Annotated in this window: 63 protein-coding genes and 1 pseudogene (1 of these 64 running past the window's edge); 33 read left to right on the forward strand and 31 right to left on the reverse strand. The window is 63.4% G+C overall.

All coding sequences use genetic code 11. The annotated features are described in order from the left end of the window. The 3 genes and pseudogenes from PV760_RS18345 to gad form a co-directional block, all read right to left on the reverse strand. A pseudogene (locus tag PV760_RS18345) lies at positions 1-386 on the reverse strand (hypothetical protein); the annotation flags it as partial. Between the two features lie 329 nt (positions 387-715). Continuing rightward, positions 716-1576 (reverse strand): class II glutamine amidotransferase, encoded by an 861-nt coding sequence (locus PV760_RS18350; RefSeq protein ID WP_354628404.1) that lies wholly within the window; start codon positions 1574-1576, stop codon positions 716-718. A 22-nt stretch (positions 1577-1598) separates the two neighbouring features. Continuing rightward, a complete protein-coding gene (gad, locus tag PV760_RS18355; RefSeq protein WP_210078167.1) occupies positions 1599-2999 on the reverse strand; it encodes a glutamate decarboxylase in 1401 nt (466 codons plus the stop codon). A 187-nt stretch (positions 3000-3186) separates the two neighbouring features. Here gad and PV760_RS18360 point away from each other — a divergent pair, with 187 nt between their 5' ends. Beyond that, complete coding sequence (locus PV760_RS18360) at positions 3187-3381, forward strand: hypothetical protein (RefSeq protein ID WP_026267446.1); 195 nt, start codon at positions 3187-3189, stop codon at positions 3379-3381. Here PV760_RS18360 and PV760_RS18365 read toward each other — a convergent pair. After that, on the reverse strand, positions 3350-5197 hold the full coding sequence (locus PV760_RS18365; RefSeq protein WP_354628405.1) for a glycoside hydrolase family 15 protein: 1848 nt from the start codon (positions 5195-5197) through the stop codon (positions 3350-3352). The two genes, PV760_RS18360 and PV760_RS18365, sit on opposite strands and share 32 nt — an antisense overlap. Before the next feature lie 135 nt (positions 5198-5332). On the opposite strand from PV760_RS18365, the gene PV760_RS18370 reads away from it, so the two are divergent. From PV760_RS18370 to PV760_RS18380, 3 genes are all read left to right on the forward strand, one after another. Continuing rightward, positions 5333-6229 carry an SDR family oxidoreductase gene (locus PV760_RS18370; RefSeq protein WP_110506060.1) on the forward strand — a complete coding sequence of 299 codons (897 nt, stop codon included), beginning with the start codon at positions 5333-5335 and terminating at the stop codon, positions 6227-6229. 107 nt (positions 6230-6336) lie between these two features. Then, positions 6337-6567 (forward strand): DUF6458 family protein, encoded by a 231-nt coding sequence (locus PV760_RS18375; protein WP_018779783.1) that lies wholly within the window; start codon positions 6337-6339, stop codon positions 6565-6567. Between the two features lie 112 nt (positions 6568-6679). Continuing rightward, a complete protein-coding gene (locus PV760_RS18380; protein WP_018779784.1) occupies positions 6680-6964 on the forward strand; it encodes a hypothetical protein in 285 nt (94 codons plus the stop codon). A gap of 340 nt (positions 6965-7304) precedes the next feature. On the opposite strand, the gene PV760_RS18385 is transcribed toward PV760_RS18380, so the two are convergent. Then, positions 7305-7898 (reverse strand): histidine phosphatase family protein, encoded by a 594-nt coding sequence (locus PV760_RS18385; protein ID WP_354628407.1) that lies wholly within the window; start codon positions 7896-7898, stop codon positions 7305-7307. Positions 7899-8206: 308 nt separating this feature from the next. Between PV760_RS18385 and PV760_RS18390 the strand changes: the two genes are divergently transcribed. Then, positions 8207-9652, forward strand: a complete 1446-nt coding sequence (locus PV760_RS18390) for a serine/threonine-protein kinase (protein WP_354628408.1) — start codon at positions 8207-8209, stop codon at positions 9650-9652. Between the two features lie 8 nt (positions 9653-9660). On the opposite strand, the gene PV760_RS18395 is transcribed toward PV760_RS18390, so the two are convergent. Beyond that, on the reverse strand, positions 9661-10890 hold the full coding sequence (locus PV760_RS18395; protein WP_354628409.1) for a GAF domain-containing sensor histidine kinase: 1230 nt from the start codon (positions 10888-10890) through the stop codon (positions 9661-9663). Positions 10891-10967: 77 nt separating this feature from the next. Between PV760_RS18395 and PV760_RS18400 the strand changes: the two genes are divergently transcribed. Further along, entirely contained in the window at positions 10968-12380 is a 1413-nt protein-coding gene (locus PV760_RS18400) for an MFS transporter (RefSeq protein ID WP_079582413.1), read from the forward strand. A gap of 7 nt (positions 12381-12387) precedes the next feature. On the opposite strand, the gene PV760_RS18405 is transcribed toward PV760_RS18400, so the two are convergent. From PV760_RS18405 to PV760_RS18445, 9 genes are all read right to left on the reverse strand, one after another. Beyond that, positions 12388-12717, reverse strand: a complete 330-nt coding sequence (locus PV760_RS18405) for a hypothetical protein (protein WP_018779789.1) — start codon at positions 12715-12717, stop codon at positions 12388-12390. Continuing rightward, positions 12714-13319, reverse strand: coding sequence for an Asp23/Gls24 family envelope stress response protein (locus PV760_RS18410; protein WP_354628410.1), 606 nt, complete (start codon positions 13317-13319; stop codon positions 12714-12716). The genes PV760_RS18405 and PV760_RS18410 overlap by 4 nt, the downstream gene beginning before the upstream one ends. After that, positions 13316-13912 (reverse strand): RNA polymerase sigma factor, encoded by a 597-nt coding sequence (locus PV760_RS18415; protein WP_018779791.1) that lies wholly within the window; start codon positions 13910-13912, stop codon positions 13316-13318. Before PV760_RS18415 ends, PV760_RS18410 begins: the two co-directional genes overlap by 4 nt. 90 nt (positions 13913-14002) lie before the next feature. Further along, the gene (locus tag PV760_RS18420) at positions 14003-14233 is read right to left on the reverse strand and encodes a CsbD family protein (protein WP_018779792.1); all 231 of its coding nucleotides are present in this window, start codon (positions 14231-14233) and stop codon (positions 14003-14005) included. Between the two features lie 77 nt (positions 14234-14310). After that, positions 14311-14916 carry a hypothetical protein gene (locus PV760_RS18425; RefSeq protein ID WP_354628411.1) on the reverse strand — a complete coding sequence of 202 codons (606 nt, stop codon included), beginning with the start codon at positions 14914-14916 and terminating at the stop codon, positions 14311-14313. Then, on the reverse strand, positions 14913-15506 hold the full coding sequence (locus PV760_RS18430) for a DUF6286 domain-containing protein (protein WP_018779794.1): 594 nt from the start codon (positions 15504-15506) through the stop codon (positions 14913-14915). Before PV760_RS18430 ends, PV760_RS18425 begins: the two co-directional genes overlap by 4 nt. After that, positions 15503-15880, reverse strand: coding sequence for a hypothetical protein (locus PV760_RS18435; RefSeq protein ID WP_064723433.1), 378 nt, complete (start codon positions 15878-15880; stop codon positions 15503-15505). The genes PV760_RS18430 and PV760_RS18435 overlap by 4 nt, the downstream gene beginning before the upstream one ends. Beyond that, the gene (locus tag PV760_RS18440) at positions 15877-16068 is read right to left on the reverse strand and encodes a DUF2273 domain-containing protein (RefSeq protein ID WP_018779796.1); all 192 of its coding nucleotides are present in this window, start codon (positions 16066-16068) and stop codon (positions 15877-15879) included. Before PV760_RS18440 ends, PV760_RS18435 begins: the two co-directional genes overlap by 4 nt. Continuing rightward, positions 16065-16484 carry an Asp23/Gls24 family envelope stress response protein gene (locus tag PV760_RS18445; RefSeq protein ID WP_354628412.1) on the reverse strand — a complete coding sequence of 140 codons (420 nt, stop codon included), beginning with the start codon at positions 16482-16484 and terminating at the stop codon, positions 16065-16067. Before PV760_RS18445 ends, PV760_RS18440 begins: the two co-directional genes overlap by 4 nt. A 255-nt stretch (positions 16485-16739) precedes the next feature. Between PV760_RS18445 and PV760_RS18450 the strand changes: the two genes are divergently transcribed. The 4 genes from PV760_RS18450 (at position 16740) to PV760_RS18465 (ending at position 19361) form a co-directional block, all read left to right on the forward strand. Then, entirely contained in the window at positions 16740-17036 is a 297-nt protein-coding gene (locus PV760_RS18450; protein ID WP_110506052.1) for a hypothetical protein, read from the forward strand. A 100-nt stretch (positions 17037-17136) separates the two neighbouring features. Then, on the forward strand, positions 17137-17340 hold the full coding sequence (locus PV760_RS18455) for a hypothetical protein (protein ID WP_026267449.1): 204 nt from the start codon (positions 17137-17139) through the stop codon (positions 17338-17340). A gap of 131 nt (positions 17341-17471) precedes the next feature. Next, positions 17472-18272, forward strand: coding sequence for a DUF1206 domain-containing protein (locus tag PV760_RS18460; RefSeq protein ID WP_018779800.1), 801 nt, complete (start codon positions 17472-17474; stop codon positions 18270-18272). Positions 18273-18425: 153 nt separating this feature from the next. Beyond that, the gene (locus PV760_RS18465) at positions 18426-19361 is read left to right on the forward strand and encodes an SDR family oxidoreductase (RefSeq protein WP_354628413.1); all 936 of its coding nucleotides are present in this window, start codon (positions 18426-18428) and stop codon (positions 19359-19361) included. On the opposite strand, the gene PV760_RS18470 is transcribed toward PV760_RS18465, so the two are convergent. From PV760_RS18470 to PV760_RS18480, 3 genes are all read right to left on the reverse strand, one after another. After that, complete coding sequence (locus PV760_RS18470; protein WP_354628414.1) at positions 19358-20233, reverse strand: AraC family transcriptional regulator; 876 nt, start codon at positions 20231-20233, stop codon at positions 19358-19360. The two genes, PV760_RS18465 and PV760_RS18470, sit on opposite strands and share 4 nt — an antisense overlap. Before the next feature lie 166 nt (positions 20234-20399). Continuing rightward, complete coding sequence (locus PV760_RS18475) at positions 20400-20657, reverse strand: hypothetical protein (protein ID WP_064723438.1); 258 nt, start codon at positions 20655-20657, stop codon at positions 20400-20402. Continuing rightward, positions 20650-20919: a GlsB/YeaQ/YmgE family stress response membrane protein gene (locus PV760_RS18480; RefSeq protein ID WP_018779804.1), complete on the reverse strand. Its 270-nt coding sequence runs from the start codon at positions 20917-20919 to the stop codon at positions 20650-20652. Before PV760_RS18480 ends, PV760_RS18475 begins: the two co-directional genes overlap by 8 nt. 651 nt (positions 20920-21570) lie before the next feature. Here PV760_RS18480 and PV760_RS18485 point away from each other — a divergent pair. Continuing rightward, complete coding sequence (locus tag PV760_RS18485) at positions 21571-22023, forward strand: hypothetical protein (RefSeq protein ID WP_018779805.1); 453 nt, start codon at positions 21571-21573, stop codon at positions 22021-22023. A 13-nt stretch (positions 22024-22036) separates the two neighbouring features. Here PV760_RS18485 and PV760_RS18490 read toward each other — a convergent pair whose 3' ends face one another. Then, on the reverse strand, positions 22037-22741 hold the full coding sequence (locus PV760_RS18490; RefSeq protein WP_018779806.1) for an alpha/beta fold hydrolase: 705 nt from the start codon (positions 22739-22741) through the stop codon (positions 22037-22039). Between the two features lie 254 nt (positions 22742-22995). Here PV760_RS18490 and PV760_RS18495 point away from each other — a divergent pair, with 254 nt between their 5' ends. The 7 genes from PV760_RS18495 (at position 22996) to PV760_RS18525 (ending at position 30021) form a co-directional block, all read left to right on the forward strand. Next, positions 22996-24480, forward strand: coding sequence for a fumarylacetoacetate hydrolase family protein (locus PV760_RS18495; RefSeq protein WP_502921449.1), 1485 nt, complete (start codon positions 22996-22998; stop codon positions 24478-24480). Next, positions 24473-25138, forward strand: coding sequence for a GntR family transcriptional regulator (locus PV760_RS18500; RefSeq protein ID WP_018779808.1), 666 nt, complete (start codon positions 24473-24475; stop codon positions 25136-25138). The genes PV760_RS18495 and PV760_RS18500 overlap by 8 nt, the downstream gene beginning before the upstream one ends. 85 nt (positions 25139-25223) lie before the next feature. Further along, positions 25224-26735: a 5-carboxymethyl-2-hydroxymuconate semialdehyde dehydrogenase gene (hpaE, locus tag PV760_RS18505; protein ID WP_354628416.1), complete on the forward strand. Its 1512-nt coding sequence runs from the start codon at positions 25224-25226 to the stop codon at positions 26733-26735. A gap of 104 nt (positions 26736-26839) precedes the next feature. Continuing rightward, the gene (gene hpaD / locus PV760_RS18510) at positions 26840-27934 is read left to right on the forward strand and encodes a 3,4-dihydroxyphenylacetate 2,3-dioxygenase (protein ID WP_354628417.1); all 1095 of its coding nucleotides are present in this window, start codon (positions 26840-26842) and stop codon (positions 27932-27934) included. A 3-nt stretch (positions 27935-27937) separates the two neighbouring features. Further along, positions 27938-28723 carry a 2-oxo-hept-4-ene-1,7-dioate hydratase gene (gene hpaH, locus PV760_RS18515; RefSeq protein ID WP_018779811.1) on the forward strand — a complete coding sequence of 262 codons (786 nt, stop codon included), beginning with the start codon at positions 27938-27940 and terminating at the stop codon, positions 28721-28723. After that, a complete protein-coding gene (locus PV760_RS18520) occupies positions 28708-29511 on the forward strand; it encodes an HpcH/HpaI aldolase family protein (protein ID WP_079582401.1) in 804 nt (267 codons plus the stop codon). The genes hpaH and PV760_RS18520 overlap by 16 nt, the downstream gene beginning before the upstream one ends. 63 nt (positions 29512-29574) lie before the next feature. Next, positions 29575-30021 (forward strand): hypothetical protein, encoded by a 447-nt coding sequence (locus tag PV760_RS18525; RefSeq protein ID WP_354628418.1) that lies wholly within the window; start codon positions 29575-29577, stop codon positions 30019-30021. 1 nt (position 30022) lies between these two features. Here PV760_RS18525 and PV760_RS18530 read toward each other — a convergent pair whose 3' ends face one another. Beyond that, positions 30023-30379, reverse strand: coding sequence for a nuclear transport factor 2 family protein (locus PV760_RS18530; protein WP_193590207.1), 357 nt, complete (start codon positions 30377-30379; stop codon positions 30023-30025). 83 nt (positions 30380-30462) lie between these two features. Continuing rightward, positions 30463-30975, reverse strand: coding sequence for a hypothetical protein (locus PV760_RS18535; protein ID WP_354628419.1), 513 nt, complete (start codon positions 30973-30975; stop codon positions 30463-30465). A gap of 261 nt (positions 30976-31236) precedes the next feature. Between PV760_RS18535 and PV760_RS18540 the strand changes: the two genes are divergently transcribed. Together PV760_RS18540 and PV760_RS18545 are read left to right on the forward strand one after the other, a co-directional pair. Further along, complete coding sequence (locus tag PV760_RS18540) at positions 31237-32445, forward strand: aspartate transaminase (protein WP_354628420.1); 1209 nt, start codon at positions 31237-31239, stop codon at positions 32443-32445. Between the two features lie 13 nt (positions 32446-32458). Beyond that, complete coding sequence (locus PV760_RS18545; RefSeq protein WP_018779817.1) at positions 32459-33133, forward strand: 4-carboxy-4-hydroxy-2-oxoadipate aldolase/oxaloacetate decarboxylase; 675 nt, start codon at positions 32459-32461, stop codon at positions 33131-33133. A gap of 243 nt (positions 33134-33376) precedes the next feature. Here PV760_RS18545 and PV760_RS18550 read toward each other — a convergent pair whose 3' ends face one another. Together PV760_RS18550 and PV760_RS18555 are read right to left on the reverse strand one after the other, a co-directional pair. Then, entirely contained in the window at positions 33377-33598 is a 222-nt protein-coding gene (locus PV760_RS18550) for a hypothetical protein (RefSeq protein ID WP_018779818.1), read from the reverse strand. Positions 33599-33722: 124 nt separating this feature from the next. After that, positions 33723-34667, reverse strand: coding sequence for a LysR substrate-binding domain-containing protein (locus tag PV760_RS18555; protein WP_039243331.1), 945 nt, complete (start codon positions 34665-34667; stop codon positions 33723-33725). 264 nt (positions 34668-34931) lie between these two features. Here PV760_RS18555 and PV760_RS18560 point away from each other — a divergent pair, with 264 nt between their 5' ends. From PV760_RS18560 to PV760_RS18580, 5 genes are all read left to right on the forward strand, one after another. Further along, positions 34932-35720 carry a LamB/YcsF family protein gene (locus PV760_RS18560; protein WP_354628421.1) on the forward strand — a complete coding sequence of 263 codons (789 nt, stop codon included), beginning with the start codon at positions 34932-34934 and terminating at the stop codon, positions 35718-35720. A gap of 1 nt (position 35721) precedes the next feature. Continuing rightward, a complete protein-coding gene (locus tag PV760_RS18565; protein ID WP_018779821.1) occupies positions 35722-36459 on the forward strand; it encodes a 5-oxoprolinase subunit B family protein in 738 nt (245 codons plus the stop codon). After that, the gene (locus PV760_RS18570; RefSeq protein ID WP_018779822.1) at positions 36456-37469 is read left to right on the forward strand and encodes a 5-oxoprolinase subunit C family protein; all 1014 of its coding nucleotides are present in this window, start codon (positions 36456-36458) and stop codon (positions 37467-37469) included. The genes PV760_RS18565 and PV760_RS18570 overlap by 4 nt, the downstream gene beginning before the upstream one ends. A 54-nt stretch (positions 37470-37523) precedes the next feature. After that, entirely contained in the window at positions 37524-38864 is a 1341-nt protein-coding gene (locus PV760_RS18575; RefSeq protein ID WP_018779823.1) for an MFS transporter, read from the forward strand. Between the two features lie 83 nt (positions 38865-38947). Next, entirely contained in the window at positions 38948-39697 is a 750-nt protein-coding gene (locus PV760_RS18580; RefSeq protein WP_039243328.1) for an SDR family oxidoreductase, read from the forward strand. Positions 39698-39819: 122 nt separating this feature from the next. On the opposite strand, the gene PV760_RS18585 is transcribed toward PV760_RS18580, so the two are convergent. From PV760_RS18585 to purB, 4 genes are all read right to left on the reverse strand, one after another. Then, positions 39820-40254, reverse strand: coding sequence for an acyl-CoA thioesterase (locus tag PV760_RS18585; protein ID WP_018779825.1), 435 nt, complete (start codon positions 40252-40254; stop codon positions 39820-39822). 61 nt (positions 40255-40315) lie between these two features. Then, complete coding sequence (locus tag PV760_RS18590; protein WP_354628422.1) at positions 40316-40819, reverse strand: GNAT family N-acetyltransferase; 504 nt, start codon at positions 40817-40819, stop codon at positions 40316-40318. Between the two features lie 119 nt (positions 40820-40938). Continuing rightward, positions 40939-41595, reverse strand: coding sequence for a histidine phosphatase family protein (locus tag PV760_RS18595; protein ID WP_018779827.1), 657 nt, complete (start codon positions 41593-41595; stop codon positions 40939-40941). A gap of 228 nt (positions 41596-41823) precedes the next feature. After that, positions 41824-43230, reverse strand: a complete 1407-nt coding sequence (purB, locus tag PV760_RS18600; RefSeq protein ID WP_354628423.1) for an adenylosuccinate lyase — start codon at positions 43228-43230, stop codon at positions 41824-41826. Positions 43231-43397: 167 nt separating this feature from the next. Between purB and PV760_RS18605 the strand changes: the two genes are divergently transcribed. Together PV760_RS18605 and PV760_RS18610 are read left to right on the forward strand one after the other, a co-directional pair. Beyond that, positions 43398-43709 (forward strand): hypothetical protein, encoded by a 312-nt coding sequence (locus tag PV760_RS18605; protein WP_354628424.1) that lies wholly within the window; start codon positions 43398-43400, stop codon positions 43707-43709. Continuing rightward, positions 43709-45055, forward strand: a complete 1347-nt coding sequence (locus tag PV760_RS18610; protein ID WP_354628425.1) for a hypothetical protein — start codon at positions 43709-43711, stop codon at positions 45053-45055. Before PV760_RS18605 ends, PV760_RS18610 begins: the two co-directional genes overlap by 1 nt. Positions 45056-45058: 3 nt before the next feature. On the opposite strand, the gene PV760_RS18615 is transcribed toward PV760_RS18610, so the two are convergent. Continuing rightward, a complete protein-coding gene (locus PV760_RS18615) occupies positions 45059-45487 on the reverse strand; it encodes a phage holin family protein (RefSeq protein WP_018779831.1) in 429 nt (142 codons plus the stop codon). Between the two features lie 89 nt (positions 45488-45576). On the opposite strand from PV760_RS18615, the gene PV760_RS18620 reads away from it, so the two are divergent. From PV760_RS18620 to PV760_RS18640, 5 genes are all read left to right on the forward strand, one after another. Next, positions 45577-46695 (forward strand): histidinol-phosphate transaminase, encoded by a 1119-nt coding sequence (locus PV760_RS18620; protein WP_354628426.1) that lies wholly within the window; start codon positions 45577-45579, stop codon positions 46693-46695. Positions 46696-46845: 150 nt separating this feature from the next. Further along, the gene (pdhA, locus tag PV760_RS18625; RefSeq protein WP_026267455.1) at positions 46846-48039 is read left to right on the forward strand and encodes a pyruvate dehydrogenase (acetyl-transferring) E1 component subunit alpha; all 1194 of its coding nucleotides are present in this window, start codon (positions 46846-46848) and stop codon (positions 48037-48039) included. Next, positions 48039-49019 (forward strand): alpha-ketoacid dehydrogenase subunit beta, encoded by a 981-nt coding sequence (locus tag PV760_RS18630; RefSeq protein WP_018779834.1) that lies wholly within the window; start codon positions 48039-48041, stop codon positions 49017-49019. Before pdhA ends, PV760_RS18630 begins: the two co-directional genes overlap by 1 nt. Positions 49020-49074: 55 nt before the next feature. Beyond that, positions 49075-50634, forward strand: coding sequence for a dihydrolipoamide acetyltransferase family protein (locus PV760_RS18635; protein WP_354628427.1), 1560 nt, complete (start codon positions 49075-49077; stop codon positions 50632-50634). A 37-nt stretch (positions 50635-50671) separates the two neighbouring features. Then, positions 50672-51268, forward strand: coding sequence for a phosphatase PAP2 family protein (locus PV760_RS18640; protein WP_354628437.1), 597 nt, complete (start codon positions 50672-50674; stop codon positions 51266-51268). A 177-nt stretch (positions 51269-51445) separates the two neighbouring features. Here the strand turns inward: PV760_RS18640 and PV760_RS18645 are convergent, their stop codons facing one another. From PV760_RS18645 to PV760_RS18655, 3 genes are all read right to left on the reverse strand, one after another. Then, positions 51446-51757 (reverse strand): hypothetical protein, encoded by a 312-nt coding sequence (locus PV760_RS18645; protein WP_018779837.1) that lies wholly within the window; start codon positions 51755-51757, stop codon positions 51446-51448. Between the two features lie 172 nt (positions 51758-51929). Next, positions 51930-52358: a universal stress protein gene (locus tag PV760_RS18650; protein ID WP_018779839.1), complete on the reverse strand. Its 429-nt coding sequence runs from the start codon at positions 52356-52358 to the stop codon at positions 51930-51932. Further along, positions 52355-53662, reverse strand: coding sequence for an aminotransferase-like domain-containing protein (locus tag PV760_RS18655; protein WP_354628428.1), 1308 nt, complete (start codon positions 53660-53662; stop codon positions 52355-52357). The genes PV760_RS18650 and PV760_RS18655 overlap by 4 nt, the downstream gene beginning before the upstream one ends. A gap of 111 nt (positions 53663-53773) precedes the next feature. On the opposite strand from PV760_RS18655, the gene PV760_RS18660 reads away from it, so the two are divergent. Further along, positions 53774-54236: the 5' portion of an isocitrate lyase/PEP mutase family protein gene (locus tag PV760_RS18660; RefSeq protein WP_354628429.1), read on the forward strand. It continues 386 nt past the right edge of the window; the window shows 463 of its 849 coding nt (coding positions 1-463); its start codon is at positions 53774-53776; the stop codon falls past the right edge of the window.

A 54236-nucleotide genomic window follows, 5' to 3' on the forward strand; every position in this document is an offset into this window, starting at 1 on the left:
ACGCCACCTTCTGACTCACCGGCTGGTTCTGTCCACCCCGTCCGCCATTCCTGGGCGCCGGACGCCGGGGACTGTCCGGTCTGCTGTGCCGGCACCGCAGGCTGCGCCTCGGTCCGGGTCCGCTCTACAGCCTGCGCCGCGACGACCTGCACGTACTCCAGCTGCCGAGACAGATCCTCTACCCGGCCCGCAAAATCAGCAGCCTCCCCAAAGCCAAACAAGCGGGCATCGGCAGCGACCGAACTACACAGCTCGACCAACGCCTCGGAAGCATCGTCAAGCAAAGAACCGAGCGCCGTCCGTGCCAGGAGACGGGCGTCCTTACCGTCGTCCAGGGATGGCCGAGGCAAGTCGCCGGAAGGGCATTGGGCAACGGACGATGGCACCCTTCCATGAAGCAGGCCTGATGAGGGAGTTCCTTCATGGTCTGAACGCGCTCCATCATGACCGGGAGACGCTGTCCCAGGTCCCACGAGCTGCCCAATCCCATCCATGGATCAAGCCTGTCAGACCCTCAAGAACGCCAGAAGCCCTCCACTACCGTATGTGGAAAACACTCCGCACAACGCACTGCAGGCAGGCCCCTCAGTGCCAATCCGTTTACTAACGCGCAGCAGGCGCCCAGGCCCAGCGGCTCCTAGGTGACCAGCCCCACGACGGCGGCAGCTCGCCGTCGTCGTCTGCTCGCCAAAAGTGCGGACTAAGGCAGCCGGGGTCACCGTGCCTGCGACGCTGCCGCGGCCGGTTCGAGGTCGGCGAGGCTAAGCGGGTAGGTCGGGGCATCGGGGAAGGCGATAGTGGATGTCACCGTCAGGTCCGGTCCGACGTGAACCAGCTCGCCCGACGCCATGGGCCGCCAGCCGGGGTTTTGGTCCATTGGCTCGGTGGCGAGGAGGACGTGCGGGGACCGGGAGAGTTCGGAGCTGTGGGAGCGGATCCGTGCGCTTTGGACGTCGAGGGGGCTGGGTTTGGTGGCCGGGCGGCGTTCAAGCATGTAGAGATCGTGCGTCGCCGGGTACCTGAGTGCCCACATATCCGTGGCCGTTGTCAGGATGAAATTGAGGCTGAATACGGGCAGTTCCTTGGCTACCCAGGCAACGGCGGCCACTATGCCCGCCTGGATGTCCCCGTCGGCGGCCCTGGTCTCGGCGGTAATGAGCGCGAAAAGACGCTCGCTGTCCGACTGGCCCAGCACCAGGTCCATGGCCTCGAGCTCAACAAGGCGACGATCAAGTTTTTCCAGGCCCCGCAGCACCCCGTTATGGGCAAAGAGCCGGCCGTCCTGCTCGAATGGGTGCGTGTTGACCATGGTGAGGGCGCCGGTGCTGGCGTACCGCACGTGCGCCAGGAACGTGGTGCTTTTCAGGTCACGGGCTTCACGGGCGAAGGCGTGGTCCTCCCACGCTGCCATCGGCTGTTTGAAAACGTGTGCCTTGCCGGCCGCGTCGAAGGTTCCGATTCCCGCGCCATCGGGTTCCCGCCGGCTTTGGGCCGAGAGGCTGTCCGGTGCATTCAAGAGCCAAAACGTTGCCCGCACTGCTTGGGCGCCTGCATGCAGCCCGAAAAGACGGCACATGGGAATCCTCTCCTTCGCATGTTTAGTGGTGGAAGCCCTCGGGCTGTTTGTCCATGGGCATGGGTGACGTGAGGCTGTCCAGGTACTCCACTGCCTTGGTGAGGTCGGCCAGAAAACTGGAAGCGAGATCACGGGTGAATCCGTTCCGCACCACGATTCTCTGGACTGTTACCTCACTCAGGCCATCAGGCAAGGGATAGGCGGGCACCAGCCAGCCGTTCATGCGGAGGCGTTCGGACAAGTGCTTGAGGTTCCATTTGTCCGTGTAGCCCTCCGTGAGCTGCCAGGCGAAAACGGGGATATCCGAGCCGTCGCTCCAGAGGGTGAATGCGTCCATGGCTCCAATCTCGCTGGAGAGGTACAGGGCTACATCCCGGGAAGTGGCCTGGACGGACCTGTACCCTGCAAAACCGAGCCGGAGGAACAGGTAGTACTGCAGGAGGACCTGGGCCCCGGGCCGGGAGAAGTTCAGCGCGAACGTGGGCATGTCGCCGCCGAGGTAACTGACGTGGAAGATCAGGTCTTCGGGGAGCGCATCCGCGTCCCGCCACACCACCCAACCCAGGCCCGGGTAGACCAGTCCGTATTTGTGTCCGGAGGTGTTGATCGAGGCGACCCGGGGGAGCCTGAAATCCCACACAGTTTCGGGCTGGAGGAAAGGTGCCACCATCGCACCCGACGCGCCGTCAACGTGGATTGGGATGTCCAGGCCGCGGCTTGCCTGGATCGCATCCAGCGCATCGGAGATCAGCTGGACGGGTTCGTAACGGCCTGTGTAAGTGACACCGAGGATGGCGACGACCCCGATGGTGTTTTCGTCCACGTACTTGTCCAGGTCGTGGCCGTCCAGCATGGGATGTTCGGCAGAGACCGGCACAAAGCGGGGTTCAACTTCCCAGTAGTTGCAGAACTTCTCCCAGCACACCTGGACTGCTGAACTCAGGACGAGGTTGGGTTTGTCGGTTGGCTTGCCGGCCTTGCGGCGTGCGTGTTGCCAGCGCCGTTTCAAGGCCAGTCCGCCCAGCATGCAGGCTTCGGAGGATCCGATGGTGGACGTACCAATGCTTTTCCCGGGATCCGGTGAGTTCCACAGATCGGCGAGCATCCGCCAGCACCGGGTTTCGATGAGTGCGGTTTGGGGGTACTCGTCCTTGTCGATCATGTTCTTGTCGAACGTCTCGGCGTACAGGGTGGACGCTTCGGTCTCCATCCACGTCCCGACGAACGTTGCGAGGTTCAAACGGGAATTGCCGTCCAGCATCGCCTCGTCGTGGACAACCTGGTACGCGGTGGCGGGGAGGGATTCACCGTCCGGAAGGGTGAACCGGGGAAAGATGGTGGATTCTCCGGGCCTGCTGAACAGGGGATTGAGTTCGACGGCCGTGTCCGGTTCGTGGTGGGACGTGCGGTGGGATCTGCTCACGGGGCAACTCCTTGGATTCGTTCGCTCGCGGTGGGGCAACTCGTCTGCGGCTCACGCTACCCGTGGCCGGCCACGCACCCAAGTATTGGACATGCTCGACGGCGGGAGGCCGCCGTCGGACGTCAGGACCGTTCCGGTCTGGAAACTGCCGCTATCGCAAAAGCCGCGACGATGGGACGATCATCCTATGGGCGAACAAGAGAAATACCAGCCCGCCGAGCCGGCCGGCATTGCGTCAGAGGATGCGGGAGCTCCAACAACCCAACAGATGCGGACCGTCGGGCAACGCAGGCGCGAAGCCGAGCGCAAGCTTGACCTGCATCTGGAAGAGGCGCGCCACAAGGGTGAGGCTACTGAAGACGGGGATCATTCCGAAGGGTAGAGCCACTGGAACTCCCGGCGCCGCCAAACGGGGTGTCGCTCTTGCGGGCCTCCCCGTGGTGCAGTTGCAATGCACTGTGAATCAGCGGGAAGTGGCTGAACGCCTGGGGAGTGTTGCCCAGTTGCCGTTTGGTGCGGGGATCCCATTCTTCGCTCAGCAGGCCGACGTCGTTGCGCAGGCTGAGCAGCCGCTCGAAGAGTTCGGTGGCTTCGTCGGTGCGCCCGATGCCAAGCAACGCGTCCACCAGCCAGAACGAACAGGCCAGGAAGACCCCTTCGTCGCCAGGTAATCCGTCGTGTCCGGACTGGGTCCGGTACCGAAGAACCAGTCCGTCCTCCGTAAGCCCCTTCCGGACGGCGTCCACGGTCCCGGCCACGCGCGGATGCCGGTGCGGCAGGAACCCCACGCGGGGGACCAGCAGCAGGCTCGCATCCAGCTCCTTGCTCCCGTAGGACTGCACGAAGCTGTTGAGGTCCTCGTCGAAGCCCTTGGTCATGACGTCATTGTGGATTTCGCTGCGGAGCGCCGCCCAGCGGTCATGCGGGCCGGGCAGTCCGGAGGTCCGCACGGCTTTGACCATGCGGTCGGCCGCTACCCATGCCATGACTTTTGAATGGGTGAAGTCCCGGCGGGGTCCGCGCATTTCCCACAGCCCGTTGTCCGGCTGGTTCCAGGCCCCTTCGAGGTATTCCATCAACGCCACCTGGATGTCCCAGGAATTGTCGACGGTGTCCTTGAAAGCGGCCCGGGTCAGTGAAAGTCCGTCCAGGACTTCGCCCCACACATCCAGTTGAAGCTGCGGAGCTGCCGCGTTCCCGGTTCGGACAGGCGCCGAACCTTCATACCCGGACAGCCACGGAATATCGGCCTCCGGAAGCCTGCGCGCGCCGTCGAGTCCGTACACGATCTGAAGTTGTGAGGGGTCGCCGGCGATGGCCCGCAGCAGCCAGTCCCGCCATGCGGAGGCCTCTTCCGTGTAGCCCGCCGCGAGCAGAGATTGCAGCGTCAGGGTGGCGTCGCGCAGCCAGCAGTACCGGTAGTCCCAGTTCCGCGGGCCGCCTATCTGTTCGGGCAGGGACGTCGTGGCGGCGGCCACGATGCCACCGGTGGGGGCGTAGGTGAGCGCTTTGAGGGTGATGAGGGACCTCTCGACCGGCTCCTTGTACCTCCCAGCTATCTGGCTGCGGCCGATCCACTCGAGCCAGTACGATTCCGTGGCGTCAAGCGCCCGCAGGGGGTCGATGCGCCGGGGTTCGCGCTCATGGCTGGGTGCCCACCGCAGAACGAACGGGACCCGGTCGCCGGCACGGACGGTGAAGTCGCTGTAGGTCCGGTTTTCCCGTCCCATGAGCGGGGCGTGGGTGGTGAGGTAGGCGGAATCCGGCCCGGCAACGGCGCTGATGCCGTGTTTGCTGCGACGCACCCAGGGCACGACGCTGCCGTAGTCGAAGCGGAGGACCAGTTCCATATGCATGTCCACCTCGCCTGACAAGCCTTCGACGATCCGCACGAGGTCCACGGCGTCGTCGCGGACGGGCATGAAGTCGATGACCTTCACCGAGCCGCCGTCGACTTCCCAAACAGTCTCCAGGATGAGGGTGTCTTCCCGATACGCGCGGCGGGTGCTGTTGCCGCCGTCGAGAGTGCCGGCAGGTGCCAGGAGCCAGCGCCCGGCTTCGGGCGTGTGCAGAAGCGCCGCAAAGCAGGCGGGCGAGTCGAACCTCGGCAGGCACATCCAGTCAATGGACCCGTTCCGCCCCACCAGGGCGGCAGTGTTCAGGTCCCCGATGATTGCGTAGTCCTCGATCCTGGCCATGGAACCGATCCTAGTCTGCGTCGCCGGCCTCCTTGGTTGAGGCTCGACGGCGGAAGTCGTCGCCGGGTTTGGGTCTGGTCTCGCTTTCGAGTGCGTGCTACCACTGTCGTAGGAACAAAACCCTGAGGAGAAGTTGTGGCCGAAGACCTGCCTGTCCTTGTTGTTGGCGCCACGGGTTTCCTGGGCGGTCAAGTGGTTGATGAGCTGTTGCGCCGCGGCAGGAAAGTCCGTGCGCTGGTTCGCCCGGGCTCCAAAGCCGCCAAGCTGGAGGCCAATGGGGTTGAGGTCGTCCGCGGCGACATGCTGGATACCGCCTCGCTGATCGCGGCCATGACGGGCGTTTCCGCAGCAATTTCGACGGCGGCCGGCTATACCCGGAATGACAGGAACGCCAAGGTGATCGACAGCTACGGCAACAGCAACCTGGCCGTCGCTGCAAAGTACGCCTCCGTGCCGCGCTTCGTGCTGATCAGCATTCTCACCTGCGACGAAACACCCCAGATCCCGCATTTCTGGAACAAGAAACTGGCGGAGGACAAGTTCGAGGAACTCGGCGTACCGTTTGTCGCGCTGCGTCCCGGCGCGTTCTTCGACCAGGCTGTGGGAATGGGCGGGGATCCTTTCGCGAAGGGGCGTTTCGTGTGGCTCGGGTCCAAGGACGCGCGGCTGACGTTCGTTTTGGCAAGCGATCTCGCCGCTTACCTGGCAGCTGCCGTTGATGCTGACATTGTGGACGGCGAGCGCATCGATATCGGGTGGACGCGGCCGCTTAGCATGCAGGAGGCGGCCGGAATCGCAGGTCGTCGGGCGGGGAGGGAGATCAAGGTGCGGTCCGTTCCGGCCGGGGCCATCAACGGGCTCGGCAAGGTCACCGCCAAGGTCCTTCCACTGGTGGCGGATATGGCCAGCATGGTGGCGTGGTTCGAGACCGGGAAGTATGTTGCGGACACTACCCGCCAGGAGCAGGTCTTCGGTCCTGTGCCGACCCCTGAGGACGCCATCGGCCGGGTGGCTGCGCGGTATGGCCACTAGCAGCCGTGTCTTTTGATGGCTGGCGGGCACGGTAAATCATAAGTATCCTGATGACACGGATCCGGCCACGCCCTGTACATGCGCCGGACATACATGAGGAGCACGTTATGAGAATCGGTTCTTCCATTGCCCTGATTGCCATCGGAGCTATTCTGGCTTTCGCGCTCGCCCCCGGAATCATCCCTTTCCTGGACCAGGTCCTGGTCGGTTACATCCTGATAGTGGTGGGAGTCATCGGCCTCATCATTTCGATCGCCATGTCCAACAGGACCCGCCGCACGGTCGTTGAGCGCCGCGGTGATCCCCACACCGTCGTCGAACGGCGCCCCGAGATCTAGCAGCCACAGCCAACGAAAGAAGCGCACGACGGCGGCCTCCCGCCGTCGTGCGCTTTCTGCGTCCGGTGCGGGGCTGGTCCGGCCCTGCCGCCCAACGGCGTAGGCTGCTGCCATGGAGCAGACATTCGACATCGAATTGGTGAATCAGAACGAGTACCTGGTGCGTTGGGCTTCGGAAGGGCAATCCGGGGAATCCCTGATCCACACCAATCCTGCGTTCCTGGCCGAGGTGGGGCTCGAAGGCATCGATGAGCAGCGGATCGTGGAAGAAACCACCAGCTACCTCGCCGAACGCCAGCCGGTCATCGACTTCCCGCAAACGGTGGACCTGGAAGAAATTGCGGCGGCGTACACGGACTACACCGAACAATTGAAGTCGCGGCTTCAGGCCAAATAAGACTTCCGCGTCACGATCCTGCCTTTTCCGCTACTTAACCTGCGTCCGGTCAGTCGGCGTCCAAGGGAGTAGCGGCCATCAATACCTTCACGCCCGAGTCGATCGCTGCATGGGCATCATCCCTCGATTCCAGGACCACGCTTTGCTTCGACATCGCCGGGATTCATCGGGGCAAGGTGACGTTTTATGCGGGGCCAGGGTCAGCCGGGAACCAGGCAATCGCAGTCTTCGATCTTCCCGGAGCCGGAACGTTCCTTGCCCGCCACCTTGGTGGGGCAATGGAAGACTGGGTAGCCGGCCTGCTTGAGGAAGCCAGGAGACTTGCTCCGGAAAGGCCTGTTCAGGCCTGAACGTCTGCCGCGATGCGCTCGCCGTTGAAGTACTCAAGCTGCCAGCCGTCAACAGGGTGATGGTGGGCGAGGTTCAACACAGCGTTCTGGACACTGTCCAGGGTGCGGCCAATCGCGCGGCTCAACGTCAGCCGGATAAGCGTGCCGTGGGCAACCACCAGAACGCGCTTGCCCGCGAACTCCTGGGCCAGGGACTCCAGCGCAGCAATGCCGCGCGCTGCAGCGTTGTCGTCACTTTCGCCACCGCGGAAACCGCCGGGGATGCGCAAGGCCTCCAGTTCCGGTCCGGCCTGCAAGCCTTCCGCCGGCCCAAAGCTGCGCTCAGTGAGGTCCGGCACCAGCCGGGCCAAGGAGAGTCCCAGTCCGTCGGCGATGATTTCCGCCGTTTCTGCCGCCCGGCTCAGCGGCGAGGACACTACCGTGTCCCATTGCTGGCCGGACAGGAAGGCGACGGCGTCGCGCGCCTGGCCGCGCCCGACGTCGTTCAAGGGGATGTCAGTGGCTCCCTGCAACCGGCGCTCCGCGTTCCAGTCGGTCTGGCCATGGCGGACGAGGGCGAAAGTTGTGAGGGTCATGCTTCCCATTGTGCCCTGCCGGCCAAAGGGGCGCAGTTCCCTGCGTCACGTACGGAAACGCCCGACGGCGGACGGGCGTATCGCCCTGATGAGGCCCTTCGTGAAGCGTCCCATTGTCCTTACCGTGATTTAATCAGTATCCTGATGACTTATCTGGTGAAACCGGATGATGCTGTTTGAGCTGAGTTGCTCAGGCCGCGAGGGCTGAAGCAACCGGCCAAGCGGCTACGTGAAATGTGATTGACGGCATTACTTGGTACCGGCGGGCAGAGATTGGGTCCGTGCCGCGCCAGGTGGTCCCAAAGGACGTGACAACCGTGGGCTACAACGAAATAACCGTGGGCGCTGGCGCCCCCGATTCCGTGAACGGCACGGAAACAAGCGGCGCACTCGACGGCCGCTACCAACTTGGACCCCTCCTGGGCCGCGGCGCGATGTCCACTGTCCATCAGGCGACTGACCTGGTCCTCGGCCGTGAGGTTGCTGTGAAGATCTTCCTTCCCGGCTCCGGCGACGAATCGTTCCGCACCCGCCAGGAAACCGAAATGCGCCTCCTCGCTGCCTTCGACCATCCCGGACTGGTGGCAGCCTTTGACGCGGGCGTCGATACGCGCAACGACGAAGAACGTGCCTACCTGGTCATGGAACTCGCCCAAGGGCGGGACCTGCGCGCCCTCCTGGCCGACGGGCCGCTCACTGTTCCCGAAACCGCGCGGATCGGGATCCGGATCGCCGGAGCCTTGTCCCAGGTCCACGAACACGGCGTCATCCACCGTGACATCAAGCCGGCCAACATCCTGGTGTCCGACGACGACGGGCTGGCTCAGTCGGTGAAGCTGGCGGACTTTGGGGTCGCCCTGGTGATGAACGATAACCGCCTCACCGCGACCGGATTCACTGTTGGCACGGCGCAGTACCTCAGCCCGGAGCAGGCGCAGGGCCTGCACCTGACGCCAAAAAGCGACATCTACTCGCTGGGCCTGGTGCTCCTGGAATGCCTGACAGGTCATGCGGAGTATCCGGGTACACCGGTGGAGACAGCCTCGGCGCGCCTTCATAGAGCCCCGCAGATTCCGCTGGAACTGCCTGCTCCGCTGCGCTCCCTCCTGGAGGCGATGACGGACATGGACCCGGAAAAACGACCCGCGGCCCAGGACGTGGAGCAAGCGCTGTCGGAGGAGGGTGTCCAATCAGGGCGCAGGACTGCGATCCTTCCGCCCGTCCCGCAGCGGACTCCGCTTCAGGCGCCGACGGCGTTGACGCCCAATGCGGGTGGTCCTGCCACCCGACCGGCGGCTATCCGGCCGCGGAACAGGAAGCCGGCGAAGGTTGCCGGAATCCGTGACTTCAGCAAACGGCGGCCCAAGACCGCACGGGGTGTGGCAGCTGCAGCAGTGGCCGTTCCCCTCGCCCTGCTGGTGCTTTCCCAGGGGCTCTCCTCGGCCGGCAATACAGCCGACCCGTCCCAGCCTTCCGATAACGGTGTGTCGCAGGCCGATCCGCAACCTTCCTCGCCGATCCTTCCGGTGCCGGCAGCTCCTTCGCCCTCCGCGGTTGTGCCGGCGGAAGTAGTCAACGTGCCAGGGACATCGGTGCCGGAGCAAGCCCCGGAACCGGTGGTGCAGGGCATCCCCGTTCAGGACCTCCCCGTCCAGGCCCCCTCAGGCCAGTCTCCGGCAGATATGAACGGCGCGGACATTGCCAAGACCAAGAGCGATGGCAAGAGCGACAAGAAGCCTGGGAAAGACAAGGCCGCAAAGTAGCCCGGCTTCTACGTCCCGGCCGGAAAGCTCACCGCAATAGTGGTGCCGCCGCCGGGGGTTTCGGCGATGCTGAGGTCGCCGCCGTGGGCTTTCGCGATGCTGCTGCAGGTTGCCAGGCCCAGCCCGGAGCCCGGACCGTCGCCTTCCCGGCGCAGCCGCACCAAGGGTTCCAGAACTTTGTGGCGGTCCTCGGGTTTGATGCCCTTGCCGTTGTCCGCGATGTAGACGGTTGCGCCATGGTAATTGGAAACACCGCTGATGCTGACCCTGGGATCCCGCTCGGGGCTGCGGTAGTTCATGGCGTTGGACAGCAGGTTCTGCAGGAGTGTCCGCAGCTGCCCACGGTCCGCGTGCAAAGTGATGTCCTGGACGTCAACGATTCCGTCGTTCTCTATTCCAAGATCCCTCACCACCTCTTGGGTGACCTCGAGCAGCGAGACGCGGGCAGGCTGGATGCCGCCACCGACGCGTGAGTAGCTGAGGACGTCTTCCAGCATCCCCAGCATCCGCCGCCCGCTGGCGCCAATGCGGTCCAGGTACCGTGCAGCGGGGCTGTTGGGCTCAATGTCGGGGTCGTCCTCCACCAGTTCGACGTATCCGAGGATGGTGGTCAGGGGGATGCGCAGGTCATGGCTTACCCGTCCGGCGAATCCTGCGAGCTTGGCGTTGCTTGCCCTGAGCTCGGAATAGGTGCGGTCCAGCTGGGCGGTACGGTGCTGAAGTTCCAGGAGCTCAACCACCTGCTTGGCCAGGACCTCCAACATCCCGAGCTGTTCCTGGCTCAGTTCCTTGGTCTCGTCCGAGAAAACACACAAGGTTCCCGGCACGAAGCCCGATTCGGTTTGCAGGGGCACCGACGCGTAGAAGCGGACGTTGCCTATTTCTCCCGTGACAAATGGGTTGTCGGCAAAGCGTGGATCCCGGGAAGCGTCTGCCACCACCGTCCGCTCCCGGGAGAGGAAGACCTTGGCGCACATCGAGTCCTCCCGGGAACAGACACCGGGCTCCACGCCCCAGGCCCCGATTTGGTGCTGGTATTTGGCGCTGATGATATTGACTACCCCAAACGGGGCACCGCAAAGCTCAGTGGCGAGCCGTACAAGGTTTTGCAGGGCGCTCATGACTGCGGCGTTGGGAAGGAGGACGGAATCCACTGCCGGATCAAGGCCGTATTCCTGGAGTTCCATGTCCCGGCCGAAGTCCGTAGTGAAAGCCAGCCGTCCCTGAATTTCCGTCATTGAAACAACCCCCAGCAGTCTTTTGAATTCCCTGCCGATACTACCGGGAGGTTGGCCCCGGTGGTTTACTGGGACGCATGACCGAGCAGGAACCGGCCGCCGCCGGGTCTACTGGCAATGTCAATCCTCCGGAACGCACGCCCGCGGAGAGAACACGGACCTTCACGGGGATCCTGGTCAACACTGCCCTGGCCAACATCACCACCAGCTACCTGTGGTTTGCGCTGACGTTCTGGGTGTACCTGGAGACCCGCAATGTGATTGCCACGGGGGTGATCGGCGGGGCCTACATGCTGCTGATCGCGCTGTCCAGCATTAGCTTCGGCACCTTCGTGGACCGCTACAGGAAGCTCGCGGTGATGCGCTTCGCCGCCGGATTTACGCTGGTGATGTTCGTGCTGTCCGGGGTGATGTTCCTGCTGACGCCGGAACAGGCGCTGTTGGACCTGTCCCAACCGTGGTTTTGGATCTTCACCTTGATTATCCTTGTCGGCGCGGTGGTGGAGAACATGCGCAACATCGCCCTGTCCACCACGGTCACCATCCTGATCGAACCGGACAAGCGCGCCAACGCCAACGGACTGGTGGGCATGGTCCAGGGACTGATGTTCATCGTCACCTCGGTCCTTTCAGGACTGTCAGTGGGACTCCTGGGAATGGGCTGGACCGTGGTGGTGGCCTTGGTGCTCACAGCCCTGGCCTTCGCGCATCTGCTGACGTTGCGCCTGCCGGAGGAGGTCCGGGCAGCAGCATCCGACGCCCACGGTGGGTTCGATCTTCGCGGATCCTGGGCAGCCGTCATGGCCATCTCGGGGTTGTTCGCCCTGATTGTTTTCTCCACCTTCAACAATTTCATCGGCGGGGTCTACATGGCATTGATGGACCCTTACGGCCTGGAGATGTTCCCCGTGGAGATCTGGGGCACGGTGTTCGCGGTGGGCGCCACGGGCTTCATCCTGGGCGGGGCGCTGATCGGGAAGTTCGGGCTCGGCTCCAACCCTTTGCGGACCCTCCTCATCGCGGTGGCGGTGATGGGGCTCGTCGGAGCTGTCTTCACCATCCGCGAATGGGCTTGGCTCTACATTGCCGGGATTTGGCTCTACATGGCACTGGTTCCGGTGGTGGAAGCAGCTGAGCAGACAGTCATTCAGAAAGTGGTGCCCCTGTCACGGCAAGGAAGGGTCTTTGGTTTCGCCATGGCCTTCGAATCCGCAGCGGCCCCCATCACTGCGTTCCTGATCGCACCGATTGCCCAGTTCTGGATCATCCCCTACGCCCGCTCCGCGGAAGGTGCCGCGCAGTTGGCGCCGCTTCTGGGGGAAGGAACCTCCCGGGGCATTGCCTTGGTGTTCCTGGTGGCGGGCCTGATCATGATCGTGGTTGCCCTGCTTGCTTTCCTGGCCCCGGTCTACCGCAGGGTCACTGCCTCCTACGCGCAGGCAGCCGAGGAGGAACAGAGCGAGGACGCGGACAGCCCGTCCTCCCGTTGAGCCGCGGTCAGGCGTCGATTTTGGCCACCAAAACCTCGACGACGGCGGGTACGTTTCCCAGGTGCCTGCGGATCGCCGCGGCTACTTCGCGCGCCACTTGCGGGGCCGGCAGGAGGCTTCCGACGCCGATCCGGGCCTTGACGGCCACCACGCCGTCCTCCCCGGCCAGGCTTATCAACGGCAACTGTTCGCCGGTTACTGCCGCCACTGCTGCGCCGGCAATCGACTGCCACAATGGCTGGGCCGGATATACCGCTGAGACTCCCTCCACTGCCTGGACGATGCCGAGCAGTTCGTCGGCCAGGGCGGGAGACTTGGCTTCCACATGCTCCGTCATGGCTGGTCCTCCTTGTTCGGGGTCATGGCTGGCGCGGGGAGCTCCAGCACATCGGTGACAGTGATGTTGATGGCTTGGATGTTCAGTTCGGTCTGGACCTCCAGTACCTTCGCGAGTTCATTGCGCAGTGCAGCCGCGCGCTCTTCCATGGCGTGTCCGTAGACCACTGCGATCTCCACCTCCACAGTGATGCCGGCTCCCGGCACGGTAATGTCGCCGAGCAACCTGCATTTACCCGCGGCCGTTCCCGGGAAGGAATCGGCCACCGAACGGATCAGGGCAGACACCGAGCCCTCGGTTTCCCAAAGGGTGTCCTGCGGGTCCTCCGCGCGCAGCGGGATGCTCCGTCCGGGCCGCAGCTCCAGGCGCAGGTTGTCCAGGATGGTCTGCATCCAGTCGTCACTGCCCGAACCGGCGTCGGCTACGTCAGCTGTCAGCAACTCATTTCCGAGTTCCGAGAGCCGGCGCAGGGAGGCCAGTCCGGCCTGGCACTCAGGGCATGAGTCCAAGTGCGCCGGATCCGCAATCTCGCCCGTGTCCAAATAGGCACTCAGTTCCGCGAGACTGTGTCCGCATTCCAAGGCATCGCCGGGGGTTTTCATCGCCACTCCTCCATTGTGCGTGCAAGGGCAATCCGTGCCCGGGCCAGGCGGCCGCGGACGCTGGCGGGGCTGATATTCAAGGTCAGCGCAATCTCCTCATAGCTCAGGTCATTGAATTCCTTGAGTACCCAACAGCGCCGCTGCTCCTCGGGCAGCCGGGCGAGCGCCGACTTCAACGCATCCACCCGGGAGGCATTGACGGCGGTGCTTTCCGGGTCCGGGGTCCGTTGGCCGGACGGGGCATCGACGTGGTTTTCGAGATCGTCCAGGGCCAGGTGGTTGCGCCGTTTTCGCAGGTGGTCGATGCTGCGCGTGCCCACAATGCGGAGCAGCCAGCTCTTCACAGCTGCAGGATCACGGAGTTGGTCCAGCTGTTTCCAGGCCTGCATCAGGCTTTCCTGGACGACGTCGTCCGCGTCAGCCAAGGTGCCCGTGAGTCGTCGTGCAGTGGCCCGCATCAATGGACCATGGCGCCGGGCGAGTGCTTCGAAAGCTGCAGTATCACCATCTGCTGCCCTGCCTGCGAGCAACGCGTCCGGCACGAGGTCCAGCTGCTGCTGTGCGGTGGGCGAAACCGCAGGTGAACCAGTCACGTTTCTGCCTTTCAAGTGGTGTGAGTCCGGCTGATCCTCGGATGGGCAGGGACGGTCCCGCCATGAAGCGGAACCGTCCCTGCTCCCGTCCTACTTGTCGGTGAAGCCTTCCTTGAGCTTCCGGGCAGCGTCCTTGATGTTCCCGGTGATGTCGGCAGCAGCGTCCTTGACCTTCTCGCCGGCTTGCTGGAGCTTGGCCTGGGCCTGATCCTGCTGGCCTTCCCGCTCGAGGGTGGAATCGCCGGTGAGCTTACCGGCGCCCTCCTTGGCGGCGCCAAGGTGCTCGGTGGCGGCATTGTTGATCTTGTCGTTGATTCCCATGGTGTTCCCTTTTCTTTTCGGTGCGCGGCTCTGAGTTGCCGTGCAGTTTGTTTATGTGGAGTACTTTGGGCTGACTGTCACCGGGCGCGCCGTGATGAGGACACTTGTGTCCGGGTGCCGCTGGTGATTCGCACCAGGACGGGCATCGGATGTCCCAGCCAGGCATCAATTTCCTGGAGCAGTTGTTCCACCGTGTCGCCAATATCCCGGGGGGATGCGCCTTTGCGGGCTTCGAGCCGCAGCCGCAGAGCCGTTCCGCGGCGTGATTCCCACGCTGAGACGGAGGTCGCCAGCACGTCGGGGTTTCCGTTGAGGGCTTCCTTGATGGCTGCGGAAACCAGCCCCGCGTCCACGACCGTCCGGCCTGCGTTGCCCTCTGAGCGTTCGGCCAGGCGGGGTGTCTTTCCGCCACCCTGCGACGCCAGCCACGCTGCGCCAAGGACCGCACCGGCCAGCAGCACGGCAATTCCCAGCACCAGCCACCAGCTCCGAACAGGGTCCGGCAAGGGGGCGGTGCCTGCCAGGTTGCGCACGTGCTCCCGAACAGAGGAGAGGTTTGTTTCCCAGAAACCTGCGGCCCCGGGGAGGGTGCCGGCCGCGATGAGTGCGGCGCCGGCGCCCAGCAGGATGATCCCCAGGATGGTGAGCAGGATCCGGTTAAGGGCCCGGTTCGTGTTTCTCATTGCCCTACCGCTCCTTCGTTCAGAATGTGGACGCTGGACCTGACGGGGCGGTCCAACGCATAGGCGGCCAGTTCGCCGTCGACCGCTGCCTGGATGTCTTCCACCGCGAGTGGTTCGCCCGACGTCGGACGCACCTGGACGCGTACGGAACGTCCGCCGACGGTGGTGGTCACCTGGCCCGGGGCCAGGCCTGCGGCACGTCGGGCCGCCTTGGAAACCGCCGCCGCGATGACTTCGTGGTCCACTACGACGGCGGCGCGTGCGCTGCCGAGGGCCCGGCGTTGCCTGCGGCCGCTGCCGAGGGCAAGTCCAAGGAGCAGCAGTGCCACGATTCCCAGTCCGGCTCCGGCCGCCACCATGCCTGCCTGTGTGGTGTTGGCCGGAAGCTCAATCAGCCACCGGAGCATCTGGGCCGGGCTGGCGAGCACCGGCTGGTCCTTGAGCAGCCACAACACTGATTCCAGTGCCAGCCAGAGGAAGACGGCTATCAGGAGGGACGCGGCCACGATTGACGGGACCGCCCTCGAGGAGTGGGTTTCGCGTCTGATCAGACGGCGGCTTGCCGTGTCCTTGCTGATTCCACTGCTCATTCCACTCTCCTTTCCCTGGGCTGTTCGGCCTTCCCGCCGGTGAGGCGGATGTCTACCCGGCCTATGTCCAGGCCAGTGATTTCCCGCCCCCGCGCCACGATCTGCTCCCGGGCGGATTGGGCCTGTTCGAATACCGTGTCCCCACCGTTCCGTGGCTTCAGGAGCTGGGGGAGGGCCAGCTTGACGGACACACTGACGCCGAGCTTCCCGGCGTCGTCGTCCAGCGTTGCTGACACGTTGCCCGTGGCCACCCGGAACGCGTTGGCGGTAACCGATTCCACGGTCTTGCGGATGGCGGTGTGGGTGAGGCGGTTGTGCCCGGCCCGGTCCCCGGCGTCCATGCCAGGCCGAGGGCCGGTTGGCGCCCGGTTCATGAGGAGGAGCGCTTGCCCCGCAGGGCATCAAGCACCCCGCGAAGGTCAAGCTTTCCCTCGGCGGAACGGCCCAGCACCGCGCCGACCCCCATGAACAGTGCCGTGAGCAGGAGACCCCAGAATCCGAAGGCCAGGCCTGCCAGAGCGAGCACTGCTCCTATTGCCAGGCCGGCGATGGTGGGACTCATGCGACCCTCGGCTCACGCTCGATGTCGTCAGCGTCCGCGTCTTCCGACGGAACGTGCATGTCCGTGATGGTGACGTTGACCTCGGTGACTTCCATGCCCACGAGGTCCTCGATCGCGGTGTAGACGGCATTGCGGGCGTTGTCCGCAACTTCCTGGAGCGGGTGGGGGTATTCGACTACCAGCGTCACGTCGACGGCTACCTGGGTTTGGCCCACTTCCACGTTGACGCCCTGGGTGAGGTCCTTCTGGCCGACCTTCTCCCGCAGGTTGCCGATGGCGCGGGCTGCGCCGCCGCCCAGGGCGTGTACGCCAGGGATTTCCTGGATGGCGATGCCGGCAATCTTGGCGACTACGCCGTCCGCGACAGTGGTTGCGCCTCGGCCGTCCTTGCCCTTGTCCCTTTCCGGAGCGTCCACAGTCGATACAGAGCTGTTTTTGGTGTTCTTGGCCGGAACGTCAGCGGGGGTGCGTTTGGATCGTCATGGCGATGGCTCCTTGTCTGTTGTGCGGCGCTTGTTGTGCGCCGTCATGAATAAGACGTGCTGGCCAGGGAATTCCTCACGCTCAAAATCGTGTGATCTGGGTCACTGCCCATGCGAGGCGCTGGCGCATGTAGTTAGTTTGCCATATAACTAGTTTATCGAGACACATCTTCACGGGAGGGGTACCAAATGACTGCAGTGGTTATGACCGGGACGAAGGACGCGACTCTTCCGGAAATCTTGAAGGAAGCCCCTGTTTCCACGCCGTCGAAAAGAACCGGGCTTCTTGACCTGGTGTGGACGGCGGCTGCCCGAGTGGAGGGTCTCCAGTGGGAAATGGATGAGGCCGAGGAGTCCTTGGCCCAGGCCATGCGAAGCGCAGTGACGGCAGGAGCAGGCCTGCCGGACCTGGCGATCGCATCCGGGATGAGCTTCGCGGACATCGAGCAGTTAATGGCACAGCAGGTGGCCGGTCCCAAACCTTGAGCAAATCTTGAGATGACCCGGCGTCGTTCTTGAGGACACTGCCCGATGGTTGAACCATCAGCTATTGGAGCTGATGGGAACTTCCAGGAAGGCGACCGAAATGACTGCTCAAATCACCGCCCCGACCAATGGTGCCGGCGAGGCCAACACCGCCCCGGACGTACGTCCCTTTACTGCGGAGGCCAACCATCAGCCGGCGGATTCCCCGGTCCAGGGCCGAGCAGTCGTGACAGTCCGCGAGCAGTTCAACCCTCTTGGTGCGGGGCTGCGGAGTATCTGGCCCCAGTCGGTCGTCGGGTTCTAGGATCTTTTTGGTTTTTCTACGGGCAGGCACCCAGGTGCCTGCCCGTCGTCGTTAATGCCGTGGCATTCACGGGGTACGGGTGGGACGATGGTGTCCATCGGAAACTAAGGAGGCTTGTCATTAAAGAGGAGATGAGGAAGGCTGCCGATGCGGCCGAAGAGGCCTCAAACTCGCGGACCTTCGAGATCGTTGCGCGTGCCGGCTACGCCGTCAGCGGGCTGCTGCACGTCCTCATCGGAGTCATCGCCCTCCAGCTGGCGTTCGGGCGGGGTGGCGAAGCCGATGTGTCAGGAGCGGTGGCCTCGCTGGCCAGCCAACCTGTGGGTCCGGTGCTCCTCTGGGCCTGCTTCGGTGCCTGCGCGGCGCTGGCGTTGTGGCAACTGGGTAACGCCATCCTTGGGGAACGGACCTCCAGCAAGAAACTCACCAAAAGACTGTCCGCCGCAGGCCAGGCGCTCGTGTTCGCGGCCTTGGCGGCGACGATCGTCTCGTTCATCATGGGCCAGGGCAAAAACAGCCGCGAGTCAAGCAGCGATTTCACCCTCACCCTCCTGAGTGCTCCCTTCGGGGTGTTCCTGCTGGTCGCGATCGGTGCAGGCATCGCCATCACGGGCATCGTGTTCGCCGTGCGCGGCTTCCGGCAAACGTTCAAACGGGACATCTCGTTGTCCTCGGAGGAGGCCGTCCGCAAGTTCCAGGTCGGCGTGGGCGTGGTGGGCTACATAGCGAAAGGCATTGCCCTGTTCCTGGTCGGCCTGCTGGTGGTCATCGCCGCAATACGTGCCCAACCGGAGCAATCAACCGGCCTGGATGGAAGCCTGAAGGCGCTGCGGGAGCAGCCATATGGGCCGTACTTGCTGGCCGCCGTCGCCGTCGGGCTGATTGCCTACGGGCTCTTCCTGATGGTCAAGGCCAAGTCCCTCCGGACCTAGCGATTTCCGGTGGGTCCTGCCAAGGGAGCCGAGCACGGTTTAGGGGCCCGGGTGGTGGGTACAGGTCCAATAAACCGTGCGATGAGCCAAACCGTGCGATGGGACACCGGTTCGGTGAATCCTGCGAGCAGGCTACCTGAGAGGGGCAGAATCATGACTCACGACGATCCACGCCGGAATGACGACCCGGAAGCAGGCGGGCATCGCCTCGCCTCCGCGCCCTCGGATCCCCGGAGCGGCTATTACAGGGATGAATTTCCCCGCCAAGAGCAGCAACAGCCAGGCCTGACCAAGCCCCTTGACCCACAGCCCGACCACGGCGAAAAAAGCTACGTTGGGCACGGCCGGCTGCAGGGCAAAACGGCGCTCATAACCGGTGGGGACTCCGGTATCGGTGCCGCAGTGGCCATCGCCTACGCCCGGGAAGGTGCCGATGTAGCCATCAGCTACCTCCCGGAAGAGGAAGAAGACGCGCAATCGACGGCGGACTGGATCCGCGAGTGCGGTGCCCGGGTCCTCCTGCTGCCCGGCGACGCGCGGGACGAAGGCTTTGCCGCCGACATCGTGGAACGCACTGTTCAGGAGCTCGGCGGCCTCAACGTCGTAGTGCTGAACGCGGCCTACCAAAAGAACAGGGAGGGCCTGGAAACGATCCCCACTGAGGAGTTCGACCGCGTCTTCAAGACCAACCTGTACTCCCTCATCTGGACGGCACAAGCGGCCATTCCCCACCTCCGCCCCGGAGCGTCGATCATCGTGACCGCATCCATCCAGGCTTTCAATCCCTCGGCGCAACTGGTGGATTACGCCATGACCAAGGCTGCCCAGGTGGCCTTTACCAAGGCCATGGCCGAGGAACTCGGACCCAAGGGAATCCGCGTCAACGCTGTGGCGCCCGGTCCCATTTGGACTCCGTTGATCCCCGCCACCGAGTGGCCGGACAAGTTGCCCTCATTTGGTCAGGACACGCCCTTGGGCCGTGCCGGACAACCCGCGGAGCTGGCTCCTGCATACGTCCTGCTTGCCTCCGACGAGGGATCCTACATTTCCGGTGCAGTACTGCCCGTGACGGGAGGCAAGGGGCTCTAGGCCGGGGCAGAACCTGCGGTATCCCTTTCCACGGGAATCCACAGTTGGCCACGGCCGTGTGTTCCGCCTGCCTCCACCTGGACGCTGAGCATTTCGGGTCCCGGCGCCCATCGGTACGGGTTGGCCGGGAACCACTCAGTGGCGGCGTCCGCCCACATGCTCTGAAGAACCTCGGGGAACTTTCCCTCGGCTTCGAAGACTACCCACTGTCCGGCGGGGACCCCCAAGGAATCAAGGCCTTCCGGAGCTGCCTTGGTGGAGGCCACAGCATGCCAGTAGTCCAGCTCGCTTCCTTCGGTCCGCTGCTCATTGATGTTGTCGGTGACAGACAGTGGACCTGAGGGGTCCGTGTCAGCCAACTCAAGCAGCCTGGCCGTCAGTGCAGAGTCCAGGCTTCGCTGGAAGTCGATGATCGCCTGGTTGGGCCCCGAGTGTACGAGCGGTACGCGGGCCTTCAAGCCAATCAAGTGGAAAGCTCCCTTATCCACTATGCGGTGTTTCATATCGGTATTCCCTTCAACGCGGAGATGGAACCTCAGTTGAGGTTGGGAATGGAGTACCGCTCCGGGACGCCGGGCCTCTGAGGGTGTCAGCCCATGCATTGCCTTGAAGGCCCGCGTGAACGCCTCGGCCGACCCGTATCCGTAGCGGAAGGCAACGTCCAGCACGGTTGCGCCTTCCAGGATTTCCGCCGTCGCTGCGGTGAGGCGGCGTCGTCGGATGTACTCGGAGATGGGTATCCCTGCCAGTGAGGAGAACATCCTCCTGAAGTGGTATTCGGAGGTCAGTGCGGCCTTGGCCAGCTCGCTTACCTCCGCGGTCGCGGCCAGATCCTGCTCGATGATGGCCATGGCCCGGTTCCACTCCTGCACAGTTGCCTCCATTCCTTGGGAACGACGCTACGCGGCCCTGTCCGCAGATGCCCCGACAATTCATGCCTGAAAATATCAGTGCCTTTCGCCAACGCAAGAACCCGGAGGCTGCAATGCAGTCCTCCGGGTTCTTGCGTTGATTCAGTTATTCACGAGGCGGGAGCCACTACGGCCGGCCTGAGCCTGCTTCTTCATCCGGTTCGGACGAGAACGGCCGGTCAGCCGGGGTGTCTTCCGTGTTCTTGGCGTCGAGTTCGGCATCTGCTGAAGGCACAGTCGACTCGGCGTAGTCACCCTCGGTGTAGTCTCCGCCGGCATCTTCCTTCAGGGTTTCCGGCGACGCTCCTGCGTCTCCGTAATCCCCCTCGGTGTACTGGCCGTCGAGTTCTTCACCGTTGGCATCGCGGTTCTGGTTATTAGCCATGGGTAGCCCTGCGGTTGGTAACGAGGCCGTAGATCAGCAGCACGATGATCGAGCCGCCGATGGCCAGGAGCCAGGTTGTCAGGGAGAAGAATTCCTGCAGGCCCGTGTTGAAGATCAGGCCACCGATCCAACCACCCAGGAGGGCGCCGACGACGCCGAGGATGAGGGTGATGAACCAGCCACCACCCTGGCGGCCGGGGAGAATAAGTTTAGCGATAGCGCCGGCCAAAAGGCCGAGCAGAAGAAAACCAAAGAAACCCATTTTTGTTCCTACTTTCATGTCGATGGAAATTCCACGGACGCGATTAAGCGAGTAAGTTCACCGGGGGCCGATGCTGCGGTGCGGGCATCGCAATGGGGCCCCGGAGGCCCTATGGAATGTAAGGAGAGGAATTGCTCATTCGACTCCGATGTATTTGTTATATCCAGCCAATAAAGCACTCCTGCCAATGGGTCGGACTTGGTACTACATATGCAACGCTAGCCGCTCGCGGCACAAGTAGCAAGTAACCTGACTATCTACTTGTCATGGCCGGGAAGCCGGAAGTGCTGCGAATGGTGCTTTGACCAGCCATGCGGGGCAGTCCCGGTGGGGTTCCCGGCGTGGTTGCGTTCTCCGGCCGTGGAAGGTGCGCAATCCGGCTCTTCGCCACCCGGTAAAGTCCTGCTTTTCCCGGTGCTTGCCGGCAATGCCCATGCGTCACTCCCGGAATATCGAGGCGCCCCTCGATCCCTTTGTTCCAGTAAATGACAATTCGCACGGACAAATCTTTGCTTTTCACCAAGGCGATGGGACCAGCTGAGTGCAGGCCATTACATGGCCCGGTCATTGGGGGCCGGACTATTGGCAGGTGACAGGGCGCGTGGAGCGGGACTAGGGTCGAATAAGAACACCTCTGAAGGAGTGAGTGCCGTGAAAGGTAAAGCATTGTTCGCCGTCGGCGTGGCTGTTGGCTACGTGTGGGGGTCAAAGTCCTGGCCGGAAGTGTACCGGCGGGTCCGCGGAGGCACCGAGAAAGTCCTGAAGAACCCTGAGGTCCAGGAGAACGTCCATCAGGCTGCAGAGACAGTCCAGGAGACCGTTCCGGACATTCTGGAAAATCTGTATGAAGCCGGCAAGAAGCTAATGGAGAAGGCGGAAACCATGTTCCCTGGACACAACTCATCCACGTCCGGTGATCGGGCGGACTCCACTGGCGGCGAGGAGACCAAGGCGGCCACAGTTCCCGTGGCGGCTCCTGCTCCTGCCGTAGCCTCGGACGTCGTGTCCGATCCTGCCCTCGACGACACCACAGGTACGGACTGGACCGATGAGGGCGGCGCGGCGCCGGAAGGCCCGGCAACCAACACGCCACCCCGCCACTAGTAGCTGCAGTCCGTTAACCGCTGTGGTTGACGGCCGTCAGGATGGCCTGGCCCAGTTCACCGGGTTTGGTGAGCTGGGGCCAGTGCCCCGTGGGCAGATCCACGTAGTCAACGTCCCGGATCCGGGCTAGTTCGGCCGTGAAGGGATGCCCGGCGTCCATCCACTCCTTGAGCAGTGACGATGGAAACTCGCACGCGATGATCGTTGCGGGGACGTCGTAGCGGGCAGTGTTCGTGAGGTGTTGCTGGTCGAAGGCGACGCCCTTGGGTTCGGGAATCGCCCGGGCGCGGAAGACTGCTTTCAGCTCGTCGGTGAGGTCCACGAGATCCTCATCTTCGAATGCTTCCCACGGCGGGAGGGGTATCCCGTCGCCGTCGTCCGGTAGTTCATCATTGATGACCCCGCCCTCACCCAGCGGCCCGCTGTCCACATAGATGGCGCGGGCTATGCGGTCCGGACGGGCGTCAGCCACGCCATGAATAATGGCGCCCCCGCCCGAGTGACCCACCAGGACCACTTTCCCGTCCAGCGAATCCACCTTGTCCACGACGGCATCGATGTGTGTTCGAAGGCCGATGCCCGCCCGGGGTGCGTCCGCCGATTCCAAGCCTGGCAAGGTGAGCGGATGGACCCGATGCCCTGCTTCCACCAGGGCCGGCGTCACCCCATCCCACGACGATGCGTCCAACCAAAAACCGGGTACGAGGATGATGTCCATGCGGGTACCCTACGGGAGGCCGACGACACTTTGTAGTGTTCATCAGTTCTCACGCCAGGGCTTCGCCGCATCCTTCTCCCCGCCGTGTTCCCCCTCCCGCGGGACTCAGCCTCATGGAGGGGGTTGACGGGCATCACATTAACGCGTCATAGTTTTCGTATACGATTTCGTACTCGATAACTGGGGCGATCAGATAATTATCAGGAGGAGGCGCCGTGACACTGGAGTTCCGGACCGAGGAAGTCAGCCAGGACATGCTGGCCCGGACGCGCAAGGTCATTGCGGTCCACATCAATTACCCCAGCCGTGCCGCGCAGCGTGGACGTACCCCGCAGCAGCCGTCGTACTTCCTGAAGCCTTCCTCGTCCTTGGCGCTCGGTTCGGCTGAGGCCCCCGGCATTGTTGAACGTCCGGCAGGTTGTGAATTGCTGGGCTACGAGGGCGAGATCGCGCTTATCATCGGCAAGTCCGCCCGTCGTGTCGGCCTTGAGGATGCATGGAGCCACGTCGAGTGGGTGACCGCGTCCAACGACCTCGGCGTCTACGACCTCCGCTACGCGGACAAGGGCTCCAATGTCCGGTCCAAGGGCGGCGACGGATTTACCCCCGTTGGCCCGGCGCTGATCCCTGCCGACGCCGTTGATCCCGCTGCCCTAACCATCCGCACCTGGCACAACGGCGAGTTGGTCCAGGACGACACCACCGAGGACCTGCTCTTCCCGTTCGGGCGGCTCGTCGCGGACCTTTCCCAGCTGCTCACGCTCGAAGAGGGCGACATCATCCTCACCGGCACCCCCGCCGGCGCCTCCGTTGCCAAGCCCGGTGACGTCGTCGAAATTGAGGTCACCGGCGGTGGGTTCAGCAGCGGCCGCCTGACCACCAAAGTCACGGAAGGTACGACGCCGTTCGCGGACTTTGGTGCCCGGCCCAAGGCTGATGACATGCAGCGGGAAGAGGCGTACGGATCGCGCGAAGCCGCCGGACTTCAGGCTTCGGAACCGGCGGCTGCCGTTTCCGTGCTGACTCCGGAACTGAAATCAAAACTCGAGTCTGTTGCCACCGCCACCCTGTCGTCCCAGCTGCGCAAGCGCGGACTCAACAACGTGAGCATTGACGGACTGCAGGCCACCCAACCCGACCGCAAAGTGGTGGGCCTGGCCCGGACCCTGCGCTACGTGCCCAACCGCGAGGACCTCTTCAAGACCCACGGCGGCGGCTTCAACGCCCAGAAGCGCGCGATCGACTCCGTGAACGAAGGCGAAATCCTGGTGATGGAAGCCCGCGGCGAGAAAGGCACCGGCACAGTCGGGGACATCCTGGCGCTGCGTGCCCAGGTCCGGGGGGCCGCTGCAATCATTACCGACGGCGGCGTCCGCGACTACTCGGCAGTCGCTGACCTGGAGATGCCTACGTACTTCGCCAATCCGCACCCGGCAGTCCTCGGACGCCGGCACATTCCCTGGGACACGGACATCACCATCGCCTGCGGGGGAGCCACCGTCCAGCCCGGGGACATCATCGTGGCCGACTCGGACGGCATCCTGGTGATCCCGCCGGCCATCGCCGAGGAACTCGTGGACGACTGCATCGCCCAGGAAAAGGAAGAGACGTTCATCTTCCAGATGGTCCAGGAAGGCAACAGCGTTGATGGGCTGTATCCGATGAACGCCGAATGGCAGGCCCGCTACCAGGAATGGTCAGCCCGCCGGCATGCCGCGGAAGGAGCCCACAGTGACTGAAACCGCCGTCGAAAGTGCCGCCCAAAGCAAGTCCCAGCAGGCCTATACCGCCGTCAAAGCGCGGATCGTCGAGGGGACCTACACGCCGGGTTACCGGCTGGTGCTCGCAAAGATCGCCGAAGATCTGGGCTTCAGCGTGGTCCCGGTCCGGGAGGCGATCCGCCGGCTGGAGGCCGAAGGACTGGTGAAGTTCGAACGGAACGTGGGAGCCACGGTCTCCGGGATCGACCCCACCGAGTACCTCTACACGATGCAGACCTTGAGCATCGTGGAAGGTGCCGCCACGGCATTGTCGGCTCCGCTGATCGATTCGGTTGCGATTGCCCGGGCACGTGCTGTGAACGAAGAGATGCGTGAGTGCCTGGAACACTTCGATCCCGTCCGCTTCACGGCCTTGAACCAGGACTTCCACAGTGTCCTCTTTGAACACTGCCCGAACCCGCACATCCTCGACCTGGTCCACCGGGGCTGGAACCGGTTGGCCTCGCTGAGGTCCTCCACGTTCCGGTTCGTCCCCGGCCGCGCCCAGGAATCAGTCCGCGAACACGAAGCACTGCTGCAGCTCATCGAGTCCGGAGCAGACGCCGACACCATCGAAAAAGCAGCCCGCCAACACCGCGCCGCCACCCTCGACGCATACCTCTCCACCACCACCTAAAAGCAACCCGGGGTCACTTATGGCCCATAAACCCACCTCGAATGGGCCATAAGTGACCCCGCGTTGGAAGAAAAGGAAGACAACGATGACGACCTCGGTAGAAACCAACAAGCATTACATTCCCGAAAACCTGCCCACCCATATCCAGCACTTCATCAACGGCGAGTTCGTTGACTCCGTGTCCGGTAAGACCTTCGACGTCCTGGATCCGGTCTCCAACGGCAATTACGCCACCGCGGCTGCCGGCCAGAAGGAAGACATCGACCTCGCCGTGGCCGCCGCCCGCGAAGCCTTCAAGAACGGCCCGTGGCCGAAGATGAAGCCGCGCGAACGTGCCCGCGTCCTGAACAAGATCGCCGACGCCGTTGAAGCGCAGGAAGCACGCCTCGCCGAGCTGGAGACGTTCGATACCGGCCTGCCGATCACACAGGCAAAGGGCCAGGCCCTGCGCGCCGCCGAGAACTTCCGCTTCTTCGCGGACCTGATCGTGGCCCAGTTCGACGACGCCATGAAGGTTCCGGGCTCGCAGATCAACTACGTGAACCGCAAGCCGATCGGCGTCGCAGGCCTCATCACGCCGTGGAACACGCCCTTCATGCTGGAGTCCTGGAAGCTCGCCCCGGCTTTGGCAACGGGCAACACCGTGGTCCTCAAGCCTGCCGAGTTCACGCCGCTCTCTGCGTCGCTGTGGGCGCAGATTTTCAAGGACGCCGGCCTGCCTGATGGCGTGTTCAACCTGGTGAACGGCCTGGGTGAAGAAGCCGGCGATGCACTGGTGAAGCACCCGGACGTGCCGCTGATTTCCTTCACCGGCGAGACCACCACGGGCCAGACGATCTTCCGCAACGCAGCCGCCAACCTCAAAGGCCTGTCCATGGAACTCGGCGGCAAGTCCCCGTGCGTCGTGTTCGCCGACGCCGACCTGGACGCTGCGATCGACTCGGCACTGTTCGGGGTGTTCTCCCTCAACGGAGAACGCTGCACCGCCGGCTCCCGCATCCTGGTTGAGCGCGCCATCTACGACGAATTCTGCGAAAAGTACGCAGCCCGGGCCAAGAACATCGTGGTGGGCGATCCCCACGATCCCAAGACCCAGGTCGGCGCACTCGTCCACCCGGAGCACTACGACAAGGTGGCATCGTACGTGGAGATCGGCAAGTCCGAAGGCCGGCTCCTGGCCGGTGGCGGCAGGCCCGACCACCTGCCTGAAGGCAACTACATCGCACCCACGGTGTTTGCCGACGTCGAGCCTGACGCGCGGATCTTCCAGGAGGAAATCTTCGGTCCCGTCGTGGCCATCACGCCCTTCGAGAACGACGACGAAGCCCTCGCCTTGGCGAACAACACCAAGTACGGCCTGGCGGCCTACATCTGGACCCAGAACCTGACCCGGGCCCACAACTTCTCCCAGAACGTCGAAGCCGGCATGGTCTGGCTCAACAGCCACAACGTCCGCGACCTCCGCACCCCGTTCGGCGGCGTCAAAGCCTCCGGCCTGGGCCACGAAGGCGGCTACCGTTCCATCGACTTCTACACCGACCAGCAGGCCGTGCACATCACGCTCGGTTCGGTCCACACACCCAAATTCGGCGCCTAAACTCGGAGTTTTTGTACAGATAACGCCCCTAAAACCCGTTCTAAAGGGCCGTACCTGTACAAAAAATCCATCCAAATGACCCCTTTCAACGAAGAGAGAATCCCATGAGCAACCCATTCACCGGCCCCATCCCCACTCCCACAGTCCCGGCTCCGGATATCGTCCGCTGCGCGTACCTGGAACTCGTAGTCACGGACCTGGAGAAGTCCCGCGCGTTCTACGTGGACCTGCTGGGCCTGCACGTCACCGAAGAGGACGAGAACACCATCTACCTGCGCTCCTTCGAGGAGTTCATCCACCACAACCTGGTCCTCCGCAAGGGCCCGGTCGCCGCAGCTGCTGCCTTCGCCTACCGTGTGAAGTCCCCGGCCGAGGTCGACGCCGCCGAGGCCTACTACCGCGAGCTGGGTTGCCGCGTTGAGCGCCGCAAGGAGGGCTTCACAAAGGGCGTGGGCGACTCCGTCCGCGTCGAGGATCCGCTGGGCTTCCCGTACGAGTTCTTCTACGACGTCGAGCACGTCGAACGCCTCACCCAGCGCTACGACCTCTACTCCGCCGGGGAACTGGTCCGCCTGGACCACTTCAACCAGGTCACCCCGGACGTTCCCCGCGGCCGTAAGTACCTGGAGGACCTCGGCTTCCGCGTTTCCGAGGACATCAAGGATTCCGACGGCGTCACTTACGCCGCGTGGATGCACCGCAAGCAGACCGTGCACGATACCGCCCTGACCGGCGGCAACGGACCCCGCCTGCACCACATCGCGTTCTCCACGCACGAGAAGCACAACATCATCCAGATCTGCGACAAGATGGGTGCCCTGCGCATCTCGGACCGGATCGAACGCGGTCCCGGACGCCACGGTGTGTCCAACGCGTTCTACCTTTACATCCTTGACCCGGATGGCCACCGTGTGGAGATCTACACGCAGGACTACTACACCGGCGATCCCGACAACCCCACCGTCACCTGGGACGTCCACGACAACCAGCGCCGCGACTGGTGGGGCAACCCCGTGGTCCCGTCCTGGTACACCGAGGCCTCCCTGGTCTTGGACCTCGCCGGCAACCCGCAGCCCATCATCGAGCGCGAAGACAAGTCCGAAATGGCCGTCACCGTGGGCGCCGACGGGTTCTCCTACACCCGTCCCGAGGGCGCTTCAGATACGGCGGAGGGCTTCAAGCTGGGAGCCCAGGTCTAGGCCATGTTGGACGCGAAGACGATCGAAGCCATTGCCGACGAGCTCCTCGAAGCCGGCCGGAACCGTAAACCGGTCCCGCGCCTGACCGCGCGTTACCCCGACATGACGGTGGAGGACTCCTACGCCGTGCAGCAGCTATGGATGCGGCGGAACGAGGAAGCCGGACGCACGTTGGTGGGGCGCAAGATCGGCCTCACGTCCAAAGCCATGCAAGCTGCCACCGGCATCACCGAGCCCGACTACGGCGCCATTTTCGATGACATGGTCCTGGAGACCGGCTGTTCCGTGGAGTGGGACAAGTACACCCATCCACGGGTGGAGGTGGAGCTGGCCTTCGTGCTGAAGTCCGGCCTCAAGGGGCCCGGCTGCACTATTTTCGATGTCCTCAATGCCACCGACTACGTGGTTCCGGCCCTCGAAATCCTGGACTCCAGGATCGAAATGGAGGGCCGGACCATCGTGGACACCATCTCCGACAACGCCGCGATGGGGGCCATGGTGGTGGGTGGACGACCGGTGCGGCCTGACGCCGTCGACCTCCGCTGGGTATCCGCGATCCTGTACAAGAACCAGACCGTCGAGGAGACCGGAGTCGCGGCCGGCGTGCTCGACCACCCGGCCAATGGAGTGCACTGGCTGGCCAACAAGATCGCCGCGCACGGGGATTCGATGAAGGCCGGAGATATCATCCTGGCGGGCTCGTTTACCCGCCCCCTGTGGGTGTACAAAGGTGATACCGTGCACGCGGATTACGGACCGTTGGGAGTCGTGACATGTCACTTCAGCTGAACCCCACCTTCTACTCGGCCCTCTCAGACGCAGGTCGCCCCTTGGCCGGGATGTGGGTCTGCTCCGGTAGCCCGCTGGTGGCGGAAATCTGCGCCGGTTCAGGTCTGGACTGGGTGTTGATCGACGCGGAGCACAGTCCCAACGGCCTCGAATCGATCCTTGCCCAGCTCCACGCCGTCAGCGGTTACCCCGTGCAGGCCATGGTCCGGCCACCGGTCAATGACACCGTGGTCATCAAGCAGTACCTGGACCTCGGCGTGCAGAACCTGCTGATCCCCATGGTGAACTCTGCGTTTGAGGCAGCCTCTGCGGTTACTGCTGTACGGTACCCGCCGCATGGTGTTCGCGGCGTCGGATCCGCACTGGCCCGGGCTTCACGGTGGAACCGCGTCCCGGACTATCTGGCTGCTGCTTCCGAGTCCATCAGCCTCACGGTCCAGATCGAATCCGAGGCTGCGGCCTCGGCCGTGGAGGAGATCCTGGCCGTCGACGGCGTGGATGGCATCTTCCTCGGCCCCTCGGACCTCGCCGCGTCCATGGGCCTGCTGGGACAGCAGGAGAATCCCTTGGTGAGGGCCGTCGTCGAGCATTGCCTGGAAGCCGCTAAAGCGGCCGGCAAGCCTGCCGGCGTGAACGCCTTCAACCCTGATACCGCCCGTGCCTATCTCGACGCCGGTGCCTCCTTTGTGCTGGTCGGTGCCGATGTGGCGGTGCTGGCCCGCGAGTCGGAGAGGTTTGCCAAGACGTTCATCCCCGTGCCCGAAGCGGCGGAGCGCGACAGCTACTGACAGCTACTGGACCAGAGGGGGTGGGCTAGGCTGGACGGCACGAGAGCCTGAGGGGGCAGAGCCATGAAACGCCGTGTCGTCGCTACAGTTGCCGTTGTTGCCGCGTTGGGGCTGGCCGGTTGTTCGTCGCCAACAGGTCCGGACGTCCTGGCCAGGGAAGCGACGGCGGAGGACCAGCTTCCGGAGCCCGTGAGCCTCACCGGAGTGGATCTTGAGGTCGAGCCGGGGTCGGCCCGTTTGTTGGCTACCCATGATGACGTGAAGTACTACGGGGCCAAGAGCAAGACAGGCGGATCCGCTTGCCTGTATGCGGTGCCGGTCGGACTCCCGGAGCGATGGAGGGCAGGCTGCGCGGCGGTTGCCACAGGTGAGGAGATCCTCACCCTCACTGTGTTTGACGGTTCACAAGCGAAGCTCATCAACGATAACGTCGACGCCGGCCAAGCGAAGTACCAAGGCTGGAGCCAGATCCAAAAGAATGTGCTGATCCGCCCCGCTGACCGATCCTGAGCTACTTGCGCGCCATGTACCACTCGGTGAATTCACGGGCGCGGCCGTCGTCGGCGAAACGGATCACCCAAAGGTTGTCATAGGTAGGCTCACCGTTGAGGTATGTGGTCACGCCTTGGACGAAAGCGGTATCGCCGTCCTGCCCCAGGAGTGTCCATTCGAAGGTCCAGTCCTCAGGCTTGTCGCCTGCGTCTGCCCACGCCTTGACGATCTCTTCGTGGCCATTCCACGGTTTCTCCGTGTTGGGTTTGTCGAAGTAGGTGGCGTCCTCGGTGAAGAGCGCCCGGATGTCGTCAGGCTCGTTCGAGGTCCATGCGCGTTCGTACCGGTCCATCCAGGAGTTCACGTCGTTGGTCATGTACCCGTTCTACCCTCCGCTGGGGTGGGGTTCAACGGGTGCCCAGCCGGGGACGGCCAGGCGGGGAGGGCCAGCCGGGCGTACTAGGCCGGGCGTGCGATTCCCCGGGTTGCCCGGCGGATATGGTCCGGAGTGAGCCCCGTCAGTGACGCGAGTTCCAGATCATCACACACGTGGTTTCGGAGTGCCATCACAATCAGGGCTTCCCGCCGCTCCGTGATCTGTTCGCGGTGCCTCTCGGCCGCACGAAGCTCACGGCTTTTGGTCTTCAACGCAGCCAACTGGGCTTGCCGGGGAAGTCCGCTCGGATGGAGATCGTCATAAGCCAAAGCGATGGTTCGGACGGTGCGGAGATTCTCGCCAGTCGCTGCGGAAATGGTCGCGAACCCCAACCCGTCTTCCACAGCTTGCGCAATCAACTCGTTCCTGGCGGCGGTGAGGTTGCGGATAGCGCTGGAAGCATGGCTCAGGAGTTGCCGGTGCAGGGCCAGTGCATGCACGAGTTTGGCGCGTTCCACGTGAGTCGGAGCCTCGGTTCGTGGTGCACGGGCGCGGTATGAGTACCGGGCTGTGGTTGACCGGGTATGGGTTGGCATGGGCTACCTTTCGGTCACGAACGGGCGCTGCGCGGACACTTCCAACCCTTCGAATCTAGGCGGAGTCCAGCAAACCGCGGAAATACCAATACCGCGTGAACCCATAAGCAAAGTGCATGGGTGTGGTGCCGCCTTCGGTCATAAGACTCCCTTATAGATCCACGCACATTAGGTCTTATCCAGAGCCCCCTTTCAGTCCTTAGTCTCGAAAAAGGGATCCGCGAATCCGCGCGTCCCGGGTTCCACATTCCTGGAGGAGACATGTCCGAGTTCCTGCCGGCGTCGAGGGTCAGCCGCATCAAGGCCTCAGCCAGCGTCGCCGCTGCCGCCCGCGTCCGCGAACTGAAAGCCGAAGGCGTCCAAATCATCGACCTCACGGTCGGCGAGCCGGATTTCGACACCCCTGACCACATCAAGGCCGCCGCCATCAAGGCAATCAACGCCGGCGAGACGAAGTACACGTCGGTCACTGGCACCCTTGAGCTGCAGGCCGCCATCCTGAACAAGATCGAGCGGGACGCCGGACATCGCTATGACGCCAAGCAGCTCACCATCGGTGGCGGAGCGAAGCAGGTCCTTTACGTGGCACTGATGGCATCGCTCAACCAGGGCGACGAAGTGATCGTCCCCGCGCCGTACTGGGTTTCCTACCCGGACATGGTCCTGGCCAATGACGGCACTCCGGTGATTGTCCCGTGCGGCGAGGATACGGGCTTCAAGCTCACACCGGCCGCACTGGAGGCGGCCATCACACCCAAAACCAAGTGGCTCATCCTCAACGCTCCGTCCAACCCGACCGGGGCCGTCTACACGCGTGAGGAACTGCAGGAGCTCGGGGAGGTCCTCGGGAAGAATCCGCACGTCTTCATCCTCACCGACGAGATCTACGACGAAGTCCACTTCGGCGACGGCCGCGTGACCAGCCTGGTCACAGCCGTCCCGGCGCTCAAGGACCGCGTCCTGTTGGTCAACGGAGTTTCCAAGGCCTATGCCATGACCGGTTGGCGGCTCGGCTACGGAGTGGGTCCAGTACCCCTGATTGCGGCCATGAACAAACTGCAGTCGCAGACGTCGTCGTGCCCGTCGTCCATCAGCCAGGCCGCAGCAGTCGCGGCGCTGAACGGTGACCAGTCCTTCGTCCGTGACTCGGTGGAGGTCTACCGCAAACGCCGGGACGCCGCCGTCGAGGGCCTCAACGCCATCAATGGCCTGTCCGTTGCGCCGGCCGAAGGCGCCTTCTACGCGTATGTGAACTGCTCAGGCGTAATCGGCAAAACCGCGCCCGACGGCAAGGTCATCGGGAACGACCAGGACTTTACGCTCTACCTGTTGGACGCCGCCCGCGTGGCCGTCATCCAGGGCTCGGCCTACGGTTTGGGTCCCTACTTCCGGATCTCCTTCGCTACCTCGCTGGAGACCATCAACGCCGGTGTGGACTCGATCCGCGATGCCGTCAACGCCCTCAACTAGAAAGATCCAGACAATGATCCACGTCAAGACCAAGTTCGAGCGCCCCGACGCCGATGTCGTCAGCCGCCTCGCCAAGTTTTCCTCTGCCACCATCCACGAAGCACAGGGCCGCCGCGGCGCGCTGAGCTCCAGGATCAAGCCAATCGACCGTTCCATGTCCTTCTGCGGCCCGGCCGTCACTGTCGCCTGCGCACCACAGGACAACCTCATGCTCCAGGTCGCCATCCACTATGCCCAGGCCGGCGATGTGGTCCTGGTCGGCGCGCAGGAAATGGCCGAGGCCGGCACGTTCGGCGATGTCCTGGGCAACGCGATGAAAGCCAAGGGGATCGCTGCCATGGTCACTGATTCCGGCGTGCGGGATACCCAGGACTTGATTGAACTCGGCCTTCCCGTGTTCTCCGGCAGCGTCAGTATCAAGGGCACCGTCAAGGAAACCCTCGGCCCGATCAACCACCCCATCGTCTTCGGCGACGAAATCATCTACCCGGGCGACATCCTCCGCGGCGACGCTGACGGCGTTGTGGTGGTCCGCCGCGAAGAGGCCGAGGAAGTCATTGCGCTGTCCCAAGCACGCGATGACCACGAGCGCGAACTCATCAAGCTCTACCACGACGGCGGCAACACCATTGAGCTCTGCGGACTGACGGAGAAGCTCAAGGAAAAGGGCCTCCTGGTAGAGGACTGATCTTCGGCGAAGGGGCCGGCCGCGCGTCCGTGGCGTTGCGGCCGGCCCTTTGGCGTGCCCGTTTACGGCACGAGCGGTTTGCGGCAAGACTGGTTTGTGGCACGATCAGGGCCGCGGGCATGAAAAAGGCGCCCTTGCCGGGGGCAGGGCGCCTTGGTGCGGTCGAGTTAAGCGGTCCGGTGCAGAGGCGGTGGAAGTACGACGGCGGGTGGCCGGGTCTGGCGGCTGCCCTGCGGCCGCCGCTCAGTCGAGACCGGAGTGGCCGGGGCGGGTATCCACCAGATGCCACTCGATGCTGTTTCCGGAGTGTGCGGGCATCAGGCTGCCTTCGAAGACAAACAATGGTTCACCGATGCCACCGATGGGACGCCAAAAACCATTCCGCGGGCAGTGGAATCCGGTTCGTGCGCTGATCGTTCCACGGGTTGGATTCGAAACCCATCCGGTCGTGCTGATCTTTTTCACCGTTTTTTCCTTTGAACGTGCCCGCGGTGTCCGTGAGCTGTTTTTGAATTCCCTACTGATTCGATATTAGGAAATTAAAACGGTCCTGAATAAGACCAAAGCCGTCTGTCCGGATAAGGCTTTGTTATGGATGGGCCGGCAGCTGCACGGGGTCGGTTCCGTACTTCCTGATCAGTTGCTGGTGCAGCATTTCCTTGACCACCATGAGCACGGCTGAGGCCGCCTCGGAAAGCGGCTCGTGGTCGGGAGTGCAGAGGGCGATCTTGCTCTGCAGCCCGGGTTCGACGATCCGCAGCACCTTGAAGTCCTGGTCCGGGAAGAGTGCGTCGGCAGCCGACTTGGGCAACACAGTGCCACCCAGGTTGGCCCGGATCAGGCGGGTCAGTGACGGTACCGACTCGACTTCGCCCACCAATTTGAGGGGCAGGTCCTGTTCGGCGAGACCCTTCTCGATGATCTGGCGGAGGGTGTGGTTCTTCTCCGGAAGGAAGAGTCCCACCTTGCTGGCTTCCGCAAGCGTGACCGTATCCTCGCCGTGGTTCACGTCCAGGTCCGGATGGACCACCAAGTGCAGGTCTTCCACGATCATGGTGGTGAATTGCACTCCGCGGATCTTTCCGGGCTCGTAGATGAGTGCCATGTCCAGGCGGCCGTTCTTGATGGCTTCGCTCAACACCCCGCCGAAAATCTCGGTCAAGTGCACCACGATATCCGGATAGCGCCGGCTGACTTCGCTGATGATCTGCGGCGTCAGGCTGGAGGCCATGCTGTAGGGCGCAATCGCGATGGAAACCCGGCCGGAGGGTGCTGCGCCGGAGGTGGCGACGTCTTGCCGCGCCTGCTCCACCAGCCGGAGGATCGACTGCGCGTGCCGGTAGAGGGTGTGTCCCGCCGCGGTAGGCTCAACGCCCTGTTTGCTGCGGATCAGGAGGCGCTGCTTGAGGTCGTTTTCCAGTGCCGATACCTGTTGGCTCAGGGCGGGCTGTGCCACGTGGAGCGCCGCAGCAGCCTTGGTAATGCTGCCGGAGTCAACGATCTGCACGAAGTATGAGAGCTTGCGCGTATCCATTGGTCTGCCTTCCTCGAGGGCCACGTCCCCGGGTGGCATGCGTTAGGGAAATTCTATCCGGGGCCGGTGGGACCCAAGCCACAGTACAGGGTGGTGCAGGTCATAACGGAGAGCTATTACGGGATAACTATTAGGTCTTTGTGCCGCGTGGTTGACCGGTGCGAGACTTTTGGAAAGAACATCCGGCAATGGAGGGGAATCCTGAACTCACCCGCCGTTTCCTTGGAATTCAATTCCACGGCAAAACCACGAAAAGAGAACCACGTGAACCCGATAATTGATCTTGTAGCGGATCTCGGAGAGGGATTTGGCGCCTACACCATTGGCGACGATTCCGAACTCCTTGAGATCGTCTCAAGCGCCAATATCGCATGCGGGTTCCATGCCGGCGATCCGGACATTATGGCCGCGACTGTTGGCGAATGCGTGCGACGTGGAGTTGGAATCGGGGCCCATCCGGGTTTCCCGGACCTGCGGGGTTTCGGCCGGCGGGACATGGGCCTTTCGGCCGGTGAAGTTCAGAACGACGTCGTGTACCAAGTGGGCGCGCTGAATGGCTTCGCCGCATTCCACGGCACCAAGGTCACGCACTTGGCACCCCACGGCCGGCTCGGCAACCTCGTTGCCGTCCGGGCCGATTACGCCCAAGCCGTGGCCGAGGCAGCGGCCCGCGTGGACAACGAACTCGTGGTGGTGGCCCAGGAAGGCGAACTGGCTGTGGCTGCACGCGCCGCCGGGCTGGACGTGGCAATTGTCGGCATCGTTGACCGCGCCTACCAGGAAGACGGGACGTTGGTTCCCCGGAGCCAACCCGGTGCTGTGCTGCATGATCCCGCCGACATCGTGGACCGGACGCTCCGCATGGTGGTTGACGGCAAGATTCGCTGCGCCAACGGCGCTGACATGGATATCGACGTCGACACAGTCCTCCTCCACGGGGACAACCCCGGCGCTGTCGGACTGGCCCGCCTGATCCGTTCCGAGCTCATCTCCGCCGGTGTTCGCATCGCCCCGCTGGCCGAGGTCATGGATGCCAGGAAGAAGGCGGCCTGACATGACCGTCCTGACAGTGGCCCCCACCGAGATCTACGAGTCAGGTGACTCCGCACTGCGTGTCGTGGCCATCTCTCAAGCAAACGAAGACAACTGGCTCACAGTTCACCGCTTGGCCGACTGGCTGGAAAGCTGCGGCGCCGAAGGTCTCTACGGTGCCGTTCCCACCTACGACTCCGTCCTGGTGGAATTCGATCCCATCCTGGTTTCGGCCCGCCAAGTGCGCGCCTTCGTCAAGCTGGGGCTGCTGGAGCTCGGCCATGCAGCCGAGGGAGCGCAGGCGCCCCGTGAATTCGATGTCCCCGTGGTCTACGGTGGCGACTTCGGTCCGGACCTGGAACTCGTTGCGGAGCATCAAGGCATTTCAACCGGAGAAGTCATTCGGCTCCACACTGAAAAGACCTACACCGTACGATGCCTGGGCGCTCCCGCAGGTTCGCCCATGATGGACGGTCCCGCGTTCCCCAGGCCTGTACCCCGGTTGAAGGATCCCCGGCTCAGCGTCCCGGCAGGTGCGGTGTCCGTTGCCGGACGCCAGGCAGTCATCGCTCCGGCCGCTGCTCCGGGTGGCTGGTGCGTGATTGGCCAGACACCGCTTTCCGTGCTGAACATCCGCAAGGAACCGTTGGTCCCGTACAAGCCCGGCGACATTTTGCGGTTCCGGCAGATCCGCAGCGAAGACTTCAACGACTTCGTTGGCCGGGAATTGGAACCGCTGGAATTGGAACGCCTGCCATGAGCGGCCGGATCCTGATCCAGCAGCCGGGAAACTCCGTGGTGACGGACCTCGGCAGGACCCGGGGCCCCCGCTTCGGACTTCCCGTGAACGGCGCCCTCGACCAGTATTCAGCGCGCGCCGCCAATATCCTGGCCGGAAATCCTGACAACGATCCCCTGGTGGAGATCACGGCCCTCGACTTTCGGATGACCGCGAACACAGATGTCCTGATCGCTGTGACCGGCGCACCCCTTACCCTGACCGTCGGCGGACGAGCATGCAGCCAGTGGGAACCCGTTTCGGTGCGTGCGGGCGAATCCGTGTCCATCCGCGGGATCCACCGCGGACTCCGTGCCTACCTGGCCGTCCACGGCTCCATTGAGGCCGAGACATTGCTTGGCAGTGCCGCCCCGGACACCGTCGTGGGCTTCGGACGCCAGCTCAAGGAAGGAACCGCGCTCGTCACCCGTCGGAGCGTGACACCTGTACGTCAGCCGTACTTCGACCTTCCCCTTTTCCGGCTCGGCCTCGAAAGGCCGGGCATGGGTTCAGACTTGTTGGTCGACGTGACCGACGGGCCGGACGTCGCCGAGTTCGGCGAATCCGGTGAACTGCTCTTCACCTCCGAGTACGCCGTCAGCGGCCGCAGCAACCACATAGGCCTGCGGCTTGGCGGAGAACTTCCGGAAAGAACCTCAAGCGGTGAGGTCCTTTCCCGCGGCGTGCCAGTGGGCGCCGTCGAGGTTCCCTCAAGGGAAGAGCTGCTGGTACTGCACCGGGGACGCGGCGTCACCGCCGGATATCCCGTCCTTGCAGTGGTTACCAGCACCGGACTGGATGTCCTGGCCCAAGCGAGGCCAGGGGACAAAGTCCGTTTTCGGAAAACCACAGTGGCAGAAGCAACTGCCGCCCACAGGCGCTCGCGGGCTCAGCTTGAGACCCTCCGCGAATCCGTCCACACCGTCTTCGGACTCCTCGGCATTGGATGCCGTCCCCAGTGGCAGGACCTACCAGTTGCGGCATGCAGCTAAAACCCTGTCGTCAACCAGTAGGCGTTGCTACGCTCATCCCAGTAAGGAAAAGTCATGACCGCAAGCACCAATGCTGCTCCAGTGCAGCATGAGCGGCTCACGGGCCGCCAAACCCGCAAGGTTGTCACCGCAGGGTGCGTTGGCATCTTCGTGGAACTGTACGACAACGGCATTTTCGCCTTCATGGCAGGGACTCTGGCCCTGGTCTTCCTGGCGCCCGGCAACCCGGACAACGCCCTGCTCTTCGTTTTCGCCGGGTACGCGGTCTCCTTCTTTGTCCGTCCCCTCGGCGCAGTGGTCTGCGGCTACCTTGGCGACCGGATCGGCAGGCAGAAACTACTGGTCTTTGTCATCCTCCTGATCAGCGTCGCCACCGCCGGTATCGGCCTGCTTCCCCCTTACGCAGCAATCGGTGTTGCAGCTCCCATCCTGCTGGTTCTCCTGCGGCTTCTGCAGGGCTTCTCCGTTGGTGGCGAAGCTGCCGGCGCCATGACGTTCCTCGCTGAACACGCCCCTGAAGGCAAGCGCGGCGTCATCACTTCCTACGCGCAGATTGCCTCTTTCGCAGCGCTGCTCACCGGTACTTTGGTGGCCTACTCCATGTCGCCGTGGCTCACCCAGGCAGCGATCGACGGCGGCGGCTTCGGTGCGTTCGCCTGGCGCATCCCGTTCCTGGTCGCCATCCCCATGGGCATCATCGGTTGGTACATCCGCAAGGCCATCAGCGACACCCCGAACTTCGAGAAGCTCAAGGAAGAGGGCGGCCTCTCCAAGAACCCCCTCAAGGAAGCCTTCCAGTCCAAAGAACACCGCCGTGCCATGCTCCTGGCCCTCTTCATCCCGCTGATGAACGGCTCCGGCTACTACGTTCTCTTCTCCTACATGCCGACGTTCCTCAAGGGCAAGCAGCTGAACTTCACCATCGGTGAGGCACTCCTCGTCACCGCCTGCAGCCTGGTGGTCATCTGCATCGCCATCCCGTTCATGGGCGCCTTGTCCGACCGCATTGGCCGCAAGAAAGTCATCGCTGGTTCCGCGATCGCCATGGCTGTCCTCGGCATTCCGTCCTACGCCCTCATCGCCACCGGCGAAATGGGCCTGGCCATCCTCGGCGCCTGCATCATGGCCATCGTCTTCGCCGGGCACACCGCAGTCATCCATATCCTGATCGTCGAGCTGTTCCCCACCCGCGTCCGCTACTCGGCTTACGGTCTCGGCTACAACATCTCCTCGGCATTGTTCGGCGGCACCGCCCCGCTGCTCATGACCTGGCTGATCGGCAGCACCGGCAACATCTACATGCCTGCTTTCTACGCAGTCATCACCGCCCTCGGCACGCTCATCGCGGTCAGCACGGTCAAGGACCGAGCCCACGAACCGCTCCGCGACGCCTAGCCACACCACCTAGCGGCTGTGCGCCGGGCCTTACCGGTCCGGCGCACAGCGGCCCACCGATTCCCCACCTTCTGGAGGACACCATGTCTTTTTCCGACTACACCACCGCCCTCGTCACCGGAGCGTCAACCGGGATGGGTGCCGCCATCGCGGAGCGCCTCGCGAAGCGCGGCCTGACAGTCCACGCCGTCGCCCGCAACGAGGAACGCCTCGCCGAACTGGCCGACCGCACCGGAGCCATCCCGCACGTAGTCGACCTGACCGACACGGCCGCGCTGGCCGCCGTCGTCGGTGACCTCAAGGTGGATGTCCTGGTGAACTGCGCCGGTGTTTCCCGACCGGGCAACATCCTGGATTCCTCCGAGGAAGACATTGACGAGCTTGTGGACGTGAACCTTCGCGGCCTGCTGCAGCTCACCCGGCTGGTGCTGCCGGGCATGGTGGAGCGCGATCTTGGCCATGTCATCAACATCAGCTCGATCGCTGGTCTGTACAACTTCTACGGGCACACGGTCTATCACGCCACCAAGGCCGCCGTGCACCAGATTTCCCGCCAGCTCCGGAACGACACCGTGGGCAAGCGCATCCGCGTCACCGAAATCTGCCCCGGCCGCGTGGAGACCGAGATCTTCGGCCGCAACCTCGGTGGCACGCCCGAGGCCATGGAAGAAGCCTGGCAGACCTACTACGAGGGCTACGAGTCGCTGACCACGGACGACATCGTCAATGCGCTGGACTACGCCATCGAAACGCCCCGCCACGTCAACGTAGGCATGCTCGAACTCATGCCGACGTTCCAGGTACCCGGCGGGCTGACGTTCGACCGGCGCTAAAGCGCCTCACAGGTTCCGGCGGCACTCACTCCCGTCGCCGGAAATACAAGCTGGCGGCCGCGTATTCGCGGCCGCCAGCACCCGTTTAACTGCAGTTTGAAGGCTGCACGACGGCGGGTGGTTCAGTCTTCGTCGAGCGTCTCGGTCAGGTGGTGGGTGGGGATCCGGTCGCGGTCGTAGGTAATCTCCGTGTAACCGTGGGGCTGGGGACGCCCGTCAGCTCCGAGGTTGACGAACACGATCTCCTCGATGGTCAGGATGGCCTGCCGCGTGATCATGTTCCGCACCTCGGCCCGCATGGTCAAGGACGTGCGGCCGAAGTGCTTGGCCGTCAGCCCCATCTCGATGAGGTCGCCCTGGACTGCGGAGCTCACGAAGTTGATCTCCGAGATGTACTTGGTGACGGCCCTGCCGTTGCCGAGTTGAAGGATGGCGTAGATCGCGGCCTCTTCATCGATCCACTTCAGCAGGCTACCGCCGAAGAGCGTGCCGTTGGCGTTAAGGTCCTCGGGCCGAACCCATTTACGGGTCCGAAAGGTGATGTCTGCTTTTTCCATAATCCGAGATTATCGAACCGGCGCAACTCCATGCTGGATGTTGCGCCGGCGACGGTCCCGCTTAGGCCATTGCTGTGTGTGAAGCACTGTGGGAGTCCAGGCGCTTGGAATAGCAATACGACTCGTTGACGCCCACATAGGGACCAAAGTTGGGCACGGCCGCAAAGCCCGCGCTTTCGTAGAAGCTGCGGCCGTCCGACTGGGCTGAACCTGCCTCGGCTGCGATCACCGTGAATCCGTGTGAATGTGCCTGGGCTTCGAGTGCGGCAAGGATTGAGCTCGCCACTCCCGAGCCACGGGCATAGGGAAACACGTAGAGCCTCTTTACCTCTGCCGTGTTCTCGTCCAGCATCCTCAGGCCGCCACAGCCGAGCGGTTGGCCGGAACACTTCTCGTAAGCCACCACAAAGACTGCGGTATCGGCTTCCGATGGGGGAGGCCCGGGTTCGTGGTCAGTGCTTCCGAAACGTGAATCCAGTTCTGCCTGCTGCGCGGCTCGAAGGTCGGCACCTACGGGGTTGGCCCACGTGACCTGCCGGATGTTGAGCCGTGGGTTGGTCTGCATTTATGCCTCAATTCGCCGGGTTTCGGGGAGGTGTCTATGCGACTTAAGCCTAGGTAGCCGGGGTTACCGTGGTGTTTCCTGCGCGTAAGCGTCGGGAGAAATACTGCCCGTCTCCAGCGTTACAGTGCCTCGCCTGTGGGATCCTCGGAGGTTTGGTCCGTCAGTGCCATACCGCCAACGGGGATCTGGTCCCAGTGCAGGACTCGCCAACCGCTTGCCGGGTCACCTTCGAGGGCCACAATTCCGGTGTTGGGCAACTGGTGCGTTCGGGCGAACACTGCGTCGATGTCTGAAGCCCTGCGGCCGGCCCAGCAACGGATTGCTGCTCCGTGGCTGACAATCACCGCGGTCTGATGCCCGGCGGCCGCCACTTGCTCCACCGAGGCGTCGAAGCGGGCGAAGAAGTCGTGCCCCGCGAACGCCCCGGGCATGCGTACGTCCAAGTCGCCGTCGGTCCAGGCGAATACCGTGCTCATGTAGCGCATGTGCGACTCGTGATCGGTCTTCTTTTCCAGGCTGCCGGCTTCGATCTCGTGGACGCCGTCCAGGATGGTTGGCTGCAGCCCGGTGGCCTTGACCAGCGGCAAAACAGTGCGTTGGGTGCGTAGCAAAGTAGAAGTGTAGAGGGCGTCGATGGCTTCGTCTGCCAGTGCTTCAGGAAGGGCGGCCGCTTGGCGCTCTCCGAGTGGCGTCAGGCCCGGGCCGGGGAAGGCTGTATCCAACTGGCCCGCAACATTGCCCGGGGTTTGTCCGTGCCTGATCAACAGGAGCTTCATGGTGCCCCGCTCCTTACATCGTTTCGTCTGGCCGGCGTTCCATCCGGGCTGTGTGTCCTGCGTACTGTGCCGCAGCCCGGGTTGGTTCCAGCCAATCAGTCGCGAAGGCCCGGAAAGGACCCGACACGCCGTGTCGACGCCCCAACGGTCAGCGGCAGGTTAAACCACGACGGCGGGCCAAGGCTCCCAGCCCCGCCCGCCGCCGTCGAACGCTGTGCGTTGCTTTGGCTACTTCAGGTGGTCCACGAGCTTGTCAGCGATGCCTGTGTACTTGCCCGGCGTCAGGGCGAGCAGACGTGCTTCAGCCTCAGAGGAGAGGCCCAGGCCCTGAACGAACTCCTGCATGCGGGCACCGTCCACCCGCTGGCCGCGCGTGAGGTCCTTGAGCCGTTCGTAGGGGTTTTCCATGCCTTCGACTCCGGCGATGGCTTCGGCGCGCATGACCATCTGGATGGCTTCGCCCAGGACTTCCCAGTTGGTGTCGAGGTCGCCGGCCAGGACTTCCTCGGCTACATCGAGGGCCTTGAGACCCTTGGCGACGTTGGAAATCGCAAGCAGCGAGTGGCCGAACGCGACGCCGATGTTGCGCTGCGAAGAGGAATCCGTGAGGTCACGCTGCCAGCGGGACGTGACCAGTGTTGCGCCCAGGGTGTCCAGGAGACCGTTGGAGATTTCCAGGTTGGCTTCGGCGTTCTCGAAGCGGATCGGGTTTACCTTGTGCGGCATGGTGGATGAACCAGTGGCTCCGGCCACCGGGATCTGGCGGAAGTAGCCGATGGAGATGTAGCTCCAGATGTCCGTGCACACGTTGTGCAGGATGCGGTTGAAGCGTGCGATATCGGCGTACAGCTCGGCCTGCCAGTCGTGGCTTTCGATCTGAGTGGTGAGCGGGTTCCACGTGAGGCCCAGCCCTTCCACGAAAGACTTGGCGACAGCTTCCCAGTCAGCGCCCGGCACAGATGCGACATGGGCGGCGTAAGTGCCGGTGGCGCCGTTGATCTTGCCCAGGAATTCGGTCTTGGCGATGCGTGCGAGCTGGCGGTTGAGGCGATGTGCAATGACCGCCAGTTCCTTGCCGAGAGTGGTGGGCGTGGCCGGTTGGCCGTGCGTGCGGGAGAGCATGGGCACGGAGCGGTTTTCCTCGGCCATGGCCTCGATCTGCTTTACCAAGGCCGTGGCATTGGGAAGCCAGACATCTTCAACAGCACCCTTGATTCCCACAGCGTAGGAGAGGTTGTTGATGTCCTCGGAGGTGCAGCCGAAGTGAACCATGGCGGTCAGGTTTTCGATGCCGATGGCGGGCAGCCGGCGGCCGATATAGTACTCGACAGCCTTCACGTCGTGGACGGTAACGGCTTCGATCTCTGCGAGCTCGGCGACGGACGACGCGTCGAATTCGGTGACGATGGCCCGCAGCTGGGCAATCTGGGAGTCGGAGAGCGGACCGGCGCCCGGAAGAACAGACTGGCTGGTCAGGTGGATGAGCCACTCGACTTCGACGTGCACGCGATCGCGGTTCAGCGCGGCCTCGGACAGGTAGTCCACGAGGGGTGCGACGGCGGCACGGTAGCGGCCGTCAAGGGCGCCAAGAGCCAGAGGTTCGGAAGCGAGGGACACACGAGGGGATTCAGCCATGGTGCCTATTCTTTCATGCCCGGCGCGGAGGCCGGCGTCGATGACGGGGCTATGTGGACGACCCGTCAGATTATCCACATACGCGACGTCGATACTTCCGTCGGCCTCTGCCCGTCCGTAGCGTTTTGGCTACCGATCAGCAGAACGACCACTGGAGTACAACCCACATGAGCCTCGGCGTGATGCCTGCAGCCAATCCACCCGCTTTCGATCCTTCGGGATGTGCTTCCCGGAGCCACGAAGTCCAACGGCTTGCATGGCGAATGAAGACCTGCGTCGACCAGGCAGATACCGTCCTTGCCTCCCTGCGGAAGATTCAGCTGGAGGAATGGCAGTCCCCGGCGGGCCGTGAGTACCGGACCACGATCGCCATCCATGCTTCTGCCCTTATGCGGGCGCGGGAGAACTTGGACGGCGCCGCCGCGGTAGTGCTGAGGCACTCACAGAACGTCTCCCTCCAGAGCGGGAGGGGATACTGATGGCCGATGCGGCTCCGGTGGGTGCCGGCGCGGCGCCCACGCCTTCTCCGCCGAAACCCGACGGAATCCTTGGCATCCGCGGAGGAGTTGGCGGGATCTCTTTCCAACTGGAAGAACTTGTGAGGGGGGCCGACCGGCTCGATGACATTGTTGGGCAGCTGTTGGGCATCGAGGAAGAGGCCCGTCGCGTTCAGGATGCACTCACGCCGTATCTCTCCGACTCCTATGACTCGGGCTGTCTGGCCATCGATGCCGTGGCCGAAAGCAGGAAAGACATAGGACGCCTGCGTCAGGACCTGTGCGACGTCAGCGCAAGCGTGCGGGCCAGTCACCGGGACTACGCAACGACGGAGGCACTGAACACCCGGCTCCATCTTCTTGGGCCAGGGGCAATGATGTTCCCGGACCCGGGCCACTTCCTCAGACCGGGACGTGACCTTACCGAGGACATCCTCAACCTGGTGATCACCCCGGGTCTCGAAGCAGAGCCGGTGGTGGGGCTGGTGCTCGGTTCACCGTTGCTGGCAGCGTTCCAACCCCGTCCGGTCAGCGTGGCGAAGGTCAGCGAAAGCGTGGAAGATGTGCAGCCTTCCATGGCCGAAAGTCTCCGGCGTCTCGAGAAGGTCTATGCCAGGAACGACGGCGAGATTGAGGTGATCGAGTTTGATAACGACGGTTCGTCCTCATGGATGGTCCTGATACCCGGCACACAGCCCCATACGCCCTCAACCAACCCTCTGGACATCCAGGGAATCGGCGAAGCAGTCGGCTATGGCTCCGAGGAGGTCATCCCCGCAGTCGCGCAGGCCCTGCATGAAGCAGGGGCTGGAGTAGGGGATCAGGTGGTGGCAGTCGGGCATAGCCAGGGCGGTGTGCACGCCATGAACCTTGGCCGGGACAAGGCGTTCCTCAGTGAGTTCGACCTCAAATTCGTGCTTACTGCCGGCGCTCCTGTTGGAGGCATAGTTCCCGAGCCCGGCATCAACTCCCTGCATCTGGAACACGTGCAGGATTGGGTTCCCGGAACGGACGGGCACATGAACCCCGACACGAAGGAACGCGTGACAGTGACGCTGACGGACCACGTCCAGACTCCCGAAGGGGAAGATCCGGGCCTGGGCCCCGGGCACGATCAGGAGAATTATGCGAAAGGAGCCGAGCTGGTCAGCGCGAGCGGAGATCCTTCGTTGCTTGCATCCACTGCTGCGTTCGCAGGAGTCGTGGGCGTTGGCGGCGCGGCGAAGATTACCCGGTTCAAGCTGACCCGGGATCCGCGGACAGATCGTAGGGGCAGTCTGACGGTACCTGCCCTTCCCGAATCACGGTCCACGGCCGGAGCGCGATGATTCCTACCGCTTACGGGTACCAGGGATGAGCCCGGCCACCATGGAGATGATGCTGATGATGATCGACGCCAGGATGGCTGTCCAGAAGAAGGAATCCAAAGTCAGGTGTACGGGGGTGAAGGTGCTAAGCCACGCAGTGAGGTACAGCATCGCCGCGTTGATGACGATGGTGAACAGGCCCAGGGTCAGGATGGTCACGGGAAGCGAAAGAAGCCTCACCAAGGGACGCACGAAGGCGTTGACCACTCCAAAAATGAGCCCAATGAACAAATACGCCAAAATTATGCCCACCGTGTCAGCGCCCTGCGTCAGTCCCGCATTGGCGGCCGCTGACTCCGTGGCGCTGGTTGTGATGTCCATGCCTTGCAACAGCCAGGTTGCAACCCACAGGGCGAGCCCGTTGATGAGGACGCGGATGATGAATGAACCCATGGCCCCATGCTTTCACACTCACCTGTGCCGTGGCTGGGCGGTTTCTCCGTCACTCCGGCCGTGCGAGGGGTGCAAGTAGGCTTGAAGCCATGACTACTACTGACAACGCACCGGAGGGCGTACTCCCTCGACCGGTCGTGGACAGGCTTCCCAAATACGCTGCCGGTAAACCACCAGCAGCAATTGAAGGCCTCACCAGCTATAAATTGTCGTCCAACGAGAATCCGCTGCCTCCGGTTCCTGCAGTGTTGCAGGCGATTGCGGACCAGACTGACATCAACCGCTACCCCGATCCGCTGGCAACGAAGCTTCGGACCGCCCTTGCAGGCTTTCTGGACGTCCCGGCTGACGATGTCGTCACCGGTGCCGGCAGCCTCGGAGCGCTGAACCAAATCCTTGCGACGTTCGCCGGGCAAAACGACGACGGCAAGGCAGACGAGGTGATCTACGCGTGGCGTTCCTTCGAGGCGTACCCCATCTGCGTAGGCCTGGCGGGCGCTGCCAGTGTTCAGATTCCTCTTCTGGCGGACGGCCGGCACGATCTCGACACCATGGCTGCGGCAGTTACCGTACGTACCAAGGTGATTCTGTTGTGCACGCCCAACAACCCCACCGGGCCGATTCTGACCGCCGAGGAAACTGAGCGCTTTATTCAGTCAGTACCCCCGAATGTGGTGGTGGTTATCGACGAGGCCTACCAGGAATTCGTCCGCGACCCCCAGGCCGTTGACGGCATCAAGCTCTACCGCAAGTACCCCAATGTGGTGGTTTTGCGAACCTTTTCAAAGGCGCATGGGCTCGCTGGCTTGCGTGTTGGATACAGCGTGTCCGGCCCGGCGCTTACCCAACACCTCCGGGTCACCGCAACGCCGTTTGCGGTTTCACAAATTGCGGAAAGGGCAGCCGTAACCTCGATTGAGAATTTCAGCCAGGTTGTGGAAAGGGTACAAAGCCTCGTCGATGAACGGGACCGCGTGACGGCCGGGCTTCGGGAGTTGGGCTGGTTCATTCCGGAGGCCCAAGGAAACTTCATATGGTTGAATCTGGGCGAGAACAGCGCCGAATTTGCGGCCCTGGCGGCAGAGCAGGCACTGTCCGTTCGCGCCTTCGCCAATGAGGGCGTCCGTGTCAGCATCGGAGAGGTGGAGGCCAACACGCGTTTCCTGAATCTCTGTGCAGGTTATACAAAGGCGCCGCAAGGTTCCTAGCGGTTAACAAATGCGCCAACCGAACTTACTGCCGATAAAGTAAGGGACGAAAGCCAAAAATATGCCCGTTCCGGAATGCATTCCGGAACGGGCATATATCCCAGCGACAGAATTGCCCGGCAACCTGCCATGGCAAAGCAAGGAGACGGAATGGGCTCGACACAACTGCCCCCCGGGACGGAAGAATCTCTCGCGGCGACAACCGCGTTAGCAGCCGCACCAGGCGAACCTACGGAAATGGTGCAGTTGCTCGGACCCGACGGGGCGCTGGGTTCGGACCCAATCTTCTCGGACTACGCCAAGCGGATCGACCCCGAGAAACTCCGGGTGTTCTACACCGACATGGCCAGGATACGTCGCTTTGACCAGGAAGCCACCGCGCTCCAGCGCCAGGGCGAACTCGCATTGTGGGTTCCCTTGACGGGCCAGGAAGCCGCCCAGATCGGTTCCGGGCACGCAAGCCAGCCGCAGGACTACATCTTCCCCACATACCGGGAGCACGGAGTTGCGTTGGTCCGGAACGTGGACCTCGCAGAGCTGCTGAAGCAGTTCCGTGGAGTCTCGAACGGCGGATGGGATCCCCGCGAGAACAACTTCCACCTGTACACGCTGGTACTCGCTGCCCAGACACTCCACGCTGTCGGCTACGCCATGGGCATCCAGCGGGACCAGAAGGCTGCTGCTGCCACGGAATCGTCTGACCCCAAAGCCGCAGTCATCGCCTACTTCGGAGATGGCGCCAGCTCAGAGGGCGACGTTCACGAGTCCATGGTTTTCGCGGCGTCTTACAATGCGCCCGTGGTGTTCTTCTGCCAGAACAACCACTGGGCCATCTCAGTGCCGACCGAAGTCCAGACCAAGGTTCCGCTGGCCAACCGTGCCAAGGGTTACGGGTTCCCGGGTATCCGGGTTGACGGCAACGACGTCATCGCGGTCCACGCCGTCACGGAGTGGGCCCTGGAACATGCCCGCGAGGGCCGCGGGCCTGTCCTGATCGAGGCTTACACCTACCGGGTTGGTGCCCACACCACGGCTGATGATCCCACCAAGTACAGGGAGTCGGCCGAAGAGGCTGCCTGGCGCGAGAAGGATCCGCTGGACCGCCTGGAAAAGTACCTTCGGGCCGAAGGACTCGCCGACGAGGCGTTCTTCGAGCAGGTCAAGGCCGACGGCGACGAACTTGCCAAGTACGTACGCAGCACCACCCACGGGCTGGAAGTCCCCGACATCCGCGACGCGTTCGCCAGCGTCTACGCCGAGCAACATCCGCTGATTGCAGAGGAATTGGCCTGGTTCGAGGAGTACTCTGCCGGCTTTGAAAGCGACCAGGAGGCAGCCAACTGATGGCAACAATGACCATTGCCAAGGCCATCAACGAAGGTCTCCGTGCAACTCTGACGGGAAACCCCAAATCACTCTTGATGGGTGAAGACATCGGACACCTCGGTGGTGTCTACCGGGTCACTGACGGCCTCATCAAGGAATTCGGTGACGACCGCGTCCTGGATACGCCGCTGGCCGAGTCCGGGATCGTGGGCACTGCGATCGGCTTGGCCCTTCGCGGATATTCGCCCGTTTGCGAGATCCAGTTCGACGGCTTCGTGTACCCGGCCTTCAACCAGATCACTACGCAGCTGGCAAAGATCCATGCCCGGAGCCTGGGCAAGCTCACGGTTCCCGTTGTCATCCGCATTCCCTACGGCGGCGGTATCGGTTCCATTGAGCACCACTCCGAGTCGCCGGAGGCTTTGTTCGCACATACCGCGGGCCTGCGCATCATCACTCCTTCCAACGCCCACGACGCCTACTGGATGATCCAGAAAGCCGTCGAGTGCCAGGATCCCGTGATCTTCTTCGAGCCCAAGCGCCGTTACTGGCTCAAGGGTGAGGTCGATGTCCAGAACCCGGGTCTTTCCGCGGACCCGTTCAAGGCGCACGTTGTCCGGGAGGGCTCCGACGCCACCATCGTCGCGTACGGACCGCTGGTACCGGTGGCGTTGGCAGCTGCAAACGCTGCCGTCGAGGACGGACGGAGTATCGAGGTCATCGATCTGCGTTCCATCTCACCCTTGGACTTTGACACTGTGGAAGCTTCCGTCAAAAAGACCGGCAGGCTGATCGTTGCACACGAGGCCCCGACCTTTGGCGGCATCGGTGGTGAGATCGCGGCCCGCATCAGCGAGCGGGCGTTCCTGCACCTCGAAGCCCCGGTCATCCGTGTGGGCGGTTTCCACATGCCCTACCCGGTTGCAAAGGTGGAAGAGGATTACCTGCCGGACATCGACAAGATCCTCGAAGCCCTAGACCGCTCCCTGGCCTACTAACCCGTCTGATCCTGCCCGGCTTCGCGGCCTGGTAACCGGAAAATCGAGGACCACTGTGACTGTAAAGAAATTCAACCTGCCGGACGTCGGAGAAGGCCTGACCGAGGCCGAGGTCGTTGCCTGGAAGGTCAAACCGGGCGACACCGTTGCGATCAACGACGTTCTCTGTGAGATCGAGACCGCCAAGTCCCTCGTTGAACTGCCGTCGCCCTTTGCCGGCACGGTCACGGAGCTGTTGGTGGAAGAAGGCATAACCGTGGAGGTGGGAACGGCGATCATCGCTGTCTCGGAAGGTCAGGACGGCGACGCCCAAGCCGCCCCCGACGCCCCGGCCCCTGCGGCGGTCGCCGAGGAAACCTTCACCCCCCTGTACGGTAAGCTCACCGCCGAGGCCGGCGAACAGCCCGCCGGCGGCCCCCTGGTCGGTTCGGGTCCCAAGGCCGACGCCGTCAAGCGCCGTGCCCGCAAACGCCCCGCCGGCGCTGTGGTTGAGGCTGCCGGAGTCGCCGAAAACGCTGAAGGAACCGTGCAGGACAACCAAGCGGTCCTGGCAGCGAAAGCAGCCGAAGCGCCGGTTTCGCAGCGCCCGACGCCGGCCCGCGCCGTCGTCGAACCCGTGCAGCAGGCGCCGGCAGCCCCGGCGGCGCAACCTTCTGCGCAGCAGCCCGCGGCCACCCGAGGCGCGGCTTTCGGCGGCACCATCAGCGGTTTGGTCAACAAAGTTCTGGCCAAGCCGCCGGTACGCAAGTTTGCCCGTGATCTTGGTATCGACCTCGCCGATGTCGTGGCCACGGGGCAACGCGGTGAAGTGACCCGTGAGGACCTGGTCAGTTACCAGGCCCAGCGCGACGCCGAGCTCGATCAGGCAGACACGTTCTGGGGCGCCTCGAGGAAGCCGCAGGAGCAGCGGGTCGAACGCGTGCCGGTCAAGGGCGTACGCAAAGCCACAGCCAAGGCCATGGTGGAATCCGCCTTCTCGGCGCCCCACGTCAGCATCTTTGTGGATGTCGACGCCAGCCGGACCATGGAGTTCGTCAAGCGGCTCAAGGTTTCGCGTGATTTTGAAGGCATTAGGGTGTCTCCGCTGCTCATTCTGGCCAAGGCCGTCATTTGGGCAGCAGCCCGAAACCCCAGCGTCAACGCCACCTGGGTTGAGGACGCTGACGGCAAGGGCGGGGCCGAGATCCAGATCAAGCACTTCATGAATCTGGGAATCGCCGCAGCTACCCCGCGCGGCCTCATGGTCCCGAACATCAAGGACGCCCAGGACCTTTCCCTCAAGGAACTTGCCCTGGCGCTCAATGAGCTGGCCACCAAGGCCCGCGCGGGAAAGACGCAGCCTGCCGAAATGCAGGGCGGTACTTTGACCATCACGAACATCGGTGCACTGGGAATCGATACCGGCACACCGATCATCAACCCGGGCGAAGTGGCGATCATTGCTTTCGGCACCATCAAGCAGAAGCCGTGGGTTCTGGATGGCGAAGTGATTCCGCGGTGGATTACCACCCTTGGCGGTTCCTTCGACCACCGGGTGGTCGACGGCGACTTGTCGGCGCGCTTCATGGCAGATGTTGCTGCCATTCTTGAGGAACCGGCGCTGCTGCTTGACTGAACAGAAGACAGAAGCGGGCCACCCGCCGCCCCAGCTGGTGACAGGTCCGTGGCGGACCTTGGCCCGCGTTCTGACGGAGGTTTTCCAGCCACCGGCCGTTGTCCTGATCCTGCTGCTGATCAGTCCTGCGATCGAGCCTGGATTCCCGGGAACCATGTGGTTCGGGCTGCTGGGAGCGTTTTTTGTTTGCGTGCTGCCACTGGCTTATGTCCTGGTGATGGTCAAGCTGGGCCGGATCACCGACCACCATGTCAGCGACCGGCGGCAGAGGCCGGCGTTGCTTCTGATGGCACTGATATCCGTGGTGCTTGGACTGTTCGTGCTGCAGTTGCTGGGCGGGCCGGTCAGTGTGTCCGTGATGATCATCGCCCTGATCGGGGGCATCGCGGTTCTGGCTGTTGTCAGTGCTTTTTGGAAGATGAGCGGGCACGCTTCCGCACTAGCGGCGGCCGTGGTCATCGCTATCCTCATGTTCGGTCCCGCGTGGCTTCCGCTGCTGGTGCTCGTACCTGCCGTGGGCTGGTCGCGGCTCGTCCTTCGCGCCCATACCCTGGGGCAGGTCATAGCGGGATCATTGTTCGGCGGCATTGTGATTGCAGGCCTGTGGTGGCTGCTGCGGGAGCTCATGCTCTAGCAGCGCAGCCGCAGCCGTGGAGGCCGGTCCGCCACGAGCTCTGCGCCGTCGACTGTGGCAATCCGGAAGCACCTCGCCAACTCCCTACTTGCTCGGCGCGGCCTGGCTGGCCGTGGGGCTAACGGTCTTCCTGGTCCGCCGCAGGCGGCCTGGTGCCCGGGAAGCCCTTGAATTCGGCTAGAACGCCGGGTAGTTCACCAGCAGTGCCTGGAGCTCGGTCGTCGACATGTGGTTGGCCAGCTCAACGCTGATACCCATGGCAACCGCCGCTACGGTGACCATCGCAACGCAGGCCAGGGAGAGGAAGCGCCAATCCTTGCGGAACACGCTGCCGATGGTCTCGGGCATCTCGAGGCCCGGAGTGATCATGTTCGGAGCGCTGTCCCAGGAGCCGTCATCGAGCATTGCGATGACCTGGTTGTTGGCGCGGTCGTAGCGCATGGTGCTGATGGTGTTGCCGTGGCGGGCAAGCAGGATGTCGTGGCCCACGCGCTGGCGCGGCTGCAAGGTAAGCAAGAAAGTTCCCCTGAAATCGAGAAGTGGATGGCGGCTCACGCCATTGGGGGCATCTCGATTTTATAACGGTTCGGTTTGCTGACCGGCCTGAAATACGCCAAACGCCGGGTGAGTCTCCCCACCCGGCGCAGTGATTCAGCTCGCTTTAGGGCTGGTCGGTCTTGGCGATGTACACATCGCAGGGGGCCGTGTGGGCTACCGTGTTGGCCACGCTGCCGAGGACGCGGCCCAGGCCCTGCATGCGTCGGTTGCCCACGACGATCAGGCGGGCGTCCTGCATCTCGGCCTCCTTGACCAAGGCCTCGCCCGGCTTGCCGCGGGCTGCGGAGTAGGTCACTTCGAGGCCTTCGTGAGCGAGGCGCTCGGCTACGGTGCGGGCTACGGTTTCGGCTTCGGCGGCGTCGGACACGATCCACTTGTCGGTGCCGATTTCAACCACCTCGGTCCGGTTGCTGTCGAAGGCGCTGACAACGCGCAGGCTGGCTCCCAGTCCGAGCGCCAGCTGCTGTGCTGCCTGCGCCGCCCTCATCGCCGTCTCGCTGCCGTCGACTCCTACAATCACAACTCCGGTCATTGTGCTGCTCCTTCAGTGGTGGCTTTGATGGCTTCTGTCAGGACAGGTGCCAGGCGTCGCACGCCTTCGGCAATGGTATCCGGCGGCACCGCGCTGAAGGCGAGGCGCAGTTTGTTGGAGGGGCCGTCGGCGGGCGAGAAGGCTGCGCCGGGGATGAAGACGACGCCGGCGTCGATCGCCTTTCCGAGGAGCGGATACGTGTCCACGCCCTCGGGCAGGGTAACCCACACGAAGAAGCCGCCGGCCGGCCGGGTCCACGAAAGGCCCGCGGGCATGTACTCGTCCAGGGCGGACAGCAGGGCCTCGCAACGCTCGGAGTAGAGCGTCCGGTAGGTGTCGATCTGTCCCTGCCAGTCGTAATCGCGCAGATAGGCCGAGACGATCATCTGGTTCAGAGGTGGCGGGCAGAGTGTCACGGCCTCGGACGCCAGGTAGAAGCGCCGCTGCAGATGGGCGGGAACCAGCGCCCAGCCGATCCGCAGTCCGGGGGCGAAAATCTTGGAGAAGGACCCGAGGTAGATCACGTCATCCGGGTTCGCCGCACGCATGGGGGCGATGGGACGACCGTCAAAACGCAGGAGTCCGTAGGGGTTGTCCTCGAGGACGATAATATTCGCTTCACGGCATATATCGACGATGCGCTGCCTGCGTTCCTGCGCCAGTGTGATTCCGGAGGGGTTGTTGAAGTTGGGAATCGTGTAGAGGAACTTGATGTTCTTGCCCTCTGACTGGAGCGCCGCGATCCTGGCCGCGAGCAGCTCAGGTACCAACCCGTCGTCGTCCATTTCCACAGGTTCAACCTGCACCTGGTACGCCTCGAACGTGTTCAGGGCGCCCACATAGGTGGGGTTTTCCACCAGGACCACATCTCCGGGGTTGCAGAAGACCTTGGTGGCGACATCCTGCGCGGACTGCGATCCGGCCGTAATGACGACGTTTTCGGGCCGGGCGTCGGTGATTCCTTCAGCGGCCATGATGTCGCAGATCTGCGCGCGCAGTTCTTCCGTGCCTTGGCCGCCGCCGTATTGCAGGGCGGTCATTCCTTCCTCGGCGATGATCCGCGCGGCAGTCTGGCCGAGCTTCTCCAAGGGCAGCGACTGCAGGTACGGGTTGCCTCCGGCGAGGGAGACAAGGCCCGGCTGCATGGAGATGTCGAAGACATCGCGGACAGCGGATTGCTTGATGTTGGCGGCCCGCGCGGAGAACAGTTCCTCGTGCGGGTGAGCAGCCGTGGCGGCCCGCTCAATGGCGTCGATGGCTTCAGCGGGCAGCGTTGCGCCGGCATCCAATGTTTCGTGGGTCACAGTCTCAGGATACTCCCCGATGTTGCTAATTAGGCAACACTTGTTTTCGAATCCGACATGCATTTTGAGGCCGAGCTTTACGCCACGGATGTGAGCGGTTGGAATGTAGCTATGACAGCGCACCGGGGATCCGTGACCAAGGCCGAACAGTTCCACAAACTCCACGACGCCGGGCCCACGCCGCTGGTGCTCGTGAACGTGTGGGACGCGGCCTCCGCCCGCGTCGTCCAGGAAGCCGGTGCGACGGCGATCGCCACCTCAAGCTCCGCCGTCTCCTGGAGCCTGGGCTTCCGGGATGGGGACCATGTGCCGTGGGGGTTGGCGATGGCCGCACTGGGCCGGGTGGTGGGCGCGACCACGCTGCCGGTCACGGCGGACGTCGAAACGGGCTACGGACGTACCGATGATGAGCTCCGGGCCACGGTCCACGCCGTCCTGGACGCTGGGGCCGTGGGGATCAACATCGAAGACTCGGCTGCCGAGCCGCTCACCGACATCGACGAGCAATCGCGCCGGATCGCATTGATCCGCCTGGTCGCTGACGAGCGCGGGATCCCGTTGTTCATCAATGCCC

It is taken from the genome of Paenarthrobacter sp. CC6, assembly GCF_040560085.1.
GTDB classification, from domain to species: Bacteria; Actinomycetota; Actinomycetes; order Actinomycetales; family Micrococcaceae; genus Arthrobacter; species Arthrobacter nicotinovorans.

Bases quoted from the DNA above. Each gene is read 5' to 3' on its own strand.
- PV760_RS18350 (WP_354628404.1), bottom strand. From the start codon at position 1,576: ATGTGCCGTCTTTTCGGGCTGCATGCAGGCGCCCAAGCAGTGCGGGCA.
- PV760_RS18360 (WP_026267446.1), top strand. From the start codon at position 3,187: ATGGGCGAACAAGAGAAATACCAGCCCGCCGAGCCGGCCGGCATTGCG.
- PV760_RS18365 (WP_354628405.1), bottom strand. From the start codon at position 5,197: ATGGCCAGGATCGAGGACTACGCAATCATCGGGGACCTGAACACTGCC.
- PV760_RS18375 (WP_018779783.1), top strand. From the start codon at position 6,337: ATGAGAATCGGTTCTTCCATTGCCCTGATTGCCATCGGAGCTATTCTG.
- PV760_RS18380 (WP_018779784.1), top strand. From the start codon at position 6,680: ATGGAGCAGACATTCGACATCGAATTGGTGAATCAGAACGAGTACCTG.
- PV760_RS18385 (WP_354628407.1), bottom strand. From the start codon at position 7,898: ATGGGAAGCATGACCCTCACAACTTTCGCCCTCGTCCGCCATGGCCAG.
- PV760_RS18395 (WP_354628409.1), bottom strand. From the start codon at position 10,890: ATGACGGAAATTCAGGGACGGCTGGCTTTCACTACGGACTTCGGCCGG.
- PV760_RS18400 (WP_079582413.1), top strand. From the start codon at position 10,968: ATGACCGAGCAGGAACCGGCCGCCGCCGGGTCTACTGGCAATGTCAAT.
- PV760_RS18405 (WP_018779789.1), bottom strand. From the start codon at position 12,717: ATGACGGAGCATGTGGAAGCCAAGTCTCCCGCCCTGGCCGACGAACTG.
- PV760_RS18410 (WP_354628410.1), bottom strand. From the start codon at position 13,319: ATGAAAACCCCCGGCGATGCCTTGGAATGCGGACACAGTCTCGCGGAA.
- PV760_RS18420 (WP_018779792.1), bottom strand. From the start codon at position 14,233: ATGGGAATCAACGACAAGATCAACAATGCCGCCACCGAGCACCTTGGC.
- PV760_RS18425 (WP_354628411.1), bottom strand. From the start codon at position 14,916: ATGAGAAACACGAACCGGGCCCTTAACCGGATCCTGCTCACCATCCTG.
- PV760_RS18430 (WP_018779794.1), bottom strand. From the start codon at position 15,506: ATGAGCAGTGGAATCAGCAAGGACACGGCAAGCCGCCGTCTGATCAGA.
- PV760_RS18435 (WP_064723433.1), bottom strand. From the start codon at position 15,880: ATGAACCGGGCGCCAACCGGCCCTCGGCCTGGCATGGACGCCGGGGAC.
- PV760_RS18440 (WP_018779796.1), bottom strand. From the start codon at position 16,068: ATGAGTCCCACCATCGCCGGCCTGGCAATAGGAGCAGTGCTCGCTCTG.
- PV760_RS18450 (WP_110506052.1), top strand. From the start codon at position 16,740: ATGACTGCAGTGGTTATGACCGGGACGAAGGACGCGACTCTTCCGGAA.
- PV760_RS18455 (WP_026267449.1), top strand. From the start codon at position 17,137: ATGACTGCTCAAATCACCGCCCCGACCAATGGTGCCGGCGAGGCCAAC.
- PV760_RS18460 (WP_018779800.1), top strand. From the start codon at position 17,472: ATGAGGAAGGCTGCCGATGCGGCCGAAGAGGCCTCAAACTCGCGGACC.
- PV760_RS18465 (WP_354628413.1), top strand. From the start codon at position 18,426: ATGACTCACGACGATCCACGCCGGAATGACGACCCGGAAGCAGGCGGG.
- PV760_RS18475 (WP_064723438.1), bottom strand. From the start codon at position 20,657: ATGGCTAATAACCAGAACCGCGATGCCAACGGTGAAGAACTCGACGGC.
- PV760_RS18480 (WP_018779804.1), bottom strand. From the start codon at position 20,919: ATGGGTTTCTTTGGTTTTCTTCTGCTCGGCCTTTTGGCCGGCGCTATC.
- PV760_RS18490 (WP_018779806.1), bottom strand. From the start codon at position 22,741: ATGGACATCATCCTCGTACCCGGTTTTTGGTTGGACGCATCGTCGTGG.
- PV760_RS18495 (WP_502921449.1), top strand. From the start codon at position 22,996: ATGCTGGCCCGGACGCGCAAGGTCATTGCGGTCCACATCAATTACCCC.
- hpaE (WP_354628416.1), top strand. From the start codon at position 25,224: ATGACGACCTCGGTAGAAACCAACAAGCATTACATTCCCGAAAACCTG.
- hpaD (WP_354628417.1), top strand. From the start codon at position 26,840: ATGAGCAACCCATTCACCGGCCCCATCCCCACTCCCACAGTCCCGGCT.
- hpaH (WP_018779811.1), top strand. From the start codon at position 27,938: ATGTTGGACGCGAAGACGATCGAAGCCATTGCCGACGAGCTCCTCGAA.
- PV760_RS18520 (WP_079582401.1), top strand. From the start codon at position 28,708: ATGTCACTTCAGCTGAACCCCACCTTCTACTCGGCCCTCTCAGACGCA.
- PV760_RS18525 (WP_354628418.1), top strand. From the start codon at position 29,575: ATGAAACGCCGTGTCGTCGCTACAGTTGCCGTTGTTGCCGCGTTGGGG.
- PV760_RS18530 (WP_193590207.1), bottom strand. From the start codon at position 30,379: ATGACCAACGACGTGAACTCCTGGATGGACCGGTACGAACGCGCATGG.
- PV760_RS18535 (WP_354628419.1), bottom strand. From the start codon at position 30,975: ATGCCAACCCATACCCGGTCAACCACAGCCCGGTACTCATACCGCGCC.
- PV760_RS18540 (WP_354628420.1), top strand. From the start codon at position 31,237: ATGTCCGAGTTCCTGCCGGCGTCGAGGGTCAGCCGCATCAAGGCCTCA.
- PV760_RS18545 (WP_018779817.1), top strand. From the start codon at position 32,459: ATGATCCACGTCAAGACCAAGTTCGAGCGCCCCGACGCCGATGTCGTC.
- PV760_RS18555 (WP_039243331.1), bottom strand. From the start codon at position 34,667: ATGGATACGCGCAAGCTCTCATACTTCGTGCAGATCGTTGACTCCGGC.
- PV760_RS18565 (WP_018779821.1), top strand. From the start codon at position 35,722: ATGACCGTCCTGACAGTGGCCCCCACCGAGATCTACGAGTCAGGTGAC.
- PV760_RS18570 (WP_018779822.1), top strand. From the start codon at position 36,456: ATGAGCGGCCGGATCCTGATCCAGCAGCCGGGAAACTCCGTGGTGACG.
- PV760_RS18575 (WP_018779823.1), top strand. From the start codon at position 37,524: ATGACCGCAAGCACCAATGCTGCTCCAGTGCAGCATGAGCGGCTCACG.
- PV760_RS18580 (WP_039243328.1), top strand. From the start codon at position 38,948: ATGTCTTTTTCCGACTACACCACCGCCCTCGTCACCGGAGCGTCAACC.
- PV760_RS18585 (WP_018779825.1), bottom strand. From the start codon at position 40,254: ATGGAAAAAGCAGACATCACCTTTCGGACCCGTAAATGGGTTCGGCCC.
- PV760_RS18590 (WP_354628422.1), bottom strand. From the start codon at position 40,819: ATGCAGACCAACCCACGGCTCAACATCCGGCAGGTCACGTGGGCCAAC.
- PV760_RS18595 (WP_018779827.1), bottom strand. From the start codon at position 41,595: ATGAAGCTCCTGTTGATCAGGCACGGACAAACCCCGGGCAATGTTGCG.
- purB (WP_354628423.1), bottom strand. From the start codon at position 43,230: ATGGCTGAATCCCCTCGTGTGTCCCTCGCTTCCGAACCTCTGGCTCTT.
- PV760_RS18605 (WP_354628424.1), top strand. From the start codon at position 43,398: ATGAGCCTCGGCGTGATGCCTGCAGCCAATCCACCCGCTTTCGATCCT.
- PV760_RS18610 (WP_354628425.1), top strand. From the start codon at position 43,709: ATGGCCGATGCGGCTCCGGTGGGTGCCGGCGCGGCGCCCACGCCTTCT.
- PV760_RS18615 (WP_018779831.1), bottom strand. From the start codon at position 45,487: ATGGGTTCATTCATCATCCGCGTCCTCATCAACGGGCTCGCCCTGTGG.
- PV760_RS18620 (WP_354628426.1), top strand. From the start codon at position 45,577: ATGACTACTACTGACAACGCACCGGAGGGCGTACTCCCTCGACCGGTC.
- pdhA (WP_026267455.1), top strand. From the start codon at position 46,846: ATGGGCTCGACACAACTGCCCCCCGGGACGGAAGAATCTCTCGCGGCG.
- PV760_RS18630 (WP_018779834.1), top strand. From the start codon at position 48,039: ATGGCAACAATGACCATTGCCAAGGCCATCAACGAAGGTCTCCGTGCA.
- PV760_RS18650 (WP_018779839.1), bottom strand. From the start codon at position 52,358: ATGACCGGAGTTGTGATTGTAGGAGTCGACGGCAGCGAGACGGCGATG.